The organism is Mycobacterium sp. ML4 (assembly GCF_054515735.1).
Genome location: NZ_JBTNSY010000014.1, coordinates 57672 through 115342 on the forward strand (window position 1 = coordinate 57672; position 57671 = coordinate 115342).

Genomic DNA, 57671 nt, shown 5'->3' on the forward strand with positions numbered 1-57671 from the left:
TGAGAACCGGGTCGTCACCTGGGTGGTCGAAGACGAGCCGCCCACCCCACCGGCGGAACCGTCGAGGACGAAACGTGAAGCGGTGCTGCGCAATACCGGTGACCTCGCCAAGCTCGACGACGAACTCACCACGGCCCTCAAACAACACGGCACACGAGTCCACGTGCACTGGTGGGTGGAATGACCACCCTGCTCGCCACCGAACCCATCATCCGCGCGCGACTGAAAAAGGCCAGCGCCAAGCACTATCGGCACGGCGTACTCGGGCTGCGCGCCAAACCCGTCTGGGATGACGACGGTTTCGTGCACGACGGCACCCCGGTCACCGTCGTCGCCTGCCCCTCGGTGCTCTCCCTGTGGGAAGCCATCGACGCCCGCAATCCCGACGAGTGGACGGTGATCCTCACCAACGTCGACGACGACGACCTGGGCGACACCGTGGTCGCGCACCTGCTCGACGGCCGGCTGATCACTCCTGACCCCTGGGATGCACTGCGCAGCAACTTCTCTGCCACCACCATCGAACCAGCGCTGTACCGCGCCACCAACGACCGCGCGCTCGCCAACGGTCTGCTCGGCGTGTTGTCGGACGCCAACCTGACTCCGGCACCGGGAGGCGTCCTCACCCGCGACCACGCGATGAGCACCATCGCCCGCGAACTGCTCGGTATCGTCAAGAGTTCCGACGTGGAGGTCGACGCGCTGGCAATCCTGGAATGGAGCCGTTCCGCGGATGCCCCCCGCAGTTGGATCGAGCTGCGGGCCAGCAGCGGCGCCGAACTCGCTGCCGCGGTGGGTGCCTGGCTGGCCGACCGAGCCGGCCCGCTGGGACGCCCGCTCACCGCTGTGCTGGACAGCGACCGCATCGCCGATCTGGTTCCCCTCGGCGTCGTCGCGGGCCTGTTCTGCCAGGAATACATTTCCAACGCCCTCGCGCTCGGCAAGTTCCTCGAACGCTACGGGCTCAGCGACCTGGGCACCGACGACCTCAACGTCTGGTACACCAGCGCACGCGGTCTCATCACCATGGCGCTGGAAAACCCGCAACCCGTCCTGCACACGGCCGCCTCGATCGTCGGCGAACTCGGAATCGGCGCTGCCGCAGCCACTTCCGATCTGCTCCCGCAAGGCCTGGACGCGCGCGTCAACGCCTTGACGGACGCGCTCACCGACGCATTATCAGACCCGCCTTCCGAAAATGTTGACGCGCCCGCACTCTCGTCGCGCGGCCTGGAGTTGATCGAATCCCGGTGGGCTGAGGTCGGGCAGCATTTCCTCGCTGGCACCTCACCCACAGTCGACGCGCTCTCCGGTGCGGTGCGATTGGCCCGCTGGCTGGCCGAGCCCGTGGTCCGCGCGCGCGGTCTGCCCGAGGCGGCTGCGCTGTACGTCCGCCGCGATTCTTGGGTCGATTCCGCTCTGATCAAGACCCGGAGAGGCGGCGAAACCCCGGTCGTGGCTGCGGCATTGCGCGCCGTCATCGACACGACGCTGCTACGCCGCTCCCGCCACGACTACGTGTTCGCCACGGCATTGGCCGATGGCCCGCAGCCGGCGATACAGACGATCGAAAATGTGCTCCGTGGACTCGTGGTACCCATCGCGCGCAAGGCGCCCACGTTGCTGGTGGTGGTCGATGCGCTGTCGATAGCCGCCGCCAACGACCTGGTGGCCGCGATCCAGCGCGACGGATGGACGGAAATCTCGGCCACCACCGATGGGCAACGAGCCTGCGCGCTGGCGGTGCTTCCCACACTCACCCAACGCAGCCGATGCTCGTTGCTGTGCGGAGAGTTGCGCGAAGGCGCCGACGGCGCCGAACGTGCGGGATTCCTATCGGTCATCCGCGACGAGCACCTGGAAGCCACCGGCGGTGTGCCGGACCCGATCTTCCACAAGAAGGCGCTCGATGCGATACCCAGCGGAGCGTCATTAGCCACCGACGTCGGCAACGCCATCGCCGACACCGAACGCCAGCAGCTGGTGGCCGTTGTCCTGAACTACGTCGACGACACCCTGCACCACACCGACCCGGGCGGCTCCGACTGGACCATCACCACCATCACCCATCTCCGCGCGCTGCTGCAGGCCGCCAAGAGCGCGGGACGTGCGGTGGTCATCACTTCCGACCACGGCCACATCATCGAATACGGCACCAGCGTCAAGGTCGGCCGCGCCAACACATATGGCCAGCGCGCGCACGGTGATTTCGCCAACGTCGACCCCGAGCGTGAGGTGTTGGCCGAGGGTCCGCGTGTTCTCACCGACAGCCACCGCGTCGTCCTGGCCGTCGACGAAACCCTGCGTTACGGCGCACGCAACGCCGGCTACCACGGTGGCGCGGCGCCGGCGGAAGTCGTCGTGCCGGTGCTCGCCTTCCTGTCCGGCCAGCTGCCGCAGTGGGCCGTCCCGGTGGCCGCCGTCGAACCGCCGTGGTGGCACCGCGGCACCGTGGCAGCCGTCGCGCCGGCGATACCCCGGCGCACCACGGCCGAGCAAGCACCGAGCCTGTTCGACGATGCCGCACCCGAGCAAGACAATCTTTTGCCCGACAACATCATTCGCAGCAAGGTGTTCGCATCCCAGCTCACCGTCGCCGGACGAATCGTGCTGAAGCCACCCCAGATGAGAAATCTTCTGCAGGCCCTGCTGGGCACCGGAGCCCACGAGATTACCCTCGCGCAAGCCGCCACCGCGCTCGGTGTCGCTACCGCCAGCGTCAACGGGGCACTCATGCAAGCCAAACGTGTGCTCGATGTGGAGGGCTACGAGGTGCTGCGGGTCACAGGCGGTGTCGTCAGGCTCGACCTGCCCGCACTCAAGGAACAATTCGGGGTCACCGGATGAACACCGCCGTATCGGCGCGGCGTCGCCGCGAGATTCTCGACGCGCTGCGGCGCGGCACCGTTCCCTCCAATGGACTGGACCAACTCGCTGTCGGGTTGGGCCGATTTGAAGCCGAGCTGGAAGCCGAGTTGGATGTGGTCGCCGCCGGCGGTGCGGTTTTCAAAGCCGTTCGCGGTGAATACGGCTCAGGTAAAACATTTTTCGCGCGCTGGCTGGCTGACCGCGCGATGAAGAAAGGCTTCGCGGTCGCCGAGGTACAGATCAACGAGATCGACACTCCGCTGCACAAGCTGGAAACCGTGTACCGGCGCAGCATCGAATCCTTGAGGACGGCCTCAGTGCAACCCAGCGCGCTGCGCCCGGTGCTGGATGCCTGGTTGTTCACCATCGAAGACGACGCCCGCGGCCAAGGCGTCGATGTCGACGTACTGTTGGAGCGTCGGCTGGCCGACGTCGCCGCCAGGGCACCGGTTTTCCCGCTGGCGATCCGCGCGTACCGCCGTTTTGTGGCCGAAGGCGACCACGACGGTGCCGACGGGTTGGTCGCGTGGCTTGGCGGTCAGCCTCACGTGGCAGTCTCGGTGAAGCGGAAGGCCGGTATCAAGGGCGACCTGGATCACTATCTGGCGCTGGGCTTCTTGCGCGGACTGTTGGCGATCCTGGCCGACGCCGGCAACCCCGGCTTGTTGCTGGTGCTCGATGAGGTGGAGACGCTGCAGCGAGTGCGCAGCGATGCCCGGGCCAAGGCACTTAACGCACTGCGTCAGCTCATCGACGAGGTACACGACGGCCACTTTCCCGGCCTGTATCTGCTGATCACCGGGACCCCGGCGTTCTTCGAAGGGCGCCAAGGGATTCCGCTGCTGCCTCCGTTAGCCGACAGACTGCACACGGAATTCGCGAAGGATCCCCGCTTCGACAATCCTCGTGCACCACAGCTGCGGCTGACCGGATTCGACCAGGCCCGCCTGGTCGAACTCGGGGTGCGGGTGCGTGGGCTGTACGTGGCCGGGGTCGCCGATGGCGAACGGGTGCTCGCCGTGGCAGATGACCCCTTCCTCGCACAATTTGCCACAGCAGTCGCCGGCGAACTGGGCGGCAAAGTCGGCATCGCGCCTCGGCTGTTTCTGCGCAAACTTGTCGACGTGCTCGACAAGATCGAACAGTTTCCGGACTTCGCCCCCTACACCGACTACGAGGTCAAGATCTCCACCGCCGAACTGTCCGACGCCGAACGCGCTACGCTGACCGCAGATGACATCCCGCTCGATCTGTGATGGACGCCTTCGATCGTCTGCACCCCGGCGTCCAGTACCATTTGGCGAACACGCTGCGCTGGAACGGGTTACGGCCCACCCAAGCCGCTGCCGTCGAACCGATCCTCGCTGGCGTGGACACAGTGGTATTGGCTCCCACCGCTGGCGGCAAAACCGAAGCCGCCGTGTTTCCGTTGTTGTCCAGGATGGCGGGCGACGATTGGCAGGGCGTGTCGGTCCTCTACGTGTGTCCGCTGCGCGCGTTGCTGAATAATCTGCTGCCACGGGTTGCCGGGTACTGCGGCTGGCTCGGCCGCTCGGCGGCGCTGTGGCACGGCGATGTCGGCCAGAGTCAACGCCAGAAGATTCTGACCGAACGACCGGATGTCTTGCTGACCACGCCGGAGTCGCTGGAATCGATGCTGGTTTCCACCAAGGTGGACCCGCGGGTGCTCTTCGACGGCCTACGCGCGGTGGTGGTGGACGAAATCCACGCCTTCGCCGGTGACGATCGCGGTTGGCATCTCTTGGCCGTACTGGAACGGTTGGCGCGGATAGCTGAGAGGCCGTTGCAGCGGATCGGGCTGTCGGCCACCGTCGGCAATCCCGACGAGCTGCTGACATGGTTGCAGGGCAGCTTCCATGATCGCGGCAAGACGGTGGTCGCCCCTGTGGCCGCTGCGCCCGCCGACCCGAATATCACCGTGGACTACGTGGGCTCGATTGCCAACGCCGCCAACGTCATTGCCGCACTGCACGCGGGTGAGAAGCGACTGGTGTTCGTCGACAGCCGTCGCCAAGCCGAGGAACTCGGCGCCGCGTTGAGCGACGCCGGCATCGAAACCTACATCTCGCACTCGTCGTTGTCGGCTGCCGAGCGGCGTCGCTCCGAGGCGGCGTTCGCCGACGCCCGCGACACCGTCATCGTCGCCACCTCGACGCTGGAACTCGGCATCGACGTCGGCGATCTCGACCGTGTCATCCAAATCAACTCCACCCGCACCGTGGCGTCGTTCCTGCAACGACTGGGACGCACCGGCCGACGTCCAGGGACTGCGCGCAACTGCCTGTTCCTATGCATCGATGACGAGAGCGTCCTGCTTGCGTCCGGCATGCTCCAGCGATGGTCGGATGGGTGGGTTGAACCAATCGCCCCGCCGGCGCACCCGAGACACATTGCCGCCCAACAACTCATGGCGCTGTGCTTACAGCAGCATCGGATCAGCGCTTCCGAATGGCCTTCGTGGTGGGGCGATCTTCCCGTCTTCGACGAGCACGCGTCCGAGATCGTCGACTTTCTGCTTTCTCAAGGATATTTCGCGGCGGACGGACCGTTCCTGCACATCGGGCCGGAAGCCGAGCGCCGGTTCGGCCGGCGGTACTTCTCCGATCTGACCGCAGTGTTCACCGCGCCGCCGGAGTTCGTCGTTCTTGCCGGGCGGGTTGAGGTGGGCACCATCGGCACTGATCTGCTCACCGAGAACGTGGACGGGCCTCGGGTTTTGCTGCTGGGCGGCAGGTCGTGGCGGGTGACCCACATCGACTGGGACCGGCGCCGGTGTTTCGTCGAAGTGGCCGACGGCGGCGGAAAGGCCAAGTGGGCGGGCAGTGCGGGTGGAGTGTCCTACGAGGTGACACGGGGCATGCGCGACGTGCTGCTCGGGTCTACCCCTGAGGGGGTGACGTTTACTTCCCGTGCCGCAACGGTTCTCGCCGAGTTGCGGTCCACGCACGCGGACAACGTGTCGGCCGATCGTCTCATTGCGCGATTGCCGAGCGATTCGGCCGGCCGGTGGTGGACCTGGGCCGGAACCGCGGCCAACCGCACGCTGCAGGCATCGTTGCCGTCGGTGATCGATCCACAGCAACGGATCGATGAGAAGTCGATGCGCCTGCTGCCGGGGGTTAGGCTGCAGGAGTTTTCAGCGGCGCTGACCGCCGTCGAGTGGACGGATCCGGTCGCGGATGAGAATGCTTTGCGGGGGCTGAAGTTTTCAGCCGCGCTTCCGGGCGAGTTGGCGCGGCATACATTGGGAGCCCGGTTGGGTGATATGCCGCATGCACGCACGGTGGCCGATGAAGAGCGTTGCGTGATCCGGCCCGGAAGTTGACCTGACCCAAGCACCGGGGAAACGCCTCAATTGGATCGCTTGACTCGGTTCCGGCGACCGCAGCCTGCTGTCGTCAGCGATCGATGTCATACCCCACTGCAAGGATGGGGTTATGTCGGTGACCGCCTTGGAGACGTCCCCTAAGCAGCGCTTGGAGGTGTTGTTTGAGGAGTTGGCGGAGTTGGCGGGTCAGCGTAATGCGATCGATGGGCGCATTGTGGAGATCGTCGCGGAGATGGATCGCGATGAGTTGTGCGGGAATACGGGGGCGCGCTCGGTGGCGGCGGTGGTGGCCTGGAAGCTCGGTATGTCCTTGGCCACGGCCCACACGGTGACCACGGTGGCGGGCCGGCTGCAGGAGTTTCCGCGCTGCGCCCAAGGCATGCGGGAGGGGCGGCTGTCGTTGGATCAGGTCGGGGTCATCGCCGCGCGCGCGGGTCAGGGATCGGATGAGCATTACGCGGAGTTGGCTCGGGTCGCCTCGGTCAATCAGTTGCGCACCGCGGTGAAGCTGGAACCGCGCCCGGAACCCGATCGGCGCCCGCAGCCGCAGCCTGCGATCACCAAGACCTGCGACGAGGAGTCCACGACGTGGCGGATCAGGCTGGCCCATCCCGAGGCGGCGACGTTCGAGGCCGCCCTGGCGTCTCATCGGGAGGCGTTGATCGCGCAGTGGAAACACGACCGCGACGGGGGAGCCTCGCAGTCCGCGCCGCCGATGCCGGATACCCTCGAGGCGTTCATGAGGCTGATCCAGGCCGGCTGGGACGCCCAGGCCACCGCCCGCCCGCACGCCCAGCACACCACCGTGGTGATGCACGTCGATGTCGCGGCGCGCGCGGCCGCGCTGCATCTGGGCCCGCTGCTGACCGAGGCCGAACGCCAATATTTGACCTGTGATGCCACCTGCGAGGTGTGGTTCGAACGCGACGGCCAACCCATCGGCGCCGGACGGGCCACCCGCCAGATCAACCGGCGGCTGCGCCGGGCTCTTGAGCACCGCCATCCCAGCTGCGCGGTGCCCGGCTGCGGCGCCACCCGCGGTCTGCACGCTCATCACATCCGGCACTGGGAAGACGGCGGCCCCACCGAGCTGATCAACCTGGTGCTGGTGTGCCCCTATCACCACCGCCTGCACCACCGCGGCGAGATCACCATCACCGGAGACGCCGAGCATCTCAGCGTCACCGACAGCGACGGAGACCCGCTACACCCAGGCTCACTGGCCCGCCCACCCACCAGCCCCCCACCCGACGTCGCGGCCTACCCCGGGCCCACCGGCGAACGCGCCCAATGGAAGTGGTACGACCCCTTCCAACCCCAACCACCTCCCAGCAACAACTGATATGGCGAGAACATTGTCAAGTGAGCATGGGGGGAGGCGGCGTCGAGGAGCGACCCCGACGGCGCCGCGTTGCTTCTCGTGAGTCCGATGATGAGCGTGTCGGTCGGCGACGCGCGGTCAGACTGATATTCGCGGGTTGGCTACCGCAGGACGGGGTTTCGGCTGGATCGCATCCGTGTGTCTAGAGTCGAGCGTCGACCCGGTGGGTCTGCTCATAATTGTGTCGCGGGTCGATCCACGCGCTGCCGTCGCCACACTCGCGAGGAAGCAGGCAGGTGGCGGTCAGTCGTCCATCACCGCAAGTGACCAGCACCAGCCGGCCAGCACACGGGCGATCGCAACGTTGGCCACGGTGGACCGCTTGCGCCGCGCCAGGAACCCCACCCACCGGTTATGGAGACGATGGTTGCCCTTGTGACCCCGAGCACGTGCCGCCGCCGGGGCCAGCTCCCAGCGCGAACGCATCACCGCTGACCTGATACTTCGATCGGTGATGCCAGGCCGCCTCGACGAGTAGCCGCCGCACGTGGGTGTTGCCGGTCTTCGTGATCGGGCCTTGCGCTCGCGCGGAACCGGACGAGGATTCCGATGGAACGAAACCGACGAACGATCCGATTCTGCTGCCGGTGAACCGATCCCAGTTTCCGATCTCAACCGCCAACGCGAACGCGGTCAACGTGGCCACACCGCGAAGGCACGACAGCCTGCGCACCACAGGAGTGAACTGACTGTCGGCGGCGATGTCCTCGATCGCCGAGTCCAGACTCCGGCGTCTGGCTGCAGCATCAACACGTGCTCGTAGTCGGAATCGAACGCCATCCGCGTCGCCAGTGTCGGCAACTGCGGCGTCGCCTGCGCGCGCAGCCAGCGATCGTGGGGCATCGGTCCAGGCCGCACCTCCGTTATAGACGATGCCGTGGCGCAGCAGCAGCTTGGACAGTCGATGACGCGCTTTCATCAGATCACCGCGGCAGTCTTCGCGCGCACGTACCAGATCGCGGCAGGCCTGCTGGTTCACACTCGGGATCGCCACCGAGGTGACCGCGTCCAGGCGCAACAACCGCGCCAGATGACGTGCGTCGCGGGCATCAGTCTTCACCCGGTCCCCCGGCGGGCTCCTGCAGTTTCGACGGCGCAACGACCTCACATCGAATTCCGGCACCGGTCAATGCCCGACCTGCCTCATAAGCCACCGCCACGGGTCCTAGCAACTGCTTGATCCACTCCTGGATGTGCTCGTAAGACGGCGTTAACCGAGTCTGCGACACCTTCCCAGTGACCCCGTCAATCGCCACTGCTACGACCGAACGTGCCTGCACGTCCAGCCCAATACTCGTACGCCCCAGTAACACCGGGGCCTCCCACTACGGTCGGATAGACCGGGCGGGCCACTACCCACCCTCTAACCACGAACATGGGTGAGCGAAGCCCCGGCCCGCAACCCCCGACACAACGCCGACGGTTACCCATACCGTCTAGGCTGCACAGCAGCGCCGTGAGTCGATCTACCATGGCTCCCGCGCACTCGCCGGACAGGCGGCTCCTGCCCAGGCATTCGCATCGCTACTTGGCTAAGCCGCCCGATGCGGTACGCAAGTTCGGCGAACACACACGCCTAAGCTGTCGCCATGACCAAACTCGCCGTCATCTACTACTCGGCTACCGGGCACGGCACCTCGATGGCACAGCGCGTTGCCGCCGCCGCCGAAGATGCGGGCGCCGAAGTGCGGGTCCGGCATGTCGCCGAAACCCGCGACCCGGCATCGTTCGCCCAGAATCCGGCATGGACGGCGAATTACGAAGCGACGAAGGATCTTCCGGTCGCCACCGGTGAGGACATCGGGTGGGCCGACGCGGTGATCTTCGGCTCCCCCACCCGCTTCGGTTCGGTTGCCTCGCAGTTGCGCGATTTCCTGGACAGCCTCGGTGGGCTGTGGGCCGCGGGCAAGCTCGCCGACAAGGTGTACGCGGGCTTCACGTCGTCAAACACCCTGCACGGCGGTCAGGAGACCACCCTCCTGACGCTCTACGTCACGCTCATGCACTTCGGCGGCATCATCGTGCCACCCGGATACACCGACCCGCTGAAGTTTGTCGACGGCAATCCCTATGGGGCGAGCCTGGTTTCGACACACGACAACATCACCGAGTTCGACTCCGAACCTGACCGAGCGACCGCCGATGCCCTGGATCACCTGGCACGGCGCGTGGTCGGGATCGCGGACCGCCTCGCCTAGGGTGGCGCGAGCAGACGCAAAATCGCGTTACGCGGCCCGGCCGCGTGCGATTTCGCGTCTGCTCGCGCTAGTTACTAGGCCGTCTCGGTGATCGGCCGGTCGACCCAGCTCATCAAGTCGCGCAGCTTTTTACCGGTGACCTCGATGGGGTGCTCGGCGTTCTCCTTGCGCAATTGCTCGAGTTGCTTGTTGCCGCCCTCGACGTTGGCGACCAGCTTCTTGACGAAGTCGCCGTTCTGGATGTCGCGCAGGATCTCGCGCATCCGCTCCTTGGTGCCGGCGTCGATGACGCGGGGGCCGGACAGGTAGCCGCCGAACTCCGCGGTGTCAGACACCGAGTAGTTCATCCGGGCGATGCCACCCTCGTACATCAGGTCGACGATCAGCTTGAGCTCGTGCAGCACCTCGAAGTACGCCATCTCCGGCGGGTAGCCCGCCTCGACCATCACGTCGAAACCGGTCTTCACCAATTCTTCAGTGCCACCGCACAAGACGGCCTGTTCTCCGAACAAGTCGGTCTCGGTCTCGTCCTTGAAGGTTGTTTTGATGACACCGGCGCGGGTACCACCGATGGCCTTGGCGTAGGACAGTGCCAGCGCCTGGCCGTTGCCGGTCGGGTCCTGCTCGACCGCAATCAGCGCGGGAACGCCCTTGCCGTCGACGAACTGCCGGCGCACCAGGTGACCGGGGCCCTTGGGGGCGACCATCGCGACGGTGACGTCGGCGGGCGGCTTGATCAATCCGAAATGGATGTTGAGACCGTGGCCGAAAAACAGTGCGTCACCGGCATTCAGGTTGGGTTCGAGGTCGTTGGTGAAGATCTCGGCCTGCGCGGTGTCAGGAGCGAGCACCATGATCACGTCGGCCCACTTGGCCACCTCGGCCGGGGTGTCGACCTCCAGTCCCTGCTCGGAGACCTTGGCGCGCGACTTCGAGCCTTCTTTCAGGCCCACTCGCACTTCGACACCGGAGTCGCGCAGGCTCAGCGAATGGGCGTGGCCCTGGCTGCCGTAACCGATCACTCCAACCTTGCGGCCCTGGATGATCGAGAGGTCTGCGTCGTCGTCGTAGAACATCTCTAATGTCACTGTGAATTTCCCCTTCTCAGCTATTTGGCGGTACTGATGCCGCGCGGGCCACGTGCCATGGACACCACTCCGGATTGGACTATTTCGCGGATGCCGAACGGCTCCAGCACTCGAAGCAACGCCTCCAACTTGCCGCGATTGCCCGTAGCCTCCACCGTCAGCGATTCCGGAGATACGTCGATCACGTTGGCGCGGAACAGATTTACCGCTTCGATGACTTGACTCCGGGTGCCGGCGTCGGCGCGTACCTTGATCAGCGCCAGTTCGCGGTCCACCGAGTTGTCCTCGTCCTGCTCGACGATCTTGATGACATTGATCAGCTTGTTGAGCTGCTTGGTGATCTGCTCGAGCGGTGTCTCCTCGGCGGAGACCACGATGGTCATCCGAGACATGTCCTTCTGCTCGGTGGCACCGACGGCCAGCGACTCGATGTTGAAACCGCGCCGGGAGAACAGCGCCGCCACGCGGGCCAGCACACCCGGCTTGTCTTCCACCAGCACCGACAGGGTGTGCGTTTTCGGCGAACAGTTGACCATCAGGCATGCCCTTCGGTGATGTCGTCGAACAGGGGACGAATGCCGCGCGCGGCCTGAATCTCGTCGTTACTGGTGCCGGCAGCGACCATCGGCCACACCTGTGCGTCAGCACCGACGATGAAGTCGATCACCACTGGGCGGTCGTTGATCTCGCGCGCGCGATTGATCATCTCTTCGACGTCTTCTTCACGTTCGCAACGCATTCCGACGCAACCCAGCGCCTCGGCCAGCTTCACGAAATCGGGGATCCGGTGCGAGTGGGTGGCCAGATCGGTCTGGGAGTAACGCTCTTCGTAGAAGAGGGTCTGCCACTGCCGGACCATGCCCAGGTTGCCGTTGTTGATCAGCGCCACCTTGATCGGGATGCCTTCGATGGCGCACGTGGCAAGTTCCTGGTTGGTCATCTGGAAGCAGCCGTCGCCGTCGATCGCCCACACCTCGGTGTCGGGCAGGGCGATCTTGGCTCCCATGGCCGCCGGGATGGCGAAACCCATGGTGCCCAGTCCGCCGGAATTCAGCCAGGTGCGCGGCTTTTCGTACTTGATGAACTGCGCGGCCCACATCTGGTGCTGACCCACACCGGCGACGTAGATAGCGTCCGGGCCGGCGATCTGGCCGAGCTTCTCGATCACGAATTCCGGGCCCAGGCTGCCGTCGCTCTGCGGGTCGTAACTCAGCGGGTACGTCTTGCGAACCCCCTCCAAGTATTCCCACCACTCGGTCATCTCTGGGATTTTGGGGTCGCCTGCGCCCCCGTCGTAGTGCCGCAGCATCCCGATCAGTTCGGTGATGACGTTCTTGACGTCGCCGACGATCGGGACGTCGGCGTGCCGGTTCTTGCCGATCTCGGCGGGGTCGATGTCGGCGTGGATGACTTTGGCTTCGGGAGCGAACGTTTCGAGCTTTCCGGTCACCCGGTCGTCGAAACGGGTGCCCAGCGCGATCAGCAGGTCGCTGCGCTGCAGCGCCGCCACCGCGCCCACCGTGCCGTGCATCCCCGGCATGCCCATGTTCAACCGGTGGCTGTCCGGGAAAGCACCCCGCGCCATCAGAGTGGTGACCACCGGGATGCCGGTCAGCTCAGCCAGCTGGCGGAGTTCCTCGGTCGCCTCGCCGCGGATGACGCCGCCCCCGACATACAGCACCGGCTTGCGCGCGGCCGCGATCAGCTTGGCAGCCTCACGGATCTGCCGGTTGTGCGGTTTGGTGTTCGGCTTGTAGCCGGGCAGCTCCATCCGCGGCGGCCAGCTGAACGTGCACTGGCCCTGCAGGACGTCTTTCGGGATGTCGACGAGAACCGCGCCGGGGCGCCCGGAGGACGCGATGTGGAAGGCCTCGGCGATGACTCGGGGGATCTCGTCACCGGTGCGGACCAGGAAGTTGTGCTTGGTGATCGGCATCGTGATGCCGGAGATGTCGGCCTCCTGGAAGGCGTCGGTCCCGATCAACTGACGTCCGACCTGGCCGGTGATCGCAACCACCGGAATAGAGTCCATCTGCGCGTCGGCCAGCGGGGTCACCAGGTTGGTGGCGCCGGGACCCGAAGTCGCCATGCAGACACCGACACGGCCGGTGGCATGCGCGTAACCGCTGGCGGCGTGTCCGGCCCCCTGCTCATGACGCACCAGCACGTGACGCAGCTGCTGCGAGTCGAACAGCGGGTCGTAGACCGGCAGCACCGCGCCGCCCGGGATGCCGAAGATGATGTCGACGTCGAGTGCCTCCAACGAACGGATGACCGCTTGCGCACCGGTAAGTTGATGGGGCGCAATATGTTTCGGCTGGCCGGTGGCCGGCTTGGCGGCCGCTTTGCCGGCATCCGAGGCGATCTCGGCCGCCTCCTGCGAAGCAGGCGTGGGGGCCGGTGCCGCTGGCTTGGTGGGTGCGCTCACTGTTTCCTCTTCGGTATCTTCGGCTGTGGCGTCTCGGGGCAAGAAAAAACCCCCGCCAGCTGGGCTGCTGTACGAGGGCCGCGTTGGTGCTCGATAGAGCTAGTCAGGCACCAACGCGCCGACTAATTACTACGAGCATTCCAGACTGCATAACGTCCGACGGTAGCCTTCGCACTGCTCAACCGTCAAATCCGGTGCCCAGGGCAATTGACTCTGCGTTCACGGCGCCGACACGCCCGAACTACGTCACCGTCAGCGCAGGGTCAACACGCCAGCGCCCGGAATCCACACGATGCAATGATGCGAGGGTGGTTACCGAGTCACCCGTCGTCATCAAACTGTCGCCGATGGCGCACATCGCCGTCGGATTTTTGACCCTCTGCCTGCTGGTTCCGGTGACGGCCTTCCCACTCAGCGCCACGTTGCTGGCGATTCCGGTGTTGTTGTCCGCGTTGATCGTCCGGCTCCGGACCGTGGCCGATGACCGGGGCGTGACGGTGCGCACGTTGCTGGGCAGTGAATCGGTGGCCTGGGATGACATTGACGGGTTACGGTTCCACCGCGGCTCGTGGGCACGTGCTCATCTGAAAAACGGCTCCGAACTGCGGTTGCCGGCGGTCACCTTCGCGACCTTGCCGCAGCTGACGCAGGCCAGCTCGGGCCGGGTGCCCAACCCCTACCGGTGACGCGGTCACCGCCATCCGACCCGCTCAGGCTATCCGCTCAAAACACTCGTCAATGTTGTTGAGTACACCACCACGGAACGCGAGAACCCGGGTGAAGCCCGCGGGCATGTTCGCGCCGTTGACGTCGCTGGCGGCGACGCCATTCACCAGCAGTCCGATGATCGCCTTGTCCAGGTCGCCGGCGGTCAACACGAGTTGCTTGCCGGACGGGATGCTGACGGGCTGGGCCATGTTGCGCTGGGCGGCGCCCGTCAGGCACGCGGTCCGCACGGCAGCAACCGATGAGTTCAGGGGTAACCCGCGTTCGTGCTGAATCGCCAGCACATATCTAGAGGTGACGATCGACATCGCGGTGTTGTCACCCTGCAGCATTTGCGGATCGGTCATTCCCTTGCGGCCGCCGGGTTTGCCGATCTGTTGCAGGGCGGGTAGATCGGCGGTGACCGTATTGGTTGACGGGCAGTACGACGCGCCTTGGGTGGCTTGGGCATCCGGACACGTGCTGGCGCTGAACGACAGCGAGGGCGGCGATTTCGGCGAAAAGACGGCGTTGAGGATGTCGATCAGTGTTCCAACGGTGCCGTTGTCGATAGTGACTTCTCCGGCGTCGGTTTCACCTGACGAGTCAGTTTGCAACGCCAACGGCTCATCACCGCGCCGTTGTTTGATCTCGTTCATGTCGATTTTGGCGCATGTCGCCGACCCGCTGTCGAATCCCATCTGGAATGCGCTGACTCGATCCAGGCCGGTGCCGTGGGCCTGGTCCTCGCCTTCCTCGTACTCCGCCTCCGACATGATCGGATCAGAGATCTTGAGCATTCCCGCGATCACATGACTCAGCGCATCACCGGTGCTCAGGGTGAAACGCGACGAGTGGCCCTCGGCGACCCACCGCAGATACACCCCGGCGAAACAATCGGCCTGCTGCTCCTCGACGAGGGTCGGCGTCGTCCTGACATCGACCAAACCCCCGTTGAACTGCAATGCATGCCCGAACTCATGGGCCAGAATTCCCACCACCGCCATGTCGCCGAAATATTTCTTCGCTGCGGGGAACAGTTGTCCGCGATCCCACTCGACGAGGTTGCAATTGAAGGCGTATGCGGCGTTGATGACTTTGTAAGTCTTCGAGCGGCACACTACTGGGCTCGAAGGATCGGTGGAATCGTAGGACACCACGGTTCCGACCGCCTCGAAGGGTTTTTTGGCCGCGTCTGGCCAATTGTTTTTCCAGAATTCTTCGATGTCGTTCAGTGCCAGTAGACCTAAGTGATCGATTTCGCCGTTGTCGGTGTTCTTCACCGTTCCCGTAGGTTTCGGTGCGTCGCTGCGGGGCCCGCTCGGGCCCTCGCTGAGGGGTAGACCACCCGCCGCACCCGGATCGTAAAGGCCCGACACCGCGCGACCGCTCACCATGCTCGTGGTGTGGTTGCCGCAGCCGGCCAACGCCAGCGCGACGCAGCCGGCGACGACGACTGCCTTGACGAGGGCTTTCATTTGCCACCGTCCAGCTGTGGCAGGCCGACCGCGTAGGTCCCGTTGTCGTCCAGGAAAGTCACCTTCAACTGGCGTTGTTGACCTCGAACGGTGACGTCACACGTGAAGCTCCCGCCTTTCTTCACCGTGGGGTCCTGGCCGTTGTTGCACCTCACGTCGGTGATGTCGTCGGAGTTGTAGCCGGTGATGCGGTCCACCAGGGTTTGTTGGACTTCGTTCTGCACGGCGGCGACAGCGACTTTCTTGGTGTCCCGGCTCAGGCCGCCCGCCACCAGCAGGGCGACGACCGTCCCGGCGATCAGTACCGCGATGATTGCCCCGCCGATGAGGAAGGGTTTGCTCCTGGAGCCGCTTGTCTTCGGCGCCTTGACCGGGGGTGCGGGAGGGGGCTGGCTCCACTGTCCCGGCGGCCCGTACGGTCCGGGCTGGCCGTAGCGACCGGGATAGGGCGATGGACGAGCAACCGGTTGCTGGTACCAGGGAGTGCCGCCCGGCGGAGGAGGCCCGGGTACCGGACCTGAAGCGGCCCGCCGCGGCCAGGGAGGTTGGTTGTAGTCGCGGGGTGTGCTCACCGGTGTTCCCCCATCGGTTCTTGCAGCACCGACGGCGCCGCTCGCCGATTGCGGACAATCCGGACTGCCGCTTTGGCGTCTGCGCAGCAGGTGAATGGGCGGCTCTCACGCTAATTCATCCGGGCTGAACAGGTGCGGAAAGTGCGACGAATCAGGCCAGCGGGTTGACTCCGTTGAGTGAAACCCAGACCGCGATGCCGGCGGCTATGCCGCTCAGCAGTGCCACGAAAGATCCGATGAACGGCCGGTGGGCCCAGCCCCGGCCCGCGTCCAGTCCGTAGCGACCGGGACCGGCCAGAATGACGGCGACGGCCATCACGATCAAGCTGATCTGGTACTCGTGCCCGTTGGGCAGAAAGTAGGTGAAGGTGTGCGAGCGCGGGCGGGCCGAAGCCGACGCGAGCAGGCCGTTGAGCAAGAACGCCAACGCGCCGGCGGCCGCGATCGGGGTGAACAAACCCAGGACCAGCAGCACGCCCGCGACGATCTCGCCGCCGGCACTGACATAAGCCAGCACGTCGGCGTGTTGGAATCCGATATCGGACAGCGAATTTCTGAATCCGTGCAGGCCGGACCCTCCCCACCAGCCGAATAGCTTTTGCAACCCGTGCGCGATCAGCACCCCGCCAAGTCCGACCCGCAGCACCAGCAGACCGAAGTTCTGGGTGCCGCGTCGGCCGGCGGCGCGTAACCGCTCGTCCTCGTCTTCGAAGTCGACGGTTGCGGGAGTGGCCGGAATCTGGCGGGCGGTCGGCTGCGGTTGCACGTAGGGCAGCGGCTCCTGGGCGTCCAGCAGGTTGTAGGACGAGGCGCCGGAGTTCGCCTCATACGACGGAATGATCGTGGTGGTTCCGGTGTTGGCGAAGTTACCCGAGTATCCGGCAGGAGTCAGGTCGTCTTCGGGGTCGACCAGGCTCGCCGAGCCGGGGCGTCCTGGAGTCGGCCCGGCAAGTCCGTCCGGCCGCTGCCACGGGGATTCATTCGAACTGGTCACCCGTGTCAGGGTAAGGGCAATTGCAGCTAGATCTGGGATTTGAGCGGCGCTTTCGCCTGTGAAATCCGCATTTGAGTTGCTGATTGGTCAGATCGGCCCAAAGAACACCCCGTGAATCCAATTTCAGCTGCCGCCGCTGCCGCCGCTGCCGCCGTTGCCGCCGCGGAGCCCGGCTCCGGTACTCAAGACCCCACCGCCGCCACCACCACCGCCGCCGAATCCGAGACCGCCGTCGCCGCTGTCGGCAGCGCTCCCGTTGGCGCCGGGGTCGCCGACGCCTATCGGGGCGGAGGCGGCCCCCCGCCGCCGGTGACCGCGTCGCTCGTGCCGCCGCTACCGCCGCCGGACCGCAAGTTGAGGGGGATTTGGCCGGCTGTGCCGCCGCCACCGCCGTTGAAGGGGTGGGGATTAGTCCCACCGGTGACACCGCCGCCGCGGCCTGCTTGGCCGCCGAATTGCGCAGGGGTGACGAAGCCACCGGCGCCACCGCCGGTTCTTCCTGTGGCGACGGTCTGACCGATGCCACCCGGAGCGGGACTCTGGCCCACTCCCGTGGGCCCGCCGGCGCCGCCGTTTGCCGCCCTTGCCACTCGTCCCGGTTCCGAGGCCGCCGAGGCTGCCCGGGGTCGCCGTTACCGCCATCGGCGACCCTGCCACCGGGATGGTCGTCGAAAACGGGGTTGCCGTCATAGTCCGCGCCGCCCTTACCGCCGTTACCGACGGGAGTGGTGCCGAAGTTGGTCTCGCCGAGGGTCCGCAACGCGCCAGGCGTACCTCGGCGTACAACGGGTGTCCGACGTACACCTGGCCACTTACCGTCCGGATCAGTCCGCGCTGTTCAAGCGACCTCGATGGCGTCCTGCTCGGCGATCAGTCGCAGGCATTCCCATTCGATGGGTTCGGCGATCGCCACCAGATCCACCACGTCAGGCACGTCGCCGGTGATCGCGCCGATCTGCGCGTCCACCAGTTCGGCGAGGGACCCAGAGATCTCAGTGTCTCCGAACCACCGTATGGCCCCTGCTCGGCGACCATCCGATCCACTCGGTTTGTCCGCGCAGTGCTGATCCGGGACCGCTCCCAGTGTGGCCGTGAGCAAGGCGTCAAGTTCGTTGCGAGTCAACGGTTCCAACTCACGCCGGCGCAGCAGGCCGTCCTTCCACAGCGCCGTCACGGCGGCAGGGGCCACCTCCCCGGTACGGATCGTGACGATCACCGCGGCAGCCCCGAGTGCACCAGCTCGTGCAGAACGAGCGCCGAAAGATCATCCAGCAGGTGGGCATCGTCGACGAAGACCACCAGACGGTCGGATTCCACGCCCTCGGTCAAGGCCTCGACGACTTTGCGGGCCAGTGCAACAGGCGCGGTCTCGACATCGTCGGTCCACCGCGAGAAAGCCCCCAGCGGGATCGCGCAGCTCGTTGCCGTTGCGGCAATGCTTCGGACGGTCCACCCCGCTGTCGCCGCTGCTGCCACGGCCTCGCGAGCAAGTCGCGACCTACCGACCCCGGCTTTGCCCGCCAGCGCCACCCCTCGCACCGTGACATCGGCGATCGCGCGCAAAATCTCGCCGATCTCGGCATCCCGGCCGATCAACGGCCGCTGATCGAGCACAGCTCGAATGCTGTCGGAGATGCCATGTTTGTTTGCTGCAATGCAGTTCAGGTATCAGGGCGCGCGACCGGGTCACCGGCGGCAGGTGGCGGCCGTGACCACCGATTCCGTAGCCTGTCGGACATGCGGATACGGCGGTCGGTTCGATGCGCGCTGGCTGCGCTGTGTGCGGCGGTGCTGGTGTCGAGCGGCTGCGCGCGGTTCAACGATGCTCAGTCGCAGCCGTTCACGACCAATCCGGAACTCAAGCCGCAGCCCAGCTCCCCGCCTCCCCCGCCGCCGCCGTTGCCACCCACCCCCTTCCCGAAGGCCTGCCCGGCACCCGGGGTGATGCAAGGGTGCCTGGAAAGCACCAGCGGCCTGATCATGGGTGTCGACAGCAAGACGGCGCTGGTCGCCGAGCGAACCACTGGCGCGGTCAAGGAGATCTCGGTCAGCGCCGAACCCAAGGTGAAGATGGTCATCCCGGTCGACCCGTCGGGAGACGGTGGCCTGATGGACATCGTGCTGTCGCCCACCTTTTCACAGGACCGGCTGATGTACGCATACGTCAGCACGCCGACCGATAACCGCGTCATCCGCATCGCCGAAGGCGACGTCCCCAAAGACATACTGACCGGAATCCCCAAAGGGGCGACCGGCAACACCGGGGCATTGATCTTCACCACTCCCACCACGTTGGTCGTGATGACGGGGGACGCCGGTAATCCCGCGCTTGCCGCCGATCCGAAGTCGCTGGCCGGCAAGGTGCTGCGGATCGAACAGCCCACCACTCTCGGCCAGGCGCCGCCGACGACCGCCTTGTCGGGCGTCGGCTCGGGCGGTGGTCTGTGTATCGATCCCGTCGACGGGTCGCTCTACGTCGCCGACCGCACGCCGGGTGCCGACCGGCTGCAGCGCATCACCAAGAAGTCCGAGGTCTCCACGGTGTGGACCTGGCCGGACAAGCCCGGGGTGGCCGGGTGCGCGGCCATGGACGGCACCGTGCTGGTGAACCTGATCAACACGAAGCTGACGGTGGCGGTGCGGCTCGCCCCGAAGACCGGCGCGGTCACCGGTGAACCCGATGTGGTGCGCAAGGACACCCACGCGCACGCGTGGGCGCTGCGGATGTCGCCGGACGGCAACGTCTGGGGTGCGACGGTGAACAAAACCGCGGGTGACGCCGAAAAACTCGACGATGTGGTGTTCCCGTTGTTCCCGCAGGGTGGCGGGTTCCCGCGCAACAACGATGAAAAGACGTGAGCCTCAGCCCGAGCGGGCCACCTCCCCCTGCGCGAGGAGACGCAAAATCGCGTTGGAACGTGCGCTCCGAGGCTAATTTGCGTCTCCTCGTGCCCTAAAAGGGCGCGTCGAGGGTGAACCTCATGCCGTACTTGGGTTTCTCCTGAGTCCGCTCGCCGGTGTACAAACGCTGCGGTGCTTCCTGACCGGGGTCGTATCCCTCTTCGATATCGGACAGGTACAGCAGTTCGTCGGCGTTCTCGGGCGCCCAGGTGGCGACCGGCTCCAGCAGGTAAGCCACATGGTCGCCGACGGGGCTGCGGCTCACCGTCCGGCCGACGAACCAGGCGGCGGCGTCGTCGAGGATGGGCATCCCCAGGGGACCGGCGCGCCACGCGCAGAGCGCGAACGGGTCCTGTTGGTTGGCGAACAATTCAGCCAGAGTCTGCCGGCTGCGCGGCAGGACGTGTACCGCCACGTACTCCGCGCGGCTGCCCACCTCGTTAGCACCGCTATGAGCCGGCAGACCGACCATGAAGCTGGGCGGCGCCACGCTGGTCTGGGTGCCGAAGGCGACCAGGCAACCCGACGGAATACCGTCGGCCTGAGTTGTCACCACGAACACCGGGGAGTCCAGCATCGACATCAGGTCGTCGAACGGTTCACCGATCACCCCACCATGATGGTCCGCCCGACCCGTGGCGGACTCATTTCCGGCAGTTTTCCTATCTGAGTCCTCTGCGAGCGTGACTTGGCCGCAATCACCGGGACCTCTGACTTCCACAGACTCGGCGGGAGTGCATATCGACGAAGAACGCTGGCCTGGTCGCGCGTCCAGTACGCGCCGCGCCGGCCCGTCGGGCACCGGAAGGCCATCCCCGATCGGCGGGACCAACCCGGGATGCTCCAAACGGAGCAGGCCGTGCCGAGCGTGACTGGCCGAGCAGGTAGGGCCCGAACCGTTTCGCGCCCGTTGCACGCTCGCACGCGCGAGAATGGTGTCGGTGTAGGCGGCCAGCGGTGCGATGTTGTCGATTTCGCAGCGGGCACCGATGTCTCCGTCGGGTCGCACGAGGCAGCGCCCGCCGGACGATGGCACGGCGTATCGGCGGTGCCGGGCACCAGTGGGGTCCGGTACGACGTCGGAGTTGCCCGCAGGAGCTTGTGCGGCGATGACCGATGGCGTACCAAAGTGCCGCGACGGCTCGCCGTTGCGAGCGACCCGATACCCGCCGGAGATGTTCACTACGTGTGATACTGCAACGATGAGGGCGGCCGGTGTTCGTCGTGCAACGGATCTGGTGTTCGCGCCCACTGCTCCTCCGGCAACCGGCGGGCTGGTCGCGTTGGCTTGTCTTCGCCTGCTTGCCGGGTTGATCTGGCTCTACAACGTCGTCTGGAAGATGCCGCCGGACTTCGGTGAACGAAGCAATGGCGGCCTGTACCACTTCACGCATCTTGCGATCGAGCATCCGGTGTTCAAGCCGTTCAGCTGGCTGATCGAGCACGCCGTGCTGCCGTACTTCACGGCATTCGGTTGGGGAGTGCTGGTCGCCGAGTCCGCTCTGGCGGTGTTGCTGCTGACGGGTACGGCGGTGCGGTTGGCGGCGCTGATCGGAATCGGGCAGTCCGTCGCGATCGGGCTGTCGGTGGCCGAATCGCCCGGAGAATGGCCGTGGTCCTACGCGATGCTGATCGGTATCCACGTCGTTGTGCTGCTCGCGCCGACTACCCGTTACGCCGCCGTCGACGCTGTGCGCGCGGCGACCAACCCAATCGAGGCCCGATCTACCGCCCGGCGGCTACTCGGTGGGTGGGGGATCGCGCTGGGGCTGATCGGCCTCATCGGCCTTGGGCGCAGCCTTGGCAGCGGCCAACCCGCCAACGTCGGCATCAGGCCTTTGGAGTTCTCGCTCGGCGATTACAACGCCCGCGGCGCACTGTTGTTGATCGCGGTCGCCCTGGCGATGCTGGCCGCGGCACAACTCGGATTGCGCGTTCTCGCGGTCGCCGCCGCCGCGGTAGCAGCGGTCGCCGCGATCTCCATCTATCTGCAAATCGGCAGGGGCGAGGTGTGGCTGGGCGGGACGCTCACCACCGCAGCCGTTTTCGTGTGCGCCGCGGTGGTCGGGCTGGCGGCGGGTGCCAGGATGACACGGGTGAAAGGGGCGTAATGGTCGCACCGGAGGTCTTGCAGGACGTCGTTGCGATCGCCGCAGAACACGCCGAGCGGGTGGACGCCGAAGGTTCTTTCCCGGCCGAGGCGGTGAGCGCGCTGCGGACGTCGGGTCTCTTGGGCCTGGTGCTGCCCCGCGAGGTGGGCGGACTGGCTGCTGGCCCAGTGGAATTCACCGAAGTGGTCGCTCAACTTTCGGCCGCGTGCGGATCAACCGCCATGATCTACCTGATGCACGCGGCGGCTGCGGTCACGGCAGCAGCTGTGCCACCGGACGGTCTGCCGGATCTGTTGGCGGACATGGCATCCGGAAAGAAGCTCGGCACGCTGGCGTTCAGCGAGCGGGGTTCGCGTTCGCACTTTTGGGCGCCGGTGTCCACGTCGTCAGCCGATGGTGATCATATCGATGTGCGGGCCGGCAAGAGCTTTGTGACGTCGGCGGGATTCGCCGACGTCTACGTTGTGTCCACGGGTTCGACCAACGGTGTCCCCGGAGACGTTGACCTCTTCGCCGTTCCTGCCGACACGCCGGGCCTGGCAGTGTCGGGCACCTATGCGGGGATGGGTCTGCGCGGGAATGCGTCGGCGCCGATGTCCGTCGACATCCGCATCCCGGCCTCCTTTCGCCTCGGCGCGACGGGCGGCGGATTCGGCATCATGATGGAAACAGTGCTGCCGTGGTTCAACCTCGGAAATGCCGCTGTCTCACTGGGTTTGGCGACCGCTGCCACGACCGCCGCGGTCAGGCACGTCGGGAGTGCCCGGCTGGAACACCTGGGTGGAAGTCTCGCCGAGTTGCCGACCATCCGCGCTCAGATCGCCCGGATGGGCACCGCGCTGGCCGCGCAGAAGGCGTATCTGGCGCTGGCCGCCGGCAGCGTGGGGTCCCCCGACGACACCACATTGACACACGTGCTCGGCGTGAAGGCGGCGGCCAACGACGCCGCGCTGACCATCACCGAATCGGCAATGCGGGTCTGTGGTGGCGTTGCGTTCTCCAAGCAGCTGCCCATCGAACGCGCCTTCCGGGACGCTCGCGCGGGGGCGGTGATGGCGCCAACGGCCGATGCGTTGTATGACTTCTACGGCAGGGCCGTCACCGGGCTGCCCCTGTTCTAGGAGGTCACGTGGCATCTGAACCGCTCGTTATCGGGGCAGTGGCTTACACGCCCAACGTCGTCCCGATCTGGGAAGGAATCCGAAGCTACTTCCAGGAGCCCGAAACACCGGACAGCCACATGGATTTCGTGCTCTATTCCAACTACGGGCGGCTGGTCGATTCGCTGATCGCCGGCCACATCGACATTGCCTGGAACACCAACCTCGCCTACGTGCGGGCCGTGCTGCAAACGGGTGGGCATTGCACGGCACTGGCCCAGCGCGATACCGACGTGGACTACACCACCGTGTTCGTGGCACGCCCGGGCAGCGAGATACAGGCACCCGAAGACATTGCCGGGAAGCGCCTTGCGCTGGGGTCCGCAGACTCCGCGCACGCCGCGATCCTGCCGCTGTACTACCTGCGCCGGGCGGGGATAGCCGAGTCGGACCTGCAGCTCATCCGCTTCAACACCGACATCGGCAAGCACGGCGACACCGGCCGCAGCGAACTCGACGCGGTGGACGCCGTGCTGGCCGGCGAGGCCGATGTAGCGGCGATCGGCAGCTCGACCTGGGCAGCAATGGGCGCCGAGGAGCTGATGGGGGATTCGCTGGAGCAGGTGTGGCGCACCGACGGCTACTGCCACTGCATGTTCACCGCGCTGGACACCTTGCCCGCCGAGCGGTACCAGCCGTGGCTGGACCGGTTGCTGGCGATGAGCTGGGACAACCCCGAACACCGGACGATCCTCGAACTCGAGGGTCTACGGCGCTGGGTGCCTCCTCATCTGGACGGGTACAAGCCGCTGTTCGAGGCTGTCGAGGAGCAGGGTATCGACCCACGATGGTGATCTTGGATCTGATGCGCCAGGTGGGTGGCCTTGCGCAGGGAGCTACCGCCGAGGTCGCGGTCACCGGAGCCCGGGACCAGGAACTCGCTCAGCAGTGGTGTGCCCGGACCGGTAATTCGGTGGTGCGTGCCGACGTGGACCGCGCCGGAGTCGGCACCCTGCTGGTGCGGCGGGGGCACCCGCCGGACCCCGCCAGCGTGCTGGGCGCCGACCGGTTGCCCGGCGTGCGGTTGTGGCTATACACCAACTTCCACTGCAACCTGTCCTGCGATTACTGCTGCGTGTCCTCGTCGCCACAGGCCCCGCGCCGCGAACTGGGTGCGGACCGAATCGCCCGGATTGTCCGGGAAGCGGCGCAGTGGGGGGTGCGGGAGTTGTTCCTCACCGGCGGTGAGCCGTTCCTGCTACCCGACATCGGAACGATCATCCGCACCTGCGTCGACGCCCTCCCCACTACCGTTCTCACCAACGGCATGGTGTTCAAGGGCCGGGCGCGTGGCGCACTCGAGTCGCTGCCCAGAGACCGGCTCGCGTTGCAGATCAGCCTGGACTCGGCGACCCCTGAGCGCCACGACTTGCACCGAGGTGCCGGGACGTGGGCCAAGGCCGTTGCCGGGATCCGGTTGGCAATGTCCCTGGGATTTCGGGTCCGGGTGGCCGCGACGATCGCGGCGCCCGCACCCGGAGAACTGTCGGCGTTTCATAACTTCCTGGACGAACTTGGGATCGCCGGCCAGGATCAGCTGGTCCGGCCAATCGCATTGGAGGGCGTGGCATCCGAGGGGCTGATGCTCAGCCGCGAATCACTCGTTCCGGAGGTGACGGTTACCGCCGACGGGGTGTATTGGCATCCGGTGGCGGCCATCGACGAGCGGGCAATGGTCTCGCGCACCGTCGAACCGCTCACCCCGGCCTTGGATACCGTCAGTCGTCTGTTCAGCGAGCAGTGGGCGCGGGCTGCGGAGGCGGCTGCCCTGTTTCCCTGCGCGTAGTGCCCGTGGCATTGGCTATTTCGGCGGCTGTTGAACCCACCTGTTCATCTTCGATTGGTGCCTTTGTCTGGATGATCGACAGCAGTGCTGGCTGCGCCCGGCGCGCCGGAATAGAAAGTTTGTTTGTAGTTGACTCACAGTCGAGTCCGGCCGCGGGCGGCGGCCTCTACGGCGAGTGCTCATGCATCGACGCGCTCGGTGGCGAGCACGCCAAGGTGGCTGGCGTCGGCGCGGATGGGGCAGCGTTCACAGATGTTGGCATAGGGGCGGGCATCTTGGGCGGGGGCGCGCAGGTGTGGGCTGAGCAGCCAGCGCAGCTGAACGCTGGGCATCTCAACGTTCTTCCCTCGGGCGAGCGGGTGGTGCGAGTGCAGGATGGCAAGCCGGGTCTGGCGGCGCGCACGATCGCCCGCCGGTTGTCGACTACGCGTGGCCTGTTCTCCCACGTGGCGGCCTGGGTTGACGCCGGCGTGAGTCGCAACCGGTTGTGAGCAGCCTGGCCGCCCACCCCTCCCGTGCTCGGCGGGGCAAGCGGCCCCGGGCGTCGATCGTGGGTTGTTCGTGGCGTTGAAGCGGCCGCGGCGTGGTGAGCCGTTGTCTGCGGCCGGTCCGGATGAGATTCTCGACGGCGCTCGCGGTCGCACCGGGCTCTCGAGGGCGACCTAGGTGCGGCGAGATTGCCGCGCTGGTCGTGATCTCCGCCGAACCGCGACCGTAGTGGCACTCTCGCGGAGATCAACGGAGATATTCGCCGGTACACCCATCAGGCCTGGCCGCAAGCGGCCAGTACGAGCTCGCGCACCCGTGCCGCGTCGGCCTGCCCGCGGGTGGCCTTCATCACCGCGCCGACGATCGCGCCCGCGGCGGCCACCTTGCCGCCCCGTATCTTCTCTGCCACATCGGGATTGGCGGCCAGGGCTTCGTCGACGGCGGCCTGGGTCAGCGAGTCGTCTCGCACCAGCGCCAACCCGCGCGCCGTCATCACCGCTTCAGGTTCACCCTCTCCGGCCAGCACGCCTTCGACCACCTCGCGCGCCAGTTTGTTGGACAGCTTGCCCTGCTCCACCAGCGCGATCACCTCGGCGACCTGAGCGGGGCTGATTGCCAGTTCATCCAGTCCGACGCCGGCCTCATTGGCCTTTTGCACCAGGAAGTTGCCCCACCACGAACGCGCCTCCTTGCTCGCCGCTCCGTGTTGGACGGTCTGAGCGACCAATTCGACCGCACCGGCGTTGACGAGGTCGCGCATCACCTCGTCGGAGATCCCCCACTGCTGCTGAATCCGCTTGCGGCTCAACCACGGAAGCTCGGGGATGGTTTGCCGTAGCTTATCGACAAGTTCGCGGCTGGGCGCCACGGGTTCGAGGTCGGGCTCCGGGAAATACCGATAGTCCTGGGCCGTCTCCTTGGCCCGGCCGGGGCTGGTGTAGCCGGATTCGTGAAAGTGCCTGGTCTCCTGCACGATCTCACCACCCGCCACCAAAAGGGCTGCCTGCCTTTGCATTTCGTAGCGAACCGCGACCTCCACGCTCTTGAGCGAGTTCACGTTCTTCGTCTCGGTACGGGTGCCGAATTCGGTGGTCCCGGCTGGCATCAGCGACACGTTCGCGTCACAGCGCATCGATCCCTGGTCCATCCGGACGTCAGATACGTCGAGCGCACGCAACAGGTCTCGCAACGCGGTCACATAGGCCCGGGCGATCTGCGGGGCCCGCTCGCCGGCGCCTACGATGGGTTTCGTGACGATCTCGATCAACGGCACCCCGGCCCGGTTGTAGTCGATCAGCGACGTCGTGGCTCCGTGGATCCGGCCCGTCTCACTGCCGATGTGGGTGAGCTTGCCGGTGTCCTCCTCCATGTGCGCACGCTCGATCTCGACCCGCCACGTCGTACCGTCCTCCAGCGGCGCTTCCAGATGGCCGTTGATGGCGATCGGCTCGTCATATTGGGAGATCTGGTAGTTCTTCGGCATGTCCGGGTAGAAGTAGTTCTTCCGGGCGAACCGGCACCACTCCACGATCTCGCAATTCAGCGCCAGGCCGATCCGGATCGCCGATTCCACCGCGACCTGGTTGAGCACCGGCAGCGAACCGGGGAGGCCGAGACACACCGGGCACACCTGCGTATTGGGCTCGCCGCCGAAAATGTTGGAGCAGCCGCAGAACATCTTGGTGGCGGTGGACAGCTCAACATGGACCTCGAGTCCCAGCACAGGATCGAAACGCTGGATGACCTCGTCGTATTCGAGCAGCTCAACACCGGCAACCGTCATAGCAGTCGATCCTAGTGCGGACGGAACGGACCTACCGCCTGGGGAACGTACGAGCCAACGCTGCCGCCATCTCCAGATATGCGCGTCTGCTCTTCTTGCTCAGCCGATCTAGTCCGATCTCTTTGCCCTGCTGCACGTGCCGATCGAACGGCAGCACCACGGTGGCGCCGACACGAGCCGACAGATTCTCGAGTTCCTTGGCGGCCAGTGTGCTCAGGCTGGTCCGTTCCACGTGGTTGACGGCAAGCACGGTCGATTCGAGCATTTTCCGATAGCCGTTGTGGCGCAACCAATCCAACGTGATCTGAGCTTTCTGCAGGGCGTCGATCGACGTACTGGTCACAACCACCAGGGCGCTGGACTCCGGTAGCACCGCCTCCATCACACCGGTCTTGAGAGTTTTCGGGCAGTCCACCAACACCAGGGAGTAGTGGCTGCGCAGGATCGAGTATGCCTTCACGAAGTCCTGACGACTGATGCTCCAGTGGCTGTGGGCGTAATCGGGTGGTCCAAGCACCTCCAACCCGGAACTGTTCATGTACGTGTGGGCCCGCACGTCGGCGTAGCGCGCGACCGATGCGTCGGTCAGCAGCTCGGCAATGCTCAGGTTGTTGCGACGACCGTGGCGGTATGCCAGGTCGCCGGCGTCGGTATCAACGGCGATGACCCGGTCCGAGCGCAGATTGGCGAAGGTCGAGCCGAGCGATTCGACTACCGCGGTCTTGCCGACCCCGCCTTTGAGGTTCAGCACTGCGATGCAGTGGGCGCCGCCTAACGGGGTGCGGATCTGGTCCCGCAGCGCGTTTTCGTGTGCCGCATCCCGGCCTGGTCCCAGGTCAAGCCCGGTGTAGTGGCGGATGAGGTCCCGCCACGTGCGGCGGGCCGGCGCCTCGGGTTCGATGGCGTCCAGGGCCGTGCCGCCCGGGATACGCTCGCGGCGTACCGGAAGCGCGGCACGTGCCGCCGGGTTCGACGGGGTGGGCGCTTCGCAACGCGCCGGGTTGCGGTTGTGCCGGGAAGTGCCGTGTTCTGGACGGAGCGGTTGCGGCACCGTGGCGGCTGCGCTGTCGGGGTTCACCCGCCAGGGCTGAGCCGGACCCCCCTGTGTCCGGGCCGGTAGAACGGGCCGCTCAAGGACTCCGCGATACGGACCGCGGTTGTTCATACTCGACGTATAGCCGAACCTCTGAAACGAAAAACCTGCCAGCCAGTGAACCCTGAGCTACCGGTTGACCAACAACGTCAGCCGAAGAAAGCGGCCGCGTCGTCGTAGCGGCTCTCCGGCACCAGCTTGAGTTGGCGTACGGCATCGGCCAGCGGTACCCGGCCGATGTCCTGCCCCCGCAGCGAGACCATCTGCCCGTACTCGCCCGCGTGCGCCGCATCGGCGGCATTGACTCCGAACCGGGTGGCCAGCACCCGGTCGTAGGCCGTCGGGGAACCGCCGCGCTGGACGTGACCGAGCACCGTCACCCGGACGTCCTTGTTGATGCGCTTTTCCACCTCCGCGCCCAGCTGCGCCGCGACACCAGTGAACTTCTCATGCCCGAATTCGTCAATCCCGCCTTCGCGCAACGCAATCGAGCCAGCAACCGGCTTGGCCCCCTCGGCGACCACGCAGATGAAATGTGAATCTCCGCGCTGGAATCGACGTTTGACGAGCCGGCACACTTCCTCGACGTCGAACGGCTGCTCGGGGATCAGCGTCATGTGCGCGCCTGAGGCCAGACCCGCATTGAGCGCGATCCATCCGGCATGCCGGCCCATGACCTCGACGAGCATCACCCGCTGGTGGGATTCAGCGGTGCTGTGCAGGCGGTCGATGGCATCCGTAGCCACCGTCAGGGCGGTGTCGTGGCCGAAAGTCACGTCCGTGCAGTCGATGTCGTTGTCGATGGTCTTGGGCACCCCGACCACCGGCACGTTCTCTTCGGATAGCCAGTGCGCGGCCGTCAAGGTGCCCTCGCCGCCGATCGGGATCAGGACGTCGATGCCGTTGTCGTCGAGGGTCTGTTTGATCTGTTCCAGCCCCGCCTTGAGTTTGTCCGGATGCACGCGCGCGGTGCCGAGCATCGTTCCGCCCTTGCTCAGCAACCGGTCGTTGCGGTCGTCGTTGCGCAGTTGCATGCGCCGGTTCTCCAGCAGTCCGCGCCATCCGTCTTGGAATCCGACCACCGACGAGCCGTAACGCGCGTCGCAGGTACGCACGACCGCCCGGATGACAGCGTTGAGGCCGGGACAGTCGCCACCGCCCGTGAGAACTCCGATCCGCATATTCTCATCTTGCCCTGCGCGCTGTTCCAGGGCGCGAGCAGTCGCAAAATCGCATAGAAACCTACGGTTTCATGCGATTTTGCGTCTGCTCACCTCAAATCGCGGTCGGCAAGGCACCGCGCGCGGCCTCGAAGGCCGCGCCCACCCGGTACAACCGGTCGTCGGCCAACGCGGGAGCCATGATCTGCAGACCCACCGGCAGCCCGTCGTCCGGCGCCAGCCCCGCCGGGACGGACATGCCGCAGTGGCCGGCCAGGTTCAACGGCAGCGTGCACAGGTCGAACAGATACATCGCCAGCGGATCGTCGACCTTCTCCCCCAGCCGGAACGCGGTGGTCGGGGTCGCGGGTGACACCAGAACGTCCACCGACCGGTATGCCTCGTCGAGGTCGCGGGCGATGAGAGTCCGCACCTTCTGCGCCTGGTTGTAATAGGCGTCGTAGTACCCGGCGGACAGAGCGTAGGTGCCGATCATGATGCGTCGCTTGACTTCCGGCCCGAAGCCGGCCGCCCTGGTCATCGCCATCACCTCTTCCGCGCTGTGCGTGCCGTCGTCGCCAACCCGCAGGCCGTATCGCATCGCATCGAACCGGGCCAGGTTGCTCGACACCTCCGATGGCAGGATCAGGTAGTAGGCCGGCAGCGAGTAGTCGAAGTGCGGACAGTCGACCTCGCTGACCTGCGCACCCAAGGACTTGAGCTGCTCGACGGCGGCCTCGAACGACGCGAGCACCCCGGGCTGGTATCCCTCACCGGTGTGCAACTGGCGCACCACCCCGACGCGCACGCCCTCGAGATCACCGGCCGCACCCGCTCGGGCAGCACCGACGACGTCGGGCACCTCGGCGTCAATGGAGGTGGAGTCACGCGGGTCGTGGCCGGCGATCACCTGATGCAGCAGGGCGGTGTCCAGGACGGTGCGCGCGCACGGCCCGCCTTGGTCCAGCGACGACGCACACGCGATCAGCCCGTAGCGAGACACCGTGCCATAGGTGGGTTTGACCCCGACGGTGGCGGTCAATGCCGCCGGCTGCCGGATCGAGCCGCCGGTGTCAGAACCGATGGCAAGGGGCGCCTGGAACGCGGCCAGGGCCGCCGCGCTGCCGCCGCCGGAGCCTCCTGGAACGCGCTCGACGTCCCACGGGTTACGGGTGGGTCCGAAGGCGGAGTTCTCGGTCGACGAACCCATGGCGAACTCATCCATATTGGTCTTGCCCAGAATCGGGATGCCCGCAGCCCGCAATCGAACGGTCAGCGTGGCGTCGTAAGGCGACTGCCAGCCCTCCAGGATCTTGGAGCCGCAGGTCGTCGGCATGTCAGCCGTGGTGAACACGTCTTTGAGGGCCAGCGGCACCCCCGCCAGCGCCGAGGGAAGCGGGGCTCCGGCGGCCACCGCCTCGTCGACAGCGGCAGCGGCGGCCAGCGCCTGATCGGCGGCCACATGCAAAAACGCGCCGTAACGGTCGTCGGTAGCCTCGATCTGGTCCAGGCAGGCCTGCGTGACCTGGACCGACGACAGCTCTTTGGCAGCGATCTTGGCCGCCAGGGTGGCGGCGTCGAGCCGGATGATGTCCGTCACTGGCTCTCCCCCAGGATCTGCGGGACGGCGAAGCGGCCGTCGACCGCCTCCGGCGCCGCTGCCAGCGCCTGTTGCTGGGTCAGGCAGGGCGCCGGCTCGTCCGGCCGGGTGACGTTGACGTCCTTGAGCGGGTTGTCGGTGGCCTCGACGCCGGTCACGTCGACGGCCTGGATCTGGCTGACGTGGCTCAGGATGGCGTCAAGCTGGCCGGCGAAACTATCCAGCTCGGTCTCGGTCAATGCCAGCCGGGCCAGTCGGGCCAGGTGGGCCACCTCGTCACGGGAGATCTGGGACACGAGCGAAAAGCCTAACGTGCCGCCACCGTGAAGCTGGCTTCACGTTCGCCGCCCAGCGTGAAGCCGGCTTCACGTTCGCCACCCGTTACCACCCAGCGGGCACCGGCCGAAATGCCACCAGCGCGTCGCTGTGCGACAGTGTTGGCCGTGCCTTCGTATCTGCTGCGCATCGAGTTGGCCGACCGACCAGGGAGTCTGGGGTCGCTCGCCGTCGCGCTCGGATCGGTAGGTGCCGACATCCTGTCTCTGGATGTCGTCGAGCGCAGCTCGGGGTACGCCATCGACGACCTGGTGATCGAACTGCCCCTGGGAGCGATGCCGGACACGCTGATCACCGCCGCCGAATCGCTGTCCGGGGTTCGCGTGGACAGCGTGCGTCCGCATACCGGGCTACTCGAGGCACACCGAGAGCTGGAGCTGCTCGACCAGGTGGCCGCGGCCACCGACAACGCGTCCAGGCTGCAGATGCTGGCGGATCAAGCGCCCAGAGTCCTGCGGGTGAGCTGGTGCACGGTGCTGCGCGAAGCCAACGGCACGGTGGAGCGGCTCGCCGGTAGCGGGGGTGCACCGGAAACGCGAGCCGACTCGGCGCCCTGGCTGCCGATCGAGCGTGCCCTGATGCTGGACGGCAGTGCCGAATGGGTCCCGCAGGCGTGGCGCGACATGGACACGACAATGGTGGCGGCACCGCTGGGCGACTCGCACACCGCGGTGGTCCTGGGCCGGCCCGGTCCCGAATTCCGGCCGTCGGAGGTGGCCCGGCTCGGCTACCTGGCCGGCATCGTCGCCACCATGCTGCGCTGATTGCCAACCTGTCCACACAGCGAATTCGCCACGATATATTGGAAGCGCCAACTGCCAGTACGAACGCATTGCCGGGATCCGCGCCGGACCGATTTCAGCAAACCAGCTCGAGACTCACCTGATGCAAAGCGACACTCCCGCAACCGATTTGCCCGCCATCATCACGACGGTGGCCACCAAGCTGCTCGGCGCCACCAGCAGCACCGCCGTAGCCAACAGCACCGAAGTCCTGGCTGAGCTCGTTCGTTACCTCGACGTCGACGTCAGCTTTCTGCGCCACAACGACCACAGCATCCGCGCCACCGTGTTGGTGGCCGAGTGGCCGCCACGGCCTGTTGTACCGGACCCCGACCCGTTGCACACCATCTATTTCGCCGATGCCGACCCGGTGTTCGCCCTCGCCGAGAACGCCAAGGAACCGCTCATCTTGCGTCCCGCATCGCAGGATGAGAAGTATCAGCAGACCATCTCCGAAGCGAGCGGCATTCCCGCCGTCTCGCTGGCTTCCATTCCGTTGCTGTCCGGCGACGTCACCACCGGAACACTGGGTTTCGTCAAATACGGCGACCGCAGCTGGAGCGACGGGGAGATCAACGCGCTGACGGTGGTGGCCACCATGTTGGCCCAGGTGCAGGCCCGGATCAGCATCGAGGATCAGTTGAGCTATCAGGCCAGCCACGACGATCTGACTGCCCTGCCGAACCGGCGCGCCCTGGTGGATCACCTTGACGAGCGCCTGGCTGCGGGCCAGCCCAGCCCGGTGACGGTGTTGGTCTTCAACCTCGACCGCCTCAAGGCGATCAACGATTTCCTCGGGCATGAGGCGGGTGACGCGTTCATTCGCGACTTCGCGACCGAAGCCGGCGCAGCGATGGAAGGGCGCGGGTTGATCGCCCGAACCGGTGGCGACGAGTTCGTCGTCGTACCGGAGGCGGTGACGGATCTCGCCGCCGCGAAACGGCTGGCCGAACATCTCAGTTCGCGGCTGACGGATCACGTCACCATCGGTGGCGAAGTCCTCAATCGAACGGTGAGTATCGGTGTGGCGACCGGCACCCCGGGCAAAGACTCGAGCCTGGACCTGCTTCGGCACGCCGACGACGCGCTGCAATGCACCAAAAGCGCTGGCGCGCAACGAATCGGTGTCATTTCCACCGACGTGATCAACCGGCGTAAGGTTCGCGCCGACATCGAGCTTCACCTACCGGGCGCGATCGAAACCGATGCGCTGAACGTTCTCTATCTGCCGGAGATCGACATGCTGACCGGCAAGATCCTGGCGGTCGAGGCGCTGGTCCGCTGGCAGCACCCGACCCGGGGACTGTTGCTGCCCGATGTGTTCATCCCGGTCGCCGAATCCCTGAATCTGGCCGGGGAACTGGGCAAGTGGGTGCTCAACGCGGCTTGTGCCGACCTGTCGCAGTGGCGCTCCGATGGCGTTGGTCTCGATGTCATGATGCGCGTCAACGTGTCCCCGGCCCAACTGGTGGCCCAGGACCTGGTGAACACCGTGAGCAGAACGGTCGGCAAGTTCGGCCTCACCGGTAACGCGATCGGGCTGGAAATCACCGAAAGCATGCTCATCCGAGACGTGGCAAGCACCCGGGCCACCTTGAGCGCGCTGACCGACCTCGGAATCGACATCGCCATCGACGACTTCGGCACGGGGTTCAGCGGGATGGGACTGCTGCGGACCTTGCCGGTAAGCACGTTGAAGATCGACCGTGGGTTTGTCGAGGATCTCGACGTCAGCGCCGACGATCTGGCCATCGTCCGGGCGGTCATGGGACTGGCCGAGGCACTCGATCTCAACGTCGTCGCCGAAGGGGTGGAGAGCGAAGGCGCGGCCCGGACCCTGCTCAAGGAGGGATGCGTGCGGGCCCAGGGTTTCTTGTTCTGCCGACCGCTGTCCGCATCCGCAACCCAACAGCTGCTCGCCGTGGGCTCGGTCAAAACCGGCCTGTAATGCGTTAGCGCGCCTGAGGTTTCACTACCGGATCATCGTCTTCCCACAGCAGCAACTGCCGCACCGCCGGACGCGGTCCGTAAGGCCGCAGCATCTGGCTGGCCGGCCGCGGCCGCACGCGTTGCGGCCACCAGAACCAGCGCCCCAGCAGCGCCGCGATCGACGGCGTCATGAAAGAGCGCACGATCAGCGTGTCGAACAACAGCCCGAGCCCGATGGTCGTGCCGATCTGGCCCAGCACTTGGAAACCGCTGAACAGGAACGCGCACATGGTGACGGCGAAGACGAGACCCGCTGAGGTGACCACCGACCCCGACCCGGCCATCGCCCGGATGATGCCGGTGTTGATCCCCGCCCCGACCTCTTCCCGGAACCTGGAGATCAGCAGCAAGTTGTAATCCGAACCGACGGCCAGCAGCAGGATCACGGCCAACGCCAGCACCACCCAGTACAGCTTGATCCCGAACATGTACTGCCACATCAACACCGACAAACCGAACGACGCACCCAGCGACAGCGCCACCGTACCGACGATGACCAGGGCAGCTACCAGACTGCGGGTCAGCGTCATCATGATCAACAGAATCAGGCTCAACGCCGCGATCCCGGCAATCATCAGGTCGTACGTGGCGCCGTCCTGGATGTCCTTGTAGGTGGCCGCGGTACCGCCGAGATAGAATTTCGCCTCGGACAACGGGGTGCCTTTGACCGCTTCGTGCGCGGCCTTCCTGATCGGGTCGATGTGCGAAATGCCCTCGGGTGTGGCGGGATCGCCCTCGTGAGTGATGATCATCCGGGCGGCCTTGCCGTCGGGTGACAGGAAGAGCTTCAGGCCGCGTTTGAAGTCGGGGTTGTTGAACACCTCCGGTGGCAGGTAGAAGGTGTCGTCGTTCTTGGCGGTGTCGAAGGCACGCCCGAGCGCCGTCGAGTTCTCGATGGCCGCGGCGGTCTGTGCATAGATGCCGGACAAGGTGGCGTAATTGGCCATCGTCAGGTCATGATTGGTCTCCTGACTCGCGATCTGTTGCGGGATCAGCGCCACCAGCTTGGGCTGCAACGCATCGAGCTTGTCCAGCGTGGCGGTGAGGTCCTCGAATCGTTCGCTGAGTTGGTCGACCCCGTCAAGGGCGTCCAGCACCGACCTGATCGCGAAGCACACCGGGATGTCGAAACAGTGTTTCTCCCAGTAGAAGTAGCTGCGGATCGGCCGGAAGAAGTCGTCGAAGTTTGCGATCTTGTTTCGCAACTCGTTGATGGTGGCGATGGTCTCGTGAAAACTCTGGGCCTCGCTGTGGGTGGTGGCCGCGAGCTCCTGCTGCAGGGTGTACTGCTGGCGGAGGATGTTGATGGAGTTCGACAGCTCACCGGCCTGCCTGAGCAGGTCGTCCGCGCGATCCCGTTGATAGCGCAGGTTTTCGGTTTGGTTCGCGCTTTGTGCGCTGATCTGAAACGCGAGAGAGGTGTGGTTGAGCGGGGTGCCCAGCGGCCTGGTGATCGACTGCACCTGCGCGATGCCCGGTTCGTGGAACACCGCCTTGGCCACCCGGTCCAGGATCAGCATGTCGGCCGGGGTGCGCATGTCATGATCGGTTTCGATCATCAGCAGTTCGGGTTCCAGGCGGGCGCGCGAGAAGTGCCGCTCAGCAGCGGCGTAGCCGACGTTGGCCGGCGCGCTGTTCGGCATGTACGGCCGGGTGTCATAGCTGGTCTTGTACCCGGGCAGGGTAAGCAGGCCGATGAAGGCCAGCGCGCACGCCACCGTCAGCACCGGTCCGGGCCAGCGGACGATGGCCGTGCCGATCCGGCGCCAGCCCCTGGTCCGCATCGCGCGTTTGGGTTCGAAAACCCCGACCAGGGCGCCCAGTGTCAGGACCGCCGGAGCCAGGGTGAGTGCGGCCAGCAACGCGACGAGAATGCCCAACGCCGCCGGAATCCCCAGACTCTGGAAATACGGCAGCCGGGTGAAACTCAGACAGAACACCGCACCGGCCACGGTCAGCCCCGAGCCCAGGACGATGTGGGCCGTCCCACGGAACATGGTGTAGTACGCGGTATCTCGGTCCTCACCGGCGCTGCGGGCCTCCTGGTAGCGGCCGACCACGAAAATCGCGTAGTCCGTGCCGGCGGCGATCACCAACAGGGTCAGCAGGTTGGTCGCATAGGTCGACAACCCGATGATGCCGGCGTTGCCGAGGAAAGCGACGATGCCGCGCGCGGCGGCCATCTCGATCAGGACCGTCACCAGCACCAGCAGCATGGTGAAAAAAGACCGGTAGACGAACAGCAGCATCATCGCGATGACGCCGACGGTGATGCCGGTGACCTTCGCTGTCCCCTTGCTGCCCACGTCGAACTGATCGGCGATCAGCGGGGCCGCGCCGGTGACGTAAGCCTTGACACCCGACGGAGGGGGTACGTGTTCCACTATTTCCCTTACGGCGCCGACGGATTCGTTGGCCAACGCCGACCCCTGGTTACCGGCGAGATTCAGCTGTACGTAGGCAGCCTTGCCATCGGTGCTCTGCGATCCGGCCGCGGTCAGCGTGTCGCCCCAGAAGTCCTGAACGTGCTCGACGTGCTTGCGGTCCTGCTCCAGCTTCTTGATCAGCGTGTCGTAATAGTGGTGGGCGTCGGCGCCCAGCGGTTGATCGCCTTCCAGGACGACCATGGCGGTGCTGTCGGTGTCGAACTCCCGAAACAATTGACCGATACGCTTCGTCGCCTGCAGAGACGGCGCGTCGGCCATGATCAGGGCGACGTTGTGGGTCTTGCCGACCTCTTCGAGTTGCGGAAACAAGGCGTTGGTCGTTCCGGCCAGCACCAGCCAGAACAGCAATATCGGCACCGACAGCCGGCGGATGGCGTGCGGAATACGCGGCGGTGTTTCGTTGCTCATCCGGATTTGTCCAAACAGAACGTGTAGGCGTAGGGAGTGTTGATGGTGCGTTCGTCCTTCACTGCTCCGTTCACGGTGATCCGGCAGCCGAGGGTACCGCCGCTTCCTTGTGCCACAACGTTTCCCAGCACCGCCGGCTCGGTGGTAGTGATGGTGAACGACCACGGCAGGACGGCATCGACCACCTGTTGCGGTTGGGCGTTGACATCCAGGTAGTTGATGGTCGCCACGGCGCCCGGGGCGCCGAAGACCTCGAGAACGACCTGCTTGGGATTGAACGGGACGATCTGATTGGAGACCCCGCGGCCGGTCGACGCATTCTTGCCGGCGTTGAACATGCCGTGCAGGCGGTAGATCGCGAGTGCCGCGGCCGCGAGGACGACCACGGCGACAATGAACATCCACCACCTCTTGACGAGGGGCGTAATCGAAATCCCCTGCACCCATTGACCTTTCAATGATCCGGCGCCGGCCACGGCCGAACCGCGCCGCAAGCGGTTGGCTATGACGGTACGTTAGTGAACCGTACCGCACAAGAGACGTGAGCGTACACTCATGCGAAAACCCCGGTGAGTCTGCTCGCGTTCTCGGCGTTCAGCGACCGGCGGACACGGACGTCGTGTCGAGGGTTCGAGTCTGCTCACGACGGGTCAATTGCTGGTAGGTGACCAATCCGGTCAATACGGCGAACAAAGTGGCGGTTGTGATCGTGGTCCCCACGCCCAGCCCGCCAATAGCGACGGGCTTTTCCACCGCGTTTTCGCCGACCGCTCCCAACGGTCTGGTGAGCACGTAGGCGGCCCAGAACAGCACCGTGCCGGGAATGGGAGTCCAGTAATGCATGCCGACTATCAGCAGCATCGCCGCTGACAGAACGAAGGCACTGTCGCGAAAACCGAAACCCAGCCCATCAGAAAGGAAGTCACCGCTCGAGGTTCCCAGCGTGTTGGATACCAGTGTCGCGGTCCAGTACAGCACTTCGCCCTTGGTAGTGTCGATGCGTTCCACGTCCATGGTCTGTCCGCTCATCCGCCAGCCGATCAGGACGATCACCAGCAACGCCGTCAGCACCGCCGCGCCGCGCGCGTAACCGAGGCCCAGCGTGCGGTTCATCAGATCTGACATCGCCGTGCCCACGATGCTGGTGCTCAGGATCACAGACCAGAATATGAACGGATGAAACCGGCGGGCTGTCAACTGCGCCCCCAACGTGATGACGAACAGCACGACGAAGATGACCGTTGCGGTGGTGTAGCCGAGATTCAGCGGCGCCATCGAGACCAGGTTCGATGCCGACTCGCCCAGCGTGGTTGCCACTATTTTGATGGTCCAGAACAGTGCGCCCACAACCGGCAACGTGCTCGGCCGAACCTCGCTCACCGAAACCTTCCTGGTTCCCACGGCTGATGACACTATCCTTCGCGCGCGGCACTGCCGGATCCGCGCCCCGTCGCTGCGCCTGCTCGTGTTGTAGCAACCCGCTGCGCCCGTCTGCTGATTACCACTCCGGTTTTTGGTTTTGCTCTGGCCGCTCATGCTCCAACCCGTATCGTCCTGGGAGGACGCTGCGTCTATCCTCGAAACCCGGAACGGTTTGCATGTGATTTTTTGAGTTGCTGTGATCGGGTCATGCGACTTTCTCAGAGGGCGCCGTGGATCAGGAAGAATCGTCATTCGGCCGATAGCGGCTGATCGAGCTGATCGGCCGCGGGGGGAATGGGTGATATTTGGCGCGCACTCGACACCGAAACCCAACACGTGGTCGCCTTGAGGGTGCTGCCGGCCAACCTCGCCAACGATCCCACGTTCACGCAGCGGTCTCGCCGTGAAACACTCGCGGCCGCGGGCCTCACCGAACCGCACGTCGTACCGATCCGCAACTTCGGTGAAATCGACGGCCGGCTCTACGTCGGCATGCGCCTCATCGAGGGCCGCGAATTAGAGGCGATTATCACCCAGCGGCCCCCAGCACAGCGAACTGCCGGAACGGCTTCGACAAGTCGGATCTGGTATTCGCCCTCATCGGCAACCGCTGCTACGCCACGACTCTGGTCACCGCCCCCGAATCGTGCAGGGGCAAGGAAGTGCGAGAGTGGCGCTGGATCTCCGTGAAGGAACAGACCAACGGCAGCCTGTCGGGCGAGTGGATAGAGGATTCCATCGGGTGCCATGTCAAACGAACCGCAACGTTCACCCTAACCGGTGACGTCAAGATGGCAGACCTGACCGACCCCGCCAAGCTAACGTCTCGCACGCCGTCCCAGGCGCTGCATCTGCACAGCATCTACCACTCGAGGGTCACGCTCACCGGCAACTCAACCGCGCCGCCCGAGGAAGCAAATTACAGCGTCGACACGATCTGCCTCCGCGACGGGGACGGAGGTCTGAGCCGCTTCCTGCAAACCGACCGGAGCGGTCGCGAGCAACTGTTCGTCTTCGAGAACGGGGCGCGGACGGAAGCTCCGGGGGAGGACACCCCGTGCCCGGGCGGCGGCACCAGTCACACGTGGCTGACCACGGTGGTTTCCCATGCCCGACCCGGCCGCGGACCTTTTAGCGCAGCGTACGGAGCGGCGGGTTGTCAACGGCGGCAGGTACCGCATGTGCGGGCGGTCATTGTGACGAGGTGTTCACCCGTACCGGCGATGATTCGATCCCGCATCGATGGTAGGTGCGCCCGATTCGCCAGTAGCTGCATTAATTTCGGTACGGAAGCCCGGATGCACAATCACACTGACCCATCTGACGAGCGGGAGATCACCAGCTGATGAATGACGTGACGAAAGAGGCCCTGACCAAGGTACCGGCTGTCACGCTGGGCTTCTGGGTCATCAAGATCCTGGCGACAACCCTCGGCGAAACGGGCGGCGACACCGTGACGATGACGCTGCATTGGGGCTATCTGGCCGGGGTCGTACTATTCGGCGCCGCGCTGGTCGTCCTGGTTGCCGCGCAGATCTTCGCCAGGCGTTTTCATGCGAGCCTGTACTGGGCGGCGATCGTGGCCTCGACGACCTTCGGCACCACGCTGGCGGATTTCGCGGACCGATCGCTCGGGATCGGCTACACGGGCGGGTCGCTGGTGCTGCTGGGTTGTCTGTCGGCGACCCTGGGGCTCTGGCGTTGGTCGGAGGGCACCGTATCGGTGAGTAGCGTGTCGACGCCGAAAGTGGAAGCGTTCTATTGGGCTACCATCACGTTTTCCCAGACGTTGGGCACCGCGCTGGGCGATTGGCTGGCCGACACCCGTGGATTCGGTTATGAACGCGGCGCATTGGTCTTCACGGCGGCTCTCTTGGTGGTGGTAGCCCTGTATTTCTGGACCGGTCTGTCGCGAGTCGTGTTGTTCTGGGTGGCGTTCATCCTGACGCGGCCTCTGGGTGCGACCGTGGGGGACTACCTCGACAAGCCGGTCGAAGAGGGCGGGCTGGAGTGGAGCCGCCCCCTGGCCACGGCGGTTATCGCGGCGATCATGATCGCGTTGATCATCATCCTGCCGCAACGTGCCGGCCGGCATCCCGAGACACAGGATGCCGCAACGACGTGAGAGTCCTGCCCATCGAGGACGAACCGCGATTGGCCACGCGACTCAAGGCCGGAGGTTTCGTCGTGGTGGGCTGTCGAGACGGGTATCGAAGGCCTCCAACAGGCGACCGAGAACCATTTCGACTGGATCATGCTCCCCGGCTACGGCCGCTACGAGGTGCTGCGCCGGGTCTGGTCACCGGTGTGGATGCTGAGTCATCAGTCCTGCGCGGCGCCGGTTTCCGGTGGCCCCTCTGCCAGGAGTTTCCGGAACCCGTCCTCGTCGAGTATCGGTACGCCGAGCTCAACCGCCTTGTCGTACTTGGAGCCCGGAGCGTCTCCGACCACGACGAACGCGGTCTTCTTGGACACCGAGCCGGCGGCTTTCCCGCCACGGCTGACGATCGCCTCCTTGGCGTCGTCGCGGGAGAAACCCGTCAGCGAGCCGGTCACCACGATGCTCAGCCCGGCCAGGGTGCGGGGCACGCTGTCGTCGCGCTCGTCGGCCATCCGGACACCGCTGGCACGCCACTTCTCGATGATGTCGCGGTGCCAGTCCACGCTGAACCAATCGGTCACCGCGGCCGCGATCGTGGCTCCGACGCCCTCGACGCCGGCCAGCTGTTCGGTGGTCGCCTCCGCGATCGCATCGAGGCTGCCGAACGCGGCGGCCAGCGCGCGCGCCGCGGTCGGCCCGACGTGCCGTATCGACAGGGCCACCAGCACGCGCCACAGCGGCGCGGTTTTGGCTTTGTCCAGGTTGGAAAGCAGCCGTTGGCCGTTTGCCGACAAGCCGCCCGCCTTGGTCCGGAACAGGTCCGTGCGCAGCAGTTCCTCTTCGGTGAGGTTGAACAGGTCGCCCTCGTCGGCGATCGCCCCGGACTCCAACAGCGCGGCGCCGGCCTCATAGCCCAGCACCTCGATGTCGAGGGCGTTTCGGCTGGCCACGTGGAAAACCCGCTCGCGCAACTGCGCCGGACAGCCTCGCGCGTTGGGGCAACGGATGTCGGCGTCGCCTTCTTTCTCCGGGGCCAGGTGGGTGCCGCACGCGGGACATGTCGTAGGCATGATGAACTCACGTTCCGAGCCGTCCCGCAGATCGACCACAGGTCCCAGTACCTCGGGGATCACGTCGCCCGCCTTGCGAATGACCACCGTGTCGCCGATCAGTACGCCTTTGCGCTTGACCTCCGAGGCGTTGTGCAAGGTGGCCTGCCCGACCGTCGACCCGGCCACCTTGACCGGCGTCATGAACGCGAACGGAGTGATTCGGCCGGTGCGACCGACGTTGACCCGGATGTCGAGCAGTTTCGTCTGGGCTTCCTCCGGCGGGTACTTGTAGGCGATCGCCCAACGCGGGGCCCGCGACGTGGAACCGAGCCGGCGCTGCAATGCCACCTCGTCGATCTTGATGACCACGCCGTCGATCTCGTGGTCCACCTCATGACGGTGCTCACCCCAGTACTCGATGCGTTCCTGCACCGATGCCAGGCCGTTGACCACAGTGGTGTGCTGAGAAACCGGCAGCCCCCACGCCTTCAGCGCGAGGTATGCCGCGTGCTGAGTGACCGGACGAAAACCCTCGGTGTGCCCCAGTCCGTGGCAGATCATCCGCAGCTTGCGACGGGCGGTCACGGCGGGGTCCTTCTGACGCAGCGAGCCGGCGGCGCTGTTGCGCGGATTGGCGAACGGCGCCTTGCCCTCTTCGACGAGGCTCGCGTTGAGGGCCGCGAAATCGTCGAGGCGGAAGAAGACCTCGCCGCGCACCTCGAGCACGTCCGGTGTCGGGTACTGTTCGCTGGCGGCCAACCGCAGCGGCACGTCGTCGATGGTGCGCGCATTCAGCGTGACGTCCTCACCGGTGCGGCCGTCTCCCCGGGTGGCCGCCCGGGTCAGCCTTCCGTCCCGGTACACCAGAGACAAGGCGACGCCGTCGATCTTGAGCTCGCACAGGTAATGGGCTTCGTCGCCTACCTCGGCATGGACCCTGGCCGCCCAGGCACCGAGTTCATCAGCGCTGAAGGCGTTGTCCAGGCTGAGCATCCGCTCGAGATGCTCGGCCGCTTCGAACTCGGTGGCGAACCCGGCCCCGCCGACCAACTGGGTGGGCGAATCGGGCGTGCGCAGCTCCGGATACTCGGCTTCCAGCGCCCGCAGCCTGCGTAGCAGCTGGTCGAATTCCGCGTCGGTGATGATCGGCGCATCCCGGACGTAGTAGCGGAACTGGTGCTCGCGTACCTCCTCGGCCAGTTCCTGCCACTCGCGCAAGACTTCCGGGCGTAGCACCTCGGGAGACGTCACTCTGGCAGGCTATCGAAGCCCCACGACAGGCCCCCGCCGAGATTGCCGCAGCGGTCGTGACCACCCGTCGGAACGCAGCCGTGGCGGCCATCTCGGCGAACGCCTCTTGCGCCACCAGCGATCCCGGAACAGCACACAGGAGTTGCGTTGGGGTCAGATCGCGTCCGGGTCCTGAGCGAATGCCTCCGCGGCGCCGCGAACGAGCCCGACGGCGGTACGCGCCCACTGCGGTGTCGCGCCCGCCAATCCACACGCGGGGCTGACTCCCACCCGCTCCCGTAGCGGTCTACGGCCGAAACCGAGCCGGTCGGTGACCGCGACCACCTTGGTCGCGACCTGTTCGACCGACGGCCGCCGCTCCGGCCTGGCGGCGCCCAGCACGCCCAGGACCAGGGTGCGGCCCGACTCGATAAAGCCGGCCAAATCGCCGAATTCCGCCGGCCGCAACGTCTCCGCATTCACCGACACCGCATGAATTCCGGTGCGCTGCAACATTTCCCACGGAAGTTCCGGTGCGCAGCTGTGCAGCATCACGTCCGCGCCGACAACCTCGGCGCAGCTCGTCAGCAGCGCCTCGGCGACCGACTGGTCGAGCGGAGGTACCGGACTGAGCGCGGTGACGCCGGTGAGCCGACCGCCCAGCGCGGACGGCAACGTGGGTTCGTCGAATTGCACCACCACGGGGGTGTCGAGCCGGCGGGACAAGGCGTTTCGATGCGCGGCCACGCCTTCGGCCAACGACACACCCAGGTCACGCAGGGCCCCCGCATCGGTGATCGCCCGGTGGCCGTTGCTCAGCTCGATCCCTGCCGCCAGCGTGATCGGTCCGGGAGCCTGCACCTTGACCACCCGGCCGGAGGAACGCAGCCCCGCTACCTCCCATGCCTCCTCCAAGGCGTCCATGTCCTCGTCCAGCATGCTGACGGCCCTGCGCGTCACCGCCCCTGGCCGGGCGACGATGCGATAGCCACGCGGCACGGTGTCCAGAGCGACGTCGATCAGCAGCGCGGCGGCGCGCCCGAGCATGTCGGCTCCCACTCCCCGGGCCGGCAGCTCGACGATGTGCGCCAACGCGCCGGCCAATTCGCCGACGACGACTTCGGAAGCCTGGCGCGCCGAGGTACCGGGCCAGGATCCGATGCCGGTGCCCTGTGCGAAAACACTCACCCGGCAACCGTATTCGACCTCACATCGGGCACCTCCGACCAGGGGTGTTGAGCACCGGCTGACACGGGTAGGTTCGACGCGGAAGGGTGTCCGATGGCGAGATTGACACGGTTGCTGCTGTCGTGTTGCGCGATGTTGCTGGCCACGGCATGCACCCGGGTGGTGAGCGGCGAAGCGTTACCGGCCTTCGGCGCCGTCCCGTTGGGGGTGCTCGACCCCGTCGCGGTGCTGCTGGACCAGTCGCGGATGCGGGCCATCACCGGCGCGGGCGACCATCTGACGATCATTCCCTCGATGGACGGCAGGTACCCCGTCGATATCGAGGACCTCGCCGCGACCGCACCACCGGAATGCCGGTTCGTGTTCGCCGAGACATCGGTTTTCGGGCCCGAGGTCAAGGCGTTTCACAAGACCACGTTTCAGGACCCGCCCGATGGCAGGCTGATCTCTGAAGGCGCCGCGAGTTATCCCGACGGCGGCACCGCCCGGCGCGCGTTCGACAGGCTGGTGGCCACGGTGCAACGGTGCGCCGACACCTCGATGGGCTGGTTGTTCATCAACACCTGGGACGCCGACGCTGACTCGCTGCACATGCGGCCGGGCTCGTGCGGGCGCGACTACCGGCTGCGGTCGGTGGCGTTGCTCGAAGTCACCTTCTGCGGGTTCCCCGATTCGGTATCCGACATCGTGATGACGAACATCGTCGCCAATGTGCCGGGAAGCTAGGACACTCCGGTGCCGGCGATGGTCGCGCTGCCGATCACCTCGTCGCCGTCGGGGTCGGGACGATAGAGCACCAGTGTCTGGCCGCGCGCCACGCCGCGAAGCGGTGCCCGTAACTGCACGGCAAGTTCGCCGTCGACCAATTCGGCTACCGCCTCGGTGATTTCGCCGTGCGCGCGAACCTGCACCGCACATTCGATCGGGCCCGACGGTGCGACTCCGGCGGTGAAGACCGGCGCCCGTCCGGTCAGTGTGTGGACGTCGAGATCGGTGACGCTTCCGACGTGCACGGTAGCGGTGTCGGCATCGATCGCGGTCACGTAGCGCGGGCGACCGTCCGGGCCCGGTCCGGCTATACCCAGGCCCTTGCGCTGGCCGATGGTGAACCCGTGCACGCCCTCGTGCTCGGCCAGAACTGTGCCGTCCTTGTCGATCACCGCCCCGCGGCGGACCCCGATGCGCTCGCCGAGAAAAGCCTGTGTGTCACCCGACGGGATGAAGCAGATGTCGTGGCTGTCCGGTTTCTCGGCGACCGCCAGGCCGCGGCGGGCCGCCTCGTGACGGATCTGCGGCTTGGGAGTGTCACCGATCGGGAAGGCGGCATGTCGTAGCTGCTCGGCATTCAGCACCGCCAGCACATAGGACTGGTCCTTGTCCCGATCCACGGCGCGGCGCAGCCGTCCGCCGGACAGCCGCGCATAGTGACCGGTGACCACCCGGTCGAAACCCAACGCCAACGCGCGCGCGGACAGCGCCGAGAACTTGATCTGCTGATTGCAACGAACACAGGGATTCGGCGTTTCCCCCCGCGCGTAGGACGCCACGAAATCGTCGATCACGTCCGCTCGAAACTTCTCCGCGAAATCCCATACATAGAACGGAATTCCGAGGACGTCGGCGACACGGCGCGCATCGGCGGCGTCTTCCTTGGAGCAGCAACCCCGCGATCCCGAGCGCAGCGTACCGGGCGCGGTCGACAGCGCCAGGTGCACACCGACCACATCATGTCCGGCGTCAACCATGCGTGCGGCGGCGACAGAGGAGTCCACCCCGCCGCTCATGGCAGCGAGAACTCTCACTGCGCCGACCCCGCCGCCGCCAGTGCGGCCCGTCGGGCGCGTGCCACGGCACCCGGTAACACCTGCAGCGCCGCATCGACATCCGCGTCGACACTGCTATGCCCGAACGAAAGTCGCAACGATCCCCGGGCGCTGGAAGGATCGGCGCCCATCGCGATCAGCACGTGCGAAGGCTGGGCCACGCCGGCGGTGCATGCCGATCCGGTCGAACACTCGATTTCGTTGGCATCCAGCAGCATCAACAACGCGTCGCCTTCACAGCCGCGGAAGGTGAAGTGCGCATTGCCCGGAAGCCGCAACGGATCGGGGGCACCGTTGAACCGGACGTCGTCGATCTCGGCAAGCACGCCGACGACCAGTCGGTCACGCAGTTGTCGCAGCCGCGCGGCATTGCCGTCCAACTCGTCCACCGCGATCCGGGCTGCCACGGCCATCCCCACGGCGCCGGCGACGTCCGGTGTCCCCGAACGAACGTCCCGCTCCTGGCCGCCGCCGTGCAGCAGCGGCACGCACGCGACATCGCGGCGCAACACCAGCGCACCCACGCCCGGCGGCCCACCGAACTTGTGCGCAGCCACGCTCATGGCCGAAAGGCCACTGGCACGGAAGTCGACCGGTAGCTGACCCACGGCCTGCACGGCGTCGCTGTGCATCGGGACGCCGAATTCGGCGGCGACTGCGGCCAATTCAGCGGTGGGCATGATCGTGCCTACTTCGTTGTTGGCCCACATCACCGACACCAGCGCCACGTCGTCGCCGCCGTCGAGGGCCTCGCGCAGGGCCGGCGCCGACACCGAGCCCTCGGCGTCGGTAGGCAACCAGGTGACCTCGGCGCCTTCGTGCTCGACCAACCAGTTGACGCCGTCCAGCACCGCGTGGTGTTCCACCTCGCTGGTGACGATCCGCCGCCGGCTCGGATTCTCGTCCCGGCGGGCCCAGTACAGACCTTTGACGGCCAGGTTGTCACTCTCGGTGCCACCTGCGGTGAAGATGACCTCCGAAGGACGCGCACCCAGCTTCTCGGCGATCAACTCCCGCGATTCCTCGACGCGCCGGCGCGCGGTGCGGCCGGTGGTGTGCAGCGAGGACGCGTTGCCGACGGTGCCCAGCACCGCAGCCATCGCCTCGATGGCGGCGGGATGCATCGGGGTGGTGGCGGCGTGATCGAGGTAGACCATGACCCGCCCCACGATACCGGCCCTTGCCGCGACGATTACGGCCGGAACGGCCGGACAGACCGGCAGCTGTTAACGTAGTGAACAAAGTGTTCAGTACTGCGACGGGGGGACCGTGACCGCTCTGCCGACACAGCCGCAAACCGCATGACCGGCGGCGTCCGCCGGTGGTGTTTCGCCGACCAACTCGGCCCGCACTTCCTGGACCATCCGGGTCAACCGGTCCTGCTGATCGAATCGCGGGCGGTGTTCGGGCGTCGCCGGTTCCACCGGCGCAAGGCTCATCTGGTGCTGTCGGCCTTGCGCCACCGGGCCGCCGAGCTCGGTGAGCAGGCCACCTTTGTGCAGACGGGCACCTACCGGGAAGCCCTCGAACGCCTCGACGAACCGGTCAGCGTGTGCCAGCCCACGTCGTGGGCGGCCGACCGCTTCGTGCGGTCTCTACCGTCGGTCGACGTTTTGCCCGCCCGGGGATTCTGCACGAGCCGGGAGGATTTCGACCGGTGGGCGCAATCACAGCGCACGCTGCGGATGGAGAACTTCTACCGGAGCGCCCGGCGCCGCTTGGAGTTGCTGATGGACGGCGACCAGCCCGTCGAGGGCCGATGGAACTTCGACGCCGACAACCGCGAACCGGCCCCCAAGAACGCGGCCGATCTGGGCGTTGCGCCGCCCTGGCAGCCCGAGGAAGACGAGATCGACGAACGGGTCCGCGCCGACCTGGACCGCTGGGAACGCGACGGCGCGGTGTCGTTCGTCGGACGCGACGGACCGCGCGAGTTCGCCGTCACCGCAGCCGAAGCCCAGCAGGCGCTGAAAGTTTTTCTGCGGGACCGGCTGCCCCACTTCGGCCCTCACGAAGACGCGATGCTCGCCGGTGACCGGTTCATGTCACACAGCCTGCTGTCGGCGCCGATGAATCTGGGCCTGCTGGATCCGCTGGACTGCGCTTACGCCGCGCAAGACGCTTATCGCGGCGGCAAGGCCCCGATCGGCAGCGTGGAGGGCTACATCCGCCAGCTGATCGGGTGGCGCGACTACATCTGGCACGTTTACTGGCATTTCGGCCGAAAGTATCGAAGCCGCAACGCATTACATGCCAAGGCCGGTCTTCCGTCCTGGTTCGCCGAGCTGGATGCAGACGCGCTGCACGCCAATTGCCTCAAGGACGTGCTGGCACAGGTACGCGATCACGGCTGGGTTCATCACATCCCCCGGCTGATGGTGCTGTCCAACTTTGCGTTGCAACGCGGATGGGATCCCGCCGCCGTCACCGACTGGTTCCATCGCTGCTTCGTCGACGGCTACGACTGGGTGATGGTCGCCAACGTGGTCGGCATGTCGTTGCACGCCGACGGCGGGTTGATGGCGACCAAACCCTATGCGGCCGGCGGTGCCTACATCAATCGCATGAGCGACTACTGCGGTTCGTGCAGATTTCAGCCCGGCCAACGGGTCGGTGCGCACGCCTGCCCCTTCACCGGCGGCTATTGGTGGTTTCTGGCGCGCAACAGCGAAGAGCTTGGCCGCAACCGGCGCATGGCTCAGCCGATGGCGGGGCTGCGCCGGCTGAAGGATCTCGACGAGGTGGTGGCCCAGCAGCGCCGCCTCGCCGACAACCCGCCGTAGCGCTACGCCGGCTCCAGCAGCAACTTTTCTATCCGACGCAATGCGATGTCACACACGGCCAGATAGGCGGGCGCCCAGCGGGGCACGCCGAAGGTGATTTGTGCTCCGCCCTCGGCCGGATCCACCCGGTGCCAGGTGGCGGGAATGCCGGCTACCTTCCAGGCCCAGCATCGGCCCGCATCGAACTCGGTGACCACGAACGGCAACCGCACCAGTAACGCGGTCCGGACCGTGCCCGTGGCACCGGCGGTCAGGTGCCTTCCTCCCTGGTCGAGTTCGGCGCCGTTGATCGAAGGCCCCCACCGCGGCCACGCATCGAGGTCGACGAGAAGGTCCCACGCCGCCTGCGGTGGCGCGGCGACGAGCCGATTCACACTGAACGTCATCGATCCAGGTTTCCCATTTGCCGGCTACCAACCCATCGATCCCGGAATTCCCTTGAACGGCCCGACGATCCAGCTGGTGATCCACCCTCCGTAGAACCCACCGGGCTGTGGAGTCACCTCTTCGCCGTTGACCGTGCAGCGGTCCACCTCGGCCGCCATCACGGCGATCGCATTCGCGATCGGTTCGAATCCCGCCGTCGGCCGCCGGTAGGTCCAGCCCGCGCGCGGAGCCACCCGCGCAGTGGTCACCAGGTCGAAGTAGCTGGCCTGCCCCTTCCATTCACACCAGGACGAGCCTGCCGCGGGCCGCAACGCTCCCTCGGCGAACGCCTCACGGGGCAGGTAATAGGTCGGCGGGTGACTGGTTTCGAGCACCCGCCACGCGCGCTGCGTCGACGCGATCTGCTGTGCACCCAGTTCGATGGTGATCGAACCGGTGAATTCCTCCAGCCGCGGCGGGCGTGGATAGTCCCACACGGATTCCTGCCCGGGGCCCGCAACATCCGGCTTCGGCCAACGACTCATGGTTTCCTCTCCGCGCTGGGCTGATGCCATTGTCCACCGCAGCCCGGAAAAGGGTTCAGGCCACCAGCGCGTGATCCAGGTTCGCCGGCGCGCCCGTCCGTACCGCGGACTGGCAGCGACGGGCCAGAGCTCGCCGGTCGGCACCGGGTAGTTGCAGTGACTCGACCCGGACCCTGGCCACGGTGCGGCGCGTGCAGACCACGCGGTAGACCGAGCGCGCCAGAGTGTCCCGCCCGACGTAAGCCGGTGCTGTCGACATGCGGCCATCGACGTGGTGATAGGTCAGACGCAACGGCTGCACCGGCCGGCCCGCATCGATCGCAGCCTGGAACATCGCCGGGTAGAAGCTGCCGAACGCCACGCCGCACCACGTCGTGCCCTCCGGGAAGGCCACCACCGTCTGGCCGGCGCGCAGGCGCCGCGCGACGGCGTCGACGACCGCGGGCAGCCGGCGCAGGCTGGCCCGCTCGATCGGGATGATCTTCAGGATCCGCGCCACTATCCCGGTGGCGAACCCGGTAAACATGTCGGCTCGCGCGACGAATGAACCGGGCAAGACCGCTCCGATGGCGAACACATCCAGCCACGAAACGTGGCTACTCACCACCAGAACTCCGCTCAGATTCCGAATCGGGTTGCCCGACACCGAAATTCGAACACCCAGACTGCGCAGCACCAGCCGGCAGTAGGCGCGCTGGATGTGCGTCGAACCGGGCAGCGGTATGCCCAGCAACGGCAGACCGGGGGTCAGCAGCAGAACCAGCACGAGGCGCAGCGCGGCTCGTAACCGCATTATCCGGCCCTCCTGCCCGGTATCGCCCAGGCAACCGACGTCACACGATGCGCGGGGCAGCCAGGAGTGCCCGGCCGGCGTGTTCACCGGGCTGTCTCCCCCATCTCGGCGGCGGCCGACACCGACCGCAGGCGCTTGAGATAGCGCGTGTCGGCATCGCTCTTGCCCAGCAGCACGCAGAAGTCGCCGACGCCGAAGTCCGGGTCGTGGGCGGGCTCGCCGCACGCCCGGGCGCCCAGCCTCAGGTAACCGCGCATCAGCGGTGGGATCGCGGGCCGTGCCGGCGGCTCGATCTTGTCGAGCGGAGTGCCGTCGATGCACACCTGCCGATACGGCCAGACCCGGTACCGCGCCGGGTGCCGCTTGAGCACGAAGTCGCGCACGCCGCGGATCTGGCTTCCCGGAGCGTCGTCGCCGGTGTCGATCGGCACCGACACGCAGCCGGTCACGTACTCGTAGTCAAAGCGATCCAGGTAGGCCAGGGTCCCGGCCCACATCAGCAGCACCACCGCGCCGTTGCGATGGCCTTCGCGCACCACCGCACGACCCATCTCCACCAGCGACGGCCGCAGTGCGTCGAAGTCCCGGACGTCGAATTCGGTTGCGGTGTAGAGACCTCCGGCGGCGATGGCGCCGGCAGGAGGCAGCATGCGATAGCAGCCGACCAGCTCGCCGGTGTCGTCGTCGCGGACCAGGAGATGGTCGCAATACTCGTCGAACCGGTCGGCATCCAAACCCGGGCGGCCGTCGACCGCGGTGGGCAGCGCGAAGCCCGGCGTGCTGCTAAAGACGTCGTAGCGCAGTCGCTGCGCGGCCTCGACCAGGCTGGGATCGGTGGACAGCAACAGGGAATAGTGCGGTCCGGACGACGACCGTGTCGCCGGGCCATGCGGCTTATCGCTGGGTATCAGTACAGAAGCAACGGTCATGGCACTAACGTGGCGCAGTCGTTCAGCTAACCGGCATCGGCCCGCTGACATGTCGATGCACGTCAGATGAATGTCGCTGGTCCGAAGTTCAAGCGCGACGAAGACGGCCCCGCAGCTGAACCCGCGGGGCCGTTCGTCTGAAGAATCAGCCCTTGCGGGCCTTGACCCCCTCGGTCACCTGGGGAGTCACCTTGAACAGGTCGCCGACCACACCGTAGTCCGCGATCTCGAAGATCGGCGCTTCCTCGTCCTTGTTGACCGCGACGATGGTCTTCGAGGTTTGCATGCCGGCCCGGTGCTGGATGGCCCCGGAGATGCCCAGTGCGATGTACAGCTGCGGCGAGACGGTCTTGCCGGTCTGCCCCACCTGGAACTGGCCCGGGTAGTAGCCGGAGTCGACCGCGGCACGCGATGCACCGACCGCGCCGCCCAGCGAGTCCGCCAGCTCCTCGACCACGCTGAAGTTTTCCGCGCTGCCCACGCCCCGGCCACCGGAGACCACCACGCTGGCCTCGGTCAATTCCGGGCGGTCGCCGGCGACGGCCGGCTCGCGCTTGGTGATCTTGGTCGCATTCTCTGCCGGGGCCGGGACCTCGACATTGACCTGCTCGCCGGCGCCGGGCCTCGGCTCGGCGTCGATGGCACCACCGCGCACCGTGATCACCGGCGTATCACCGTTGACCTGCGACTCGACGGTGTACGCACCACCGAAGATGGAGTGCAGGGCCTTGTTGCCTTCCCGCACCTCGACCACGTCGACCAGCAGACCGGATCCGATGCGCGCGGCCAGCCGGCCCGCGATCTCCTTACCGTCGGCGTTAGCGGCCAGCAGCACCGCCGCGGGCGCGTTGGACTCGGCCAGCGAGGCCAGCACGTCGACGTACGGGGTGATGAGGTAGTTCTTTGCAACGTCGGACTCGGCGACGTAAATCTTCTCGGCGCCGGCCTCTTTGAGGCCGTCCACCAGTGGTGCGGCCGTACCCGGCGCACCGATGACGACGGCGGCCGGCTCGCCAAGGGCGCGGGCCGCGGTGATCAATTCGGAAGTGACCTTCTTCAGGGCCCCTTCGGCGTGCTCGACGAGCACCAGAACTTCAGCCATGGGTTATTCGCTCTCTACGTTGAGTTGGGCTCAGATGATCTTCTGGCCGACCAGGTACTTGACGATCTCGCTGCCGCCCTCGCCCTCGTCGGTGACCTTCTCGCCTGCGGTCTTCGGCGGCTTCGGGGTGGACGACAGCACCGAAGACCCCGCGTTGGCCAGGCCTACCTCGTCGGGCTCGACGCCGATCTCGGCCAGTGTCAGGACGGTGACTTCCTTCTTCTTGGCGGCCATGATGCCTTTGAAGGAGGGGAAGCGCGGCTCGTTGATCTTTTCGTTGACGCTGACGACGGCGGGCAGCGTGGCCTCGAGGCTGAACAGGCCGTCGTCGGTCTCGCGCTCGGCCGTGATCTTGCCGCCCTCGACGGACAGCTTGCGCACGTGGGTGAGCTGCGGCAGGCCCAGGTACTCGGCGATGATGGCCGGCACTGCGCCGCCCGAGCCGTCGGTGGACTCGTTTCCGGCGATCACCAGCTCCGTGCCCTCGATGGTGCCCAGCGCGCGGGCCAGCGCCCACGCCGTCTGCACCACGCACGAGCCGTGCAGGCCGTCGTCCTTGAGATGGACGGCCTTGTCGGCGCCCATGGACAGGGCCTTGCGGATCGCCTCGGTCGCGCGCTCGGGGCCGGCGGTCAGCACGGTAACCGACCCTTCACCGCCCTCCCGCTCCCGGATCTGCAGGGCCTCTTCCACGGCGCGCTCGTTGATCTCGTCCAGGACCGCGTCGGCGGCCTCGCGGTCGAGCGTCCAGTCGCCGTCGGAGAGCTTGCGCTCCGACCAGGTGTCCGGAACCTGCTTGATCAGGACCACGATGTTCGTCATGAGTGTGGTTCGTCCTCCTCGAAGGAGTCCCGCAGCGTCGACTACGGGACCTCGGTCACGCGTTTCGCAACCGCATACGCCATGTTACTAGCTGGTAACTTATCGCGGTTTGCCATCCCACCATAGCGGGTCCGTACTGCGACGATTGCCCTGGGCATACCCCTTGATCCACCGTCCGGTTCGCGAATCGTAAGCCAGGCATTAGCCTGCCTTAACAATGAGCGCAATCGTCCCCAATACTCCGGGCCGTATCGACCACGCCGTCGACACGGCGTTGACGCTGACGGGCGAGCGCACCATCCCGGACCTCGACATCGAGAACTACTGGTTCCGCCGCCACGAGGTGGTCTATGAGCGCCTGGCGCCGCACTGCGCGGCGCGCGACGTCCTGGAAGCGGGCTGTGGCGAAGGTTACGGCGCAGACCTCATCGCCGGCATCGCGCGCCAGGTGGTCGCGGTCGATTACGACGCCTCCGCCGTGGCCCATGTCCGCCACCGCTACCCCCGGGTGCGGGTGCTGCAGGCGAACCTGACCGAACTGCCGCTACCCGATGCCTCGGTGGATGTCGTGGTGAATTTCCAGGTCATCGAACATCTGTGGGATCAGGGCCGATTCATCCGGGAGTGCGCCCGGGTGCTGCGACGCGGGGGTCTGCTTTTGGTGTCCACACCCAACCGGATCACCTTCTCCCCCGGCCGCGACACGCCGGTCAACCCGTTCCACACCCGCGAGCTCAATGCCGACGAGCTCACCGAACTGCTGGTCGAGGGAGGATTCTCCGGCGTGTCGATGAGCGGGCTCTTTCACGGCCCGCGGTTGCTCGAGATGGACGGCCGGCACGGGGGTTCGATCATCGATGCCCAGATCGCGCGAGCGGTGGCCGACGCGCCGTGGTCGCCTGAGCTGGTGGCGGACGTCGCGGCCGTCGCCACCGCCGACTTCGACCTCGTCGACCGGGCCTTGCGAGACATCGACGAGAGCTTGGACCTGGTTGCGATCGCGGTGCGGAGTTGACCACGTCAACCGCCCGCGTGCCGGGCATGTTCACGCTGGTGCTGCACACCCACCTGCCCTGGCTCGCGCATCACGGCCGCTGGCCGGTCGGCGAGGAGTGGCTTTACCAGTCGTGGGCGGCTTCCTACCTGCCGCTGTTCCGGGTGCTGCGCGCGCTGGCCGACGAGGATCGCGGCGGCCTACTCACCCTGGGCATGACGCCGGTGGTCAACGCCCAGCTCGACGACCCGTACTGCCTGGACGGCATGTATCACTGGCTGGCCAACTGGCAGCTGCGCGCCGCCGAAGCGGCCAGCGTGCGTTCGCTGCCGCGGTCCAAATCGGCGGGTTACCCGTCCTGCTCACCGGAGGCGTTGCGGGCATTCGGTATTCGTGAGTGCCACGAGGCAGATCAGGCACTGCAGGATTTCGCCACGCTGTGGCGGCACGGCGGCAGCCCGCTGCTGCGCGCGCTGATCGACGCCGGCACCGTGGAACTGCTGGGTGGGCCTTTGGCCCACCCGTTCCAGCCACTGCTGGCGCCGCGGCTGCGGGAGTTCGCGCTGCGCGAAGGCCTGGCCGACGCGCGGCTACGGCTCGGGCCGCGCCCGAGCGGGATCTGGGCTCCCGAATGCGCCTACGCACCCGGCATGGAAAACGACTACGCCGCCGCCGGTGTGAGCCACTTCATGGTCGACGGCCCGTCGCTGCACGGTGACACCGCGCTCGGGCGACCGGTCGGCGCCGGCAACGTGATCGCGTTCGGGCGCGACCTGCAGGTCAGCTACCGCGTATGGTCACCCAAGTCCGGCTACCCGGGCCACGCCGCCTATCGCGACTTCCACACCTACGACCATCTCACCGGGTTGAAACCGGCCCGGGTCACCGGCCGCAATGTGGCCTCGCAGGACAAGGCGCCCTATGACCCAGGGCGCGCCGACCGGGCGGTCGACATACACGTCGCCGACTTCGTCGAGTTGGTACGCAGCAGGCTGCACGCCGAGTCGGAACGGATCGGCAGGCCGGCCCATGTGATCGCCGCCTTCGACACGGAATTGTTCGGCCACTGGTGGTACGAGGGACCGACCTGGCTGGCACGTGTGCTGCGGGCGTTGCCCGAGGCCGGCGTGCAGGTGGGGACGCTGCGCGACGCGATGTCGGCCGGTTTCGTCGGCTCGCCGGTCGAATTGCCGCCCAGCTCTTGGGGTTCCGGCAAGGACTGGCAGGTGTGGAACGGCGAGCAGGTGGCCGACCTGGTGCAGCTCAACGCCGAGGTGGTAGACACCGCGCTGACCACGGTGGATAAGGCGCTGGCGCAGACGGCCTCGCTGGACGGGCCCATTCCCCGCGATCACGTCGCCGACCAGATCCTGCGGGAGACGCTGCTGACGGTGTCCAGCGACTGGCCGTTCATGGTCAGCAAGGACTCCGCTGCCGACTACGCGCGCTACCGCGCGCATCTGCACGCTCACGCCACCCGGGAGATCGCCGGGGCGCTGGCATCGGGCCGCCGCGACTCCGCACGGCGCCTGGCGCAGGGCTGGAACCGGGCCGACGGGCTGTTCGGAGCGCTGGACGCCCGCAGGCTGCCCAAGTGACGGGCTCCTTCCGCCGCGAGCGCGCGCGTGTTGCCATCGACACGCCGCGGCGGAGGGCATTTTCCGGTCGCTCGCGCCGAAAGAAGGCACGCGCGTGAAGATTCTGCTGATCTCATGGGAGTACCCGCCGGTGGTGATCGGCGGTCTGGGCCGGCACGTCCACCACCTGTCGACCGCGCTGGCCGAGGCCGGCCACGAAGTGGTTGTTCTGTCCCGGCAGCCCACCGGCACCGATCCCAGCACCCACCCGTCCTCGGATGAGATCAGCGAGGGTGTGCGGGTGATCGCGGCCGCCGAGGACCCGCACGCGTTCACCTTCGGCACCGACATGATGGCCTGGACGCTGGCCATGGGCCACGCCATGATCCGCGCCGGGCTGGCTGTGAAAAGCCGCGGCGGCCAACGGCCGTGGCGTCCCGATGTGGTACACGCACACGATTGGCTGGTTGCGCACCCGGCCATCGCGTTGGCCGAATTCTACGATGCGCCAATGGTTTCAACGATTCATGCGACGGAAGCGGGTCGACATTCGGGCTGGGTGAGCGGCGCCATCAGCCGTCAGGTGCATGCGGTCGAATCGTGGCTGGTGCGCGAATCCGATTCACTGATCGCGTGTTCGGCGTCGATGCGTGACGAGATCACCGAACTGTTCGGCCCCGGCCTGTCCGAGATCACGGTTATCCGCAACGGAATTCACACGACCCGCTGGCCGTTCGCCCAACGCCGCCCGCGTACCGGTCCGGCGGAACTGCTCTACGTCGGCCGTCTGGAATACGAGAAGGGCGTGCACGACGCCATCGCCGCGCTGCCGCGGATCCGGCGCACCCACCCGGGGACCACCCTCACCATCGCCGGTGACGGCACCCAGCAGGACTGGCTCGTCGCACAGGCTCGTAAACACAAGGTGCTCAAAGCAACCCGCTTCGTCGGGCATCTGCACCACGACGAACTGCTCGCCGCGCTGCACCGGGCCGACGCCGCGGTCCTGCCCAGTCACTACGAACCTTTCGGGCTGGCCGCGCTGGAGGCTGCCGCGACGGGCATTCCGGTGGTGGCTTCGAATACCGGTGGTCTGGGCGAGGCGGTGATCAACGGTGTCACCGGGGTGTCGTTCGCGCCCCGCGATGTGGCCGGGTTGACGGCAGCGGTATGCAGCGTGCTCGACGATCCCGCGGCCGCACAGCGGCACGCCCGCGCCGCCCGGGATCGGCTGAACTCCGACTTCGATTGGCACACGGTGGCCGGCCAGACGGCACAGGTGTATCTCGCCGCCAAGCGCCGGGAGCGGCAATTACCGGCGCGGCGGCCCGTTGTCGAGCACGCGCTACCGGATCGTTAATCCAGCCCGACGGCGTCGGCACAGTAGCGCCACATGCGCTGCAGATCGTCATCGCTGTACCAGGTCGTCGGCAGATAGTGCACCGGACGCGGTCGCCGGTCGTGCCAGAACAGGCCGGTCGGCGGTGCCGGTTTGGTCGCCGCGAGCCAGACGGCGGTGTCGGCGCCCTCCTCGGCGGTGCGCAACAGCGGGCCGGTGAGGCGACGGAAGCCGGGCAAAGAAGACGCGACGCCAGGCGTATCGGCCCAGCCCGGGTGCATGGAGTAGACGCCGATACCCGACCAACGTCGGGCCAGGACGGGGGTGAACGCCACCTGAATCCGCTTGCTCCGGGCGTAGGCGATAGCGCCGCGATACCGGCCGTCGCGGTACTCGGGATCCCCGACCGGCAACGGCTGGGTATACATGCCGCCCGAGGACATCAGAATGACTCGCGGATCGCTGGACGCACGCAGCAGCGGAAGTAGGCCTTCGGTCA

Annotated in this window: 51 protein-coding genes and 1 pseudogene (2 of these 52 cut by a window edge); 22 read left to right on the forward strand and 30 right to left on the reverse strand. The window is 66.4% G+C overall.

What is annotated here, in order from left to right:
* The 5 genes from ACX9NE_RS17105 to ACX9NE_RS17125 all read left to right on the forward strand — a co-directional run.
* Positions 1–184 carry the 3' portion of a hypothetical protein gene (locus ACX9NE_RS17105; protein WP_459365142.1) on the forward strand. Its footprint begins 1445 nt before the window's first position, so the window shows 184 of its 1629 coding nt (coding positions 1446–1629); its start codon lies beyond the left edge, outside the window; its stop codon occupies positions 182–184.
* Positions 181–2847: a BREX-2 system phosphatase PglZ gene (gene pglZ, locus ACX9NE_RS17110; RefSeq protein WP_459365143.1), complete on the forward strand. Its 2667-nt coding sequence runs from the start codon at positions 181–183 to the stop codon at positions 2845–2847. The genes ACX9NE_RS17105 and pglZ overlap by 4 nt, the downstream gene beginning before the upstream one ends.
* The gene (brxD, locus tag ACX9NE_RS17115; protein WP_459365144.1) at positions 2844–4124 is read left to right on the forward strand and encodes a BREX system ATP-binding protein BrxD; all 1281 of its coding nucleotides are present in this window, start codon (positions 2844–2846) and stop codon (positions 4122–4124) included. Before pglZ ends, brxD begins: the two co-directional genes overlap by 4 nt.
* Positions 4124–6214, forward strand: coding sequence for a DEAD/DEAH box helicase (locus tag ACX9NE_RS17120; RefSeq protein WP_459365145.1), 2091 nt, complete (start codon positions 4124–4126; stop codon positions 6212–6214). Before brxD ends, ACX9NE_RS17120 begins: the two co-directional genes overlap by 1 nt.
* 112 nt (positions 6215–6326) lie before the next feature.
* Positions 6327–7559 carry an HNH endonuclease signature motif containing protein gene (locus tag ACX9NE_RS17125; protein ID WP_459377737.1) on the forward strand — a complete coding sequence of 411 codons (1233 nt, stop codon included), beginning with the start codon at positions 6327–6329 and terminating at the stop codon, positions 7557–7559.
* A gap of 282 nt (positions 7560–7841) precedes the next feature.
* Here the strand turns inward: ACX9NE_RS17125 and ACX9NE_RS17130 are convergent.
* Positions 7842–8911 (reverse strand): annotated as a pseudogene (locus ACX9NE_RS17130) (IS110 family RNA-guided transposase).
* A 276-nt stretch (positions 8912–9187) separates the two neighbouring features.
* Between ACX9NE_RS17130 and wrbA the strand changes: the two are divergent.
* The gene (gene wrbA, locus ACX9NE_RS17135; RefSeq protein WP_459362887.1) at positions 9188–9796 is read left to right on the forward strand and encodes an NAD(P)H:quinone oxidoreductase; all 609 of its coding nucleotides are present in this window, start codon (positions 9188–9190) and stop codon (positions 9794–9796) included.
* Positions 9797–9870: 74 nt separating this feature from the next.
* Here the strand turns inward: wrbA and ilvC are convergent, their stop codons facing one another.
* Genes ilvC through ACX9NE_RS17150 form a run of 3 tightly spaced genes read right to left on the reverse strand, consistent with a single transcriptional unit; the run spans position 9871 to position 13249 of the window.
* Positions 9871–10872 carry a ketol-acid reductoisomerase gene (gene ilvC / locus ACX9NE_RS17140; RefSeq protein WP_459362981.1) on the reverse strand — a complete coding sequence of 334 codons (1002 nt, stop codon included), beginning with the start codon at positions 10870–10872 and terminating at the stop codon, positions 9871–9873.
* Positions 10873–10904: 32 nt separating this feature from the next.
* Positions 10905–11420, reverse strand: coding sequence for an acetolactate synthase small subunit (ilvN, locus tag ACX9NE_RS17145; RefSeq protein ID WP_459362888.1), 516 nt, complete (start codon positions 11418–11420; stop codon positions 10905–10907).
* Complete coding sequence (locus ACX9NE_RS17150) at positions 11420–13249, reverse strand: acetolactate synthase large subunit (RefSeq protein ID WP_459362982.1); 1830 nt, start codon at positions 13247–13249, stop codon at positions 11420–11422. Before ACX9NE_RS17150 ends, ilvN begins: the two co-directional genes overlap by 1 nt.
* A gap of 410 nt (positions 13250–13659) precedes the next feature.
* Between ACX9NE_RS17150 and ACX9NE_RS17155 the strand changes: the two genes are divergently transcribed.
* The gene (locus tag ACX9NE_RS17155; RefSeq protein WP_459362983.1) at positions 13660–13998 is read left to right on the forward strand and encodes a PH domain-containing protein; all 339 of its coding nucleotides are present in this window, start codon (positions 13660–13662) and stop codon (positions 13996–13998) included.
* 24 nt (positions 13999–14022) lie between these two features.
* Here the strand turns inward: ACX9NE_RS17155 and ACX9NE_RS17160 are convergent, their stop codons facing one another.
* The 6 genes from ACX9NE_RS17160 to ACX9NE_RS17185 form a co-directional block, all read right to left on the reverse strand.
* On the reverse strand, positions 14023–15495 hold the full coding sequence (locus ACX9NE_RS17160; RefSeq protein ID WP_459362889.1) for a neutral zinc metallopeptidase: 1473 nt from the start codon (positions 15493–15495) through the stop codon (positions 14023–14025).
* The gene (locus ACX9NE_RS17165) at positions 15492–16067 is read right to left on the reverse strand and encodes a DUF4333 domain-containing protein (RefSeq protein WP_459362890.1); all 576 of its coding nucleotides are present in this window, start codon (positions 16065–16067) and stop codon (positions 15492–15494) included. Before ACX9NE_RS17165 ends, ACX9NE_RS17160 begins: the two co-directional genes overlap by 4 nt.
* A gap of 151 nt (positions 16068–16218) precedes the next feature.
* Entirely contained in the window at positions 16219–17061 is an 843-nt protein-coding gene (locus ACX9NE_RS17170) for a DoxX family protein (protein ID WP_459362891.1), read from the reverse strand.
* Positions 17062–17339: 278 nt separating this feature from the next.
* Positions 17340–17651: a hypothetical protein gene (locus ACX9NE_RS17175; RefSeq protein ID WP_459362892.1), complete on the reverse strand. Its 312-nt coding sequence runs from the start codon at positions 17649–17651 to the stop codon at positions 17340–17342.
* A 248-nt stretch (positions 17652–17899) separates the two neighbouring features.
* The gene (locus ACX9NE_RS17180; RefSeq protein ID WP_459362893.1) at positions 17900–18277 is read right to left on the reverse strand and encodes a hypothetical protein; all 378 of its coding nucleotides are present in this window, start codon (positions 18275–18277) and stop codon (positions 17900–17902) included.
* Positions 18274–18675 carry an AAA family ATPase gene (locus tag ACX9NE_RS17185; protein ID WP_459362894.1) on the reverse strand — a complete coding sequence of 134 codons (402 nt, stop codon included), beginning with the start codon at positions 18673–18675 and terminating at the stop codon, positions 18274–18276. Before ACX9NE_RS17185 ends, ACX9NE_RS17180 begins: the two co-directional genes overlap by 4 nt.
* Positions 18676–18798: 123 nt before the next feature.
* Between ACX9NE_RS17185 and ACX9NE_RS17190 the strand changes: the two genes are divergently transcribed.
* Positions 18799–19920 carry a PQQ-dependent sugar dehydrogenase gene (locus ACX9NE_RS17190; protein ID WP_459362895.1) on the forward strand — a complete coding sequence of 374 codons (1122 nt, stop codon included), beginning with the start codon at positions 18799–18801 and terminating at the stop codon, positions 19918–19920.
* 94 nt (positions 19921–20014) lie between these two features.
* On the opposite strand, the gene ACX9NE_RS17195 is transcribed toward ACX9NE_RS17190, so the two are convergent.
* Positions 20015–20545, reverse strand: a complete 531-nt coding sequence (locus ACX9NE_RS17195; protein ID WP_459362984.1) for a flavin reductase family protein — start codon at positions 20543–20545, stop codon at positions 20015–20017.
* Positions 20546–21164: 619 nt separating this feature from the next.
* On the opposite strand from ACX9NE_RS17195, the gene ACX9NE_RS17200 reads away from it, so the two are divergent.
* The 5 genes from ACX9NE_RS17200 to ACX9NE_RS17220 all read left to right on the forward strand — a co-directional run bounded on the left by ACX9NE_RS17200 (position 21165) and on the right by ACX9NE_RS17220 (position 25510).
* A complete protein-coding gene (locus ACX9NE_RS17200) occupies positions 21165–22073 on the forward strand; it encodes an Rv1678 family membrane protein (protein ID WP_459362896.1) in 909 nt (302 codons plus the stop codon).
* Positions 22073–23194 (forward strand): Rv1679 family acyl-CoA dehydrogenase, encoded by a 1122-nt coding sequence (fadE16, locus tag ACX9NE_RS17205; RefSeq protein WP_459362897.1) that lies wholly within the window; start codon positions 22073–22075, stop codon positions 23192–23194. The genes ACX9NE_RS17200 and fadE16 overlap by 1 nt, the downstream gene beginning before the upstream one ends.
* 8 nt (positions 23195–23202) lie before the next feature.
* Positions 23203–24027 carry an Rv1680 family SBP-like protein gene (locus tag ACX9NE_RS17210; protein ID WP_459362898.1) on the forward strand — a complete coding sequence of 275 codons (825 nt, stop codon included), beginning with the start codon at positions 23203–23205 and terminating at the stop codon, positions 24025–24027.
* Entirely contained in the window at positions 24024–25019 is a 996-nt protein-coding gene (locus tag ACX9NE_RS17215) for an Rv1681 family radical SAM protein (RefSeq protein WP_459362985.1), read from the forward strand. Before ACX9NE_RS17210 ends, ACX9NE_RS17215 begins: the two co-directional genes overlap by 4 nt.
* A gap of 119 nt (positions 25020–25138) precedes the next feature.
* Positions 25139–25510 (forward strand): hypothetical protein, encoded by a 372-nt coding sequence (locus ACX9NE_RS17220; protein ID WP_459362899.1) that lies wholly within the window; start codon positions 25139–25141, stop codon positions 25508–25510.
* A 272-nt stretch (positions 25511–25782) separates the two neighbouring features.
* Here the strand turns inward: ACX9NE_RS17220 and gatB are convergent, their stop codons facing one another.
* The 5 genes from gatB to gatC form a co-directional block, all read right to left on the reverse strand.
* Entirely contained in the window at positions 25783–27291 is a 1509-nt protein-coding gene (gatB, locus tag ACX9NE_RS17225; protein WP_459362900.1) for an Asp-tRNA(Asn)/Glu-tRNA(Gln) amidotransferase subunit GatB, read from the reverse strand.
* Positions 27292–27322: 31 nt separating this feature from the next.
* The gene (locus tag ACX9NE_RS17230; RefSeq protein WP_459362901.1) at positions 27323–28369 is read right to left on the reverse strand and encodes a MinD/ParA family ATP-binding protein; all 1047 of its coding nucleotides are present in this window, start codon (positions 28367–28369) and stop codon (positions 27323–27325) included.
* A gap of 164 nt (positions 28370–28533) precedes the next feature.
* On the reverse strand, positions 28534–29565 hold the full coding sequence (locus ACX9NE_RS17235; protein WP_459362902.1) for an ATP-dependent 6-phosphofructokinase: 1032 nt from the start codon (positions 29563–29565) through the stop codon (positions 28534–28536).
* 94 nt (positions 29566–29659) lie between these two features.
* A complete protein-coding gene (gene gatA / locus ACX9NE_RS17240) occupies positions 29660–31144 on the reverse strand; it encodes an Asp-tRNA(Asn)/Glu-tRNA(Gln) amidotransferase subunit GatA (RefSeq protein WP_459362903.1) in 1485 nt (494 codons plus the stop codon).
* The gene (gatC, locus tag ACX9NE_RS17245; RefSeq protein WP_310785224.1) at positions 31141–31440 is read right to left on the reverse strand and encodes an Asp-tRNA(Asn)/Glu-tRNA(Gln) amidotransferase subunit GatC; all 300 of its coding nucleotides are present in this window, start codon (positions 31438–31440) and stop codon (positions 31141–31143) included. The genes gatA and gatC overlap by 4 nt, the downstream gene beginning before the upstream one ends.
* Before the next feature lie 147 nt (positions 31441–31587).
* On the opposite strand from gatC, the gene ACX9NE_RS17250 reads away from it, so the two are divergent.
* Together ACX9NE_RS17250 and ACX9NE_RS17255 are read left to right on the forward strand one after the other, a co-directional pair.
* Positions 31588–32244, forward strand: a complete 657-nt coding sequence (locus ACX9NE_RS17250; protein WP_459362904.1) for an ACT domain-containing protein — start codon at positions 31588–31590, stop codon at positions 32242–32244.
* A 121-nt stretch (positions 32245–32365) separates the two neighbouring features.
* Complete coding sequence (locus ACX9NE_RS17255) at positions 32366–34210, forward strand: putative bifunctional diguanylate cyclase/phosphodiesterase (protein WP_459362905.1); 1845 nt, start codon at positions 32366–32368, stop codon at positions 34208–34210.
* Between the two features lie 4 nt (positions 34211–34214).
* Here the strand turns inward: ACX9NE_RS17255 and ACX9NE_RS17260 are convergent, their stop codons facing one another.
* The 3 genes from ACX9NE_RS17260 to ACX9NE_RS17270 all read right to left on the reverse strand — a co-directional run bounded on the left by ACX9NE_RS17260 (position 34215) and on the right by ACX9NE_RS17270 (position 38780).
* The gene (locus ACX9NE_RS17260) at positions 34215–37106 is read right to left on the reverse strand and encodes an MMPL/RND family transporter (RefSeq protein WP_459362906.1); all 2892 of its coding nucleotides are present in this window, start codon (positions 37104–37106) and stop codon (positions 34215–34217) included.
* Positions 37103–37549 (reverse strand): MmpS family transport accessory protein, encoded by a 447-nt coding sequence (locus tag ACX9NE_RS17265; RefSeq protein WP_459362907.1) that lies wholly within the window; start codon positions 37547–37549, stop codon positions 37103–37105. The genes ACX9NE_RS17260 and ACX9NE_RS17265 overlap by 4 nt, the downstream gene beginning before the upstream one ends.
* A gap of 151 nt (positions 37550–37700) precedes the next feature.
* On the reverse strand, positions 37701–38780 hold the full coding sequence (locus ACX9NE_RS17270; RefSeq protein WP_459362908.1) for a COG4705 family protein: 1080 nt from the start codon (positions 38778–38780) through the stop codon (positions 37701–37703).
* Between the two features lie 434 nt (positions 38781–39214).
* Here ACX9NE_RS17270 and ACX9NE_RS17275 point away from each other — a divergent pair, with 434 nt between their 5' ends.
* Both ACX9NE_RS17275 and ACX9NE_RS17280 read left to right on the forward strand, forming a co-directional pair.
* Entirely contained in the window at positions 39215–39874 is a 660-nt protein-coding gene (locus ACX9NE_RS17275) for a hypothetical protein (RefSeq protein ID WP_459362909.1), read from the forward strand.
* The gene (locus ACX9NE_RS17280) at positions 39874–40653 is read left to right on the forward strand and encodes a COG4705 family protein (protein ID WP_459362910.1); all 780 of its coding nucleotides are present in this window, start codon (positions 39874–39876) and stop codon (positions 40651–40653) included. The genes ACX9NE_RS17275 and ACX9NE_RS17280 overlap by 1 nt, the downstream gene beginning before the upstream one ends.
* A 197-nt stretch (positions 40654–40850) precedes the next feature.
* Here the strand turns inward: ACX9NE_RS17280 and ligA are convergent, their stop codons facing one another.
* Both ligA and ACX9NE_RS17290 read right to left on the reverse strand, forming a co-directional pair.
* Complete coding sequence (gene ligA / locus ACX9NE_RS17285; RefSeq protein ID WP_459362911.1) at positions 40851–42932, reverse strand: NAD-dependent DNA ligase LigA; 2082 nt, start codon at positions 42930–42932, stop codon at positions 40851–40853.
* A 153-nt stretch (positions 42933–43085) separates the two neighbouring features.
* Positions 43086–44099 carry a uroporphyrinogen decarboxylase/cobalamine-independent methonine synthase family protein gene (locus tag ACX9NE_RS17290; protein ID WP_459362912.1) on the reverse strand — a complete coding sequence of 338 codons (1014 nt, stop codon included), beginning with the start codon at positions 44097–44099 and terminating at the stop codon, positions 43086–43088.
* A 93-nt stretch (positions 44100–44192) separates the two neighbouring features.
* On the opposite strand from ACX9NE_RS17290, the gene ACX9NE_RS17295 reads away from it, so the two are divergent.
* Complete coding sequence (locus tag ACX9NE_RS17295; protein ID WP_459362913.1) at positions 44193–44825, forward strand: sensor domain-containing protein; 633 nt, start codon at positions 44193–44195, stop codon at positions 44823–44825.
* Here ACX9NE_RS17295 and mnmA read toward each other — a convergent pair.
* Positions 44822–45901 carry a tRNA 2-thiouridine(34) synthase MnmA gene (mnmA, locus tag ACX9NE_RS17300; RefSeq protein ID WP_459362914.1) on the reverse strand — a complete coding sequence of 360 codons (1080 nt, stop codon included), beginning with the start codon at positions 45899–45901 and terminating at the stop codon, positions 44822–44824. The genes ACX9NE_RS17295 and mnmA overlap by 4 nt on opposite strands.
* The gene (locus ACX9NE_RS17305) at positions 45898–47079 is read right to left on the reverse strand and encodes a cysteine desulfurase family protein (protein WP_459362986.1); all 1182 of its coding nucleotides are present in this window, start codon (positions 47077–47079) and stop codon (positions 45898–45900) included. Before ACX9NE_RS17305 ends, mnmA begins: the two co-directional genes overlap by 4 nt.
* A gap of 144 nt (positions 47080–47223) precedes the next feature.
* Here ACX9NE_RS17305 and ACX9NE_RS17310 point away from each other — a divergent pair, with 144 nt between their 5' ends.
* The gene (locus ACX9NE_RS17310) at positions 47224–48705 is read left to right on the forward strand and encodes a cryptochrome/photolyase family protein (protein ID WP_459362915.1); all 1482 of its coding nucleotides are present in this window, start codon (positions 47224–47226) and stop codon (positions 48703–48705) included.
* A 2-nt stretch (positions 48706–48707) separates the two neighbouring features.
* Here the strand turns inward: ACX9NE_RS17310 and ACX9NE_RS17315 are convergent, their stop codons facing one another.
* The 6 genes from ACX9NE_RS17315 to ACX9NE_RS17340 form a co-directional block, all read right to left on the reverse strand.
* Complete coding sequence (locus ACX9NE_RS17315) at positions 48708–49091, reverse strand: SRPBCC family protein (protein WP_459362916.1); 384 nt, start codon at positions 49089–49091, stop codon at positions 48708–48710.
* Between the two features lie 24 nt (positions 49092–49115).
* Positions 49116–49616 carry a DUF427 domain-containing protein gene (locus tag ACX9NE_RS17320; protein WP_459362917.1) on the reverse strand — a complete coding sequence of 167 codons (501 nt, stop codon included), beginning with the start codon at positions 49614–49616 and terminating at the stop codon, positions 49116–49118.
* Between the two features lie 55 nt (positions 49617–49671).
* Positions 49672–50496, reverse strand: coding sequence for a lysophospholipid acyltransferase family protein (locus tag ACX9NE_RS17325; protein WP_459362918.1), 825 nt, complete (start codon positions 50494–50496; stop codon positions 49672–49674).
* On the reverse strand, positions 50493–51338 hold the full coding sequence (locus tag ACX9NE_RS17330) for a GNAT family N-acetyltransferase (RefSeq protein ID WP_459362919.1): 846 nt from the start codon (positions 51336–51338) through the stop codon (positions 50493–50495). Before ACX9NE_RS17330 ends, ACX9NE_RS17325 begins: the two co-directional genes overlap by 4 nt.
* Positions 51339–51483: 145 nt before the next feature.
* Positions 51484–52440, reverse strand: a complete 957-nt coding sequence (locus ACX9NE_RS17335; RefSeq protein WP_459362920.1) for an electron transfer flavoprotein subunit alpha/FixB family protein — start codon at positions 52438–52440, stop codon at positions 51484–51486.
* Between the two features lie 30 nt (positions 52441–52470).
* Positions 52471–53262, reverse strand: coding sequence for an electron transfer flavoprotein subunit beta/FixA family protein (locus ACX9NE_RS17340; RefSeq protein WP_459362921.1), 792 nt, complete (start codon positions 53260–53262; stop codon positions 52471–52473).
* Positions 53263–53479: 217 nt separating this feature from the next.
* Here ACX9NE_RS17340 and ACX9NE_RS17345 point away from each other — a divergent pair, with 217 nt between their 5' ends.
* From ACX9NE_RS17345 to ACX9NE_RS17355, 3 genes are all read left to right on the forward strand, one after another.
* Positions 53480–54277 carry a class I SAM-dependent methyltransferase gene (locus ACX9NE_RS17345; protein ID WP_459362922.1) on the forward strand — a complete coding sequence of 266 codons (798 nt, stop codon included), beginning with the start codon at positions 53480–53482 and terminating at the stop codon, positions 54275–54277.
* A gap of 26 nt (positions 54278–54303) precedes the next feature.
* A complete protein-coding gene (locus ACX9NE_RS17350) occupies positions 54304–55854 on the forward strand; it encodes a 1,4-alpha-glucan branching protein domain-containing protein (RefSeq protein ID WP_459362987.1) in 1551 nt (516 codons plus the stop codon).
* A 94-nt stretch (positions 55855–55948) separates the two neighbouring features.
* Positions 55949–57193 carry a glycosyltransferase family 4 protein gene (locus ACX9NE_RS17355; protein WP_459362923.1) on the forward strand — a complete coding sequence of 415 codons (1245 nt, stop codon included), beginning with the start codon at positions 55949–55951 and terminating at the stop codon, positions 57191–57193.
* On the opposite strand, the gene ACX9NE_RS17360 is transcribed toward ACX9NE_RS17355, so the two are convergent.
* Positions 57190–57671: the 3' portion of an SDR family NAD(P)-dependent oxidoreductase gene (locus ACX9NE_RS17360; RefSeq protein ID WP_459362924.1), read on the reverse strand. 481 nt of this gene lie beyond the right edge of the window; 482 of the gene's 963 nt are visible here — the last part of the coding sequence; the start codon falls outside the window, past its right edge; the stop codon is at positions 57190–57192. The two genes, ACX9NE_RS17355 and ACX9NE_RS17360, sit on opposite strands and share 4 nt — an antisense overlap.

Coding starts and splice junctions, on each gene's coding strand:
- ACX9NE_RS17195 (WP_459362984.1), bottom strand. CDS start 20,545: ATGTCGATGCTGGACTCCCCGGTGTTCGTGGTGACAACTCAGGCCGAC.
- ACX9NE_RS17120 (WP_459365145.1), top strand. CDS start 4,124: ATGGACGCCTTCGATCGTCTGCACCCCGGCGTCCAGTACCATTTGGCG.
- pglZ (WP_459365143.1), top strand. CDS start 181: ATGACCACCCTGCTCGCCACCGAACCCATCATCCGCGCGCGACTGAAA.
- ACX9NE_RS17335 (WP_459362920.1), bottom strand. CDS start 52,440: ATGGCTGAAGTTCTGGTGCTCGTCGAGCACGCCGAAGGGGCCCTGAAG.
- ACX9NE_RS17190 (WP_459362895.1), top strand. CDS start 18,799: ATGCGGATACGGCGGTCGGTTCGATGCGCGCTGGCTGCGCTGTGTGCG.
- ACX9NE_RS17260 (WP_459362906.1), bottom strand. CDS start 37,106: ATGAGCAACGAAACACCGCCGCGTATTCCGCACGCCATCCGCCGGCTG.
- ACX9NE_RS17280 (WP_459362910.1), top strand. CDS start 39,874: ATGAATGACGTGACGAAAGAGGCCCTGACCAAGGTACCGGCTGTCACG.
- ACX9NE_RS17345 (WP_459362922.1), top strand. CDS start 53,480: ATGAGCGCAATCGTCCCCAATACTCCGGGCCGTATCGACCACGCCGTC.
- ACX9NE_RS17315 (WP_459362916.1), bottom strand. CDS start 49,091: ATGACGTTCAGTGTGAATCGGCTCGTCGCCGCGCCACCGCAGGCGGCG.
- ACX9NE_RS17330 (WP_459362919.1), bottom strand. CDS start 51,338: ATGACCGTTGCTTCTGTACTGATACCCAGCGATAAGCCGCATGGCCCG.
- ACX9NE_RS17255 (WP_459362905.1), top strand. CDS start 32,366: ATGCAAAGCGACACTCCCGCAACCGATTTGCCCGCCATCATCACGACG.
- ACX9NE_RS17350 (WP_459362987.1), top strand. CDS start 54,304: ATGTTCACGCTGGTGCTGCACACCCACCTGCCCTGGCTCGCGCATCAC.
- ACX9NE_RS17235 (WP_459362902.1), bottom strand. CDS start 29,565: ATGCGGATCGGAGTTCTCACGGGCGGTGGCGACTGTCCCGGCCTCAAC.
- ilvN (WP_459362888.1), bottom strand. CDS start 11,420: ATGGTCAACTGTTCGCCGAAAACGCACACCCTGTCGGTGCTGGTGGAA.
- fadE16 (WP_459362897.1), top strand. CDS start 22,073: ATGGTCGCACCGGAGGTCTTGCAGGACGTCGTTGCGATCGCCGCAGAA.
- ACX9NE_RS17340 (WP_459362921.1), bottom strand. CDS start 53,262: ATGACGAACATCGTGGTCCTGATCAAGCAGGTTCCGGACACCTGGTCG.
- ACX9NE_RS17125 (WP_459377737.1), top strand. CDS start 6,327: ATGTCGGTGACCGCCTTGGAGACGTCCCCTAAGCAGCGCTTGGAGGTG.
- ACX9NE_RS17305 (WP_459362986.1), bottom strand. CDS start 47,079: ATGGTCTACCTCGATCACGCCGCCACCACCCCGATGCATCCCGCCGCC.
- ACX9NE_RS17270 (WP_459362908.1), bottom strand. CDS start 38,780: ATGACGATTCTTCCTGATCCACGGCGCCCTCTGAGAAAGTCGCATGAC.
- brxD (WP_459365144.1), top strand. CDS start 2,844: ATGAACACCGCCGTATCGGCGCGGCGTCGCCGCGAGATTCTCGACGCG.
- ACX9NE_RS17310 (WP_459362915.1), top strand. CDS start 47,224: ATGACCGGCGGCGTCCGCCGGTGGTGTTTCGCCGACCAACTCGGCCCG.
- ACX9NE_RS17160 (WP_459362889.1), bottom strand. CDS start 15,495: ATGAAAGCCCTCGTCAAGGCAGTCGTCGTCGCCGGCTGCGTCGCGCTG.
- ilvC (WP_459362981.1), bottom strand. CDS start 10,872: ATGTTCTACGACGACGACGCAGACCTCTCGATCATCCAGGGCCGCAAG.
- gatB (WP_459362900.1), bottom strand. CDS start 27,291: ATGACGGTTGCCGGTGTTGAGCTGCTCGAATACGACGAGGTCATCCAG.
- wrbA (WP_459362887.1), top strand. CDS start 9,188: ATGACCAAACTCGCCGTCATCTACTACTCGGCTACCGGGCACGGCACC.
- ACX9NE_RS17295 (WP_459362913.1), top strand. CDS start 44,193: ATGGCGAGATTGACACGGTTGCTGCTGTCGTGTTGCGCGATGTTGCTG.
- ACX9NE_RS17200 (WP_459362896.1), top strand. CDS start 21,165: ATGAGGGCGGCCGGTGTTCGTCGTGCAACGGATCTGGTGTTCGCGCCC.
- ACX9NE_RS17155 (WP_459362983.1), top strand. CDS start 13,660: ATGGCGCACATCGCCGTCGGATTTTTGACCCTCTGCCTGCTGGTTCCG.
- ACX9NE_RS17320 (WP_459362917.1), bottom strand. CDS start 49,616: ATGAGTCGTTGGCCGAAGCCGGATGTTGCGGGCCCCGGGCAGGAATCC.